Source organism: Arthrobacter sp. NPDC058130, from assembly GCF_042884475.1.
Taxonomy (GTDB): Bacteria; Actinomycetota; Actinomycetes; order Actinomycetales; family Micrococcaceae; genus Arthrobacter.
In genome coordinates this window covers 724,757-766,717 of the sequence record NZ_JBHVTV010000002.1, presented here as the reverse complement: position 1 = coordinate 766,717, position 41,961 = coordinate 724,757, and the positions used below count along the sequence as shown (strand labels likewise).

The window sequence follows — 41,961 nt, the reverse complement described above, 5'->3', positions numbered from 1 at the left end:
TCCCGCCCGGGGTGCCGGTGGCGCGTTCGACCAGGTCATCGGCCATCAGCTGCCCCCGGCCCCTCGGGTCGCCGGCGTTGCGGAGGGTGTCTGCGTGCCGGGCCAGGGCGGTGTAGACGGCCACGCCGGCGGCGACCGGGAGCAGGGCGCTGAGCCGGCACATGGTGTCCGGGGCGGGGCGGAGGCTGACGTGCCGTTCGGTGGCGGCGTGCGCGGCGCGCTGGGTGACGGTGCGGGGATCCCGGCGGTAGGCGGCGGATCTGGCAGCCGCGATCAGGGACCGGTCGCCTACGCCGTCGAACGTGCCGGTGTCGGCGGCGAGTTCGTCGTCGACGGCGGCCCGGTCCGCCGCGGCCAGGCCGGCGGTCTCGCGCACCAGCAGGGTGGCGCGCCATTCGTTCAGCCGTCCGGTTTCGAGGGCGGTGAGGGCGTGCGGCATTTCGGTCACGAGGGCTTTGGCCAGGCCGAGGAGCCGGCCGCCTTTGGCGGGGGATTCGCGCCGGGCGAGGGCGATCTGCGCGCCGATCCCGGCGCCGAGGTCTTTGGCGGCGGTGCCGGCGGCGGCCTGTTCGCGGCGCTGGTCGGCATCGAAGCTGACGGCGATCCGGGCCTGCGCGGCGGCCGCGGCCGATTTCACGTCTTCCAGTTCCCGGAGCTGGTCGATCATTCCCGGGCTGTCCGTGGCCGGGCGGATGGCGGACAGCATGCGGACCAGGTCCCCGGCGGCCATCGGCCCGGCGGCCGCGGTCCCGGGCTGGACCGGAACCGGGGCCGGACCGGAAGCGGCGCGGCCGAAGCCGGTATCGCCGTGTCCTGCCGGAACCACTTCGGGCCCCTGATTGCCGTCCATGAATCCAGTCTTTCAGGGACCACTGACATTTCTAACGCGGAGCCAGAGTGGGCGGGCAACAGCAGGCCATGTGGGCGGACGTCGGTGGGCGGCGCCGCAATTAGTGGCGCTGATGTCGTCGGTTCAAAATGATTTCAGACACCGCTGGGCGCCTTTGCATGACCCCAAAATAGCCGGCCCGCGTTCCCCCGTGCAGGATACCTGTGGGACCCTTGCCGGAAATCTGACTTCGGAGGAGGATGATCGGCACAGTGGAGGAGGTCCTTCATGACCGAGCTTGGCAAATTTGAGAAGTATCTGATTGAGGAATTCTTCGACGACTACCGCTCCGGCGCTATGAGTCACCGGACATTCACGCGGCGGGTGGCCTTTATTATGGGCAGCATGGCGGCGGCATCGGCGGCCATGCTCCTGGTTGGCTGCACGGCCGAGGAAGTTCCCCGCAGCACCGATCCCATGCCGACGCCGACGCCGACGTCGATGCCGACGTCGTCGGGCTCCGGTGGTGCGTCCGCAGGCGCAGTGCCGGGAGCCAAGAGCCCGTTGTCCGTCCCGGAGGGCGCGCCAGGACTTACGACGGCGACGGTGCAGTTTGCTTCGGGTGGTACGAATATCAGTGCCTATCTCGCCCGGCCCGAGTCGGGTCAGGCCGGTCCAGCAGTTCTGGTCTGTCATGAGAACCGCGGGCTGACCCCGCATATCCAGGATGTTGCGCGCCGCTTCGCCAAAGCAGGATACGCGGCGCTGGCCCTGGACCTGCTGAGCCGGGAAGGCGGTACCGCGGGCATGGACCCCGACGCCGTCCCTGGGGCGCTAACCCAGGCCGGGGCCCAGCGGCACGTCTCGGACTTCGCCGCCGGTTTCGATTACCTGAACTCCCAGGACTTCGTTGACCAGGGACGGATCGCCATGAACGGCTTCTGCTTTGGCGGTGGCATCACCTGGCAGTCGGCGACGGCCATCCCTGGCCTGAAGGCGACGTCAGCGTTCTACGGACCAGCACCTGATCTTGACAAGATTCCGGCCATCAAGGCGGCCGTCTTCGGCGTCTACGCCGAACTGGACCAGCGGATCACCGGCGCCATGCCGGCCTTCCGGGATGCCTTGGCCAAGACTGATGTCAGGAACGAGCTCAAGGTCTATCCCGGCGTGGACCACGCCTTCCACAATGACACCGGACCACGCTACAACCAGGAGCAGGCGACGGCGGCGTGGAACGACACGCTCGCCTGGTTCAGCAGGTATGTGTGAGGGCAAGTATGTGTAAGGGCATGGCCGGGACATGTCCCGACCGGATGGAGGCACGATGTTCGCAAAGCGCAGGGCTGCGGCGCTGACCGCGGCAGGCGCCTTGGCCCTCGCCGGGTGTGGCGCCGCGCCCGACCTGGGCCGGGCGGGCCCCATGGGCCGGGCAGCCGCCCTGTCCGGCGTGACTCAGGCCCTGTCCGGCGTGACCCGAACCCTGTCCGGGGGCACCCAAGCCGCCGTGTCCGACGGGACCCAAGCCGCCGTCGTCCGCGGCTGGGGGCCTGTGGTGGCAGGGGACGAGTTCAGTTACGCCGGGCCGCCTGACCGCGCGAAATGGAAGGTCTACACGGGCCCGGGGCACGCGGGCAAGGGGATCCGAAGTCCGAACGCGTTTGCGGTAGGCGGCGGCGTCGTGACCGTCAGCGGCGACGCGGCAGGCACCACGGGCGGCATGTCGGCCAGGTTTGCCCATCAACAATACGGCCGCTGGGAAACCCGGATGAGAACGAGTGCGCGGGACATGCAATATCATCCGGTCATACTCTTGTGGCCGAACCAAAACAAATCGCCCACCTGTGCCGAGATTGACTATGCGGAAGGCACCTGGGATACCACCATGATTGGGTTCAACCTGCATCACGCCTGTAGCGGCCCAGACTTCCAGAGCCGGGACGCGCGGGCTATCGACACGACCCAGTGGCACAACTATGCCGTGGAGTGGACCCCCGCCGGGATCACCGGATACCTCGACGGGTCACTGTGGTTTGCGGACCTGAACCCGGCGCATCAGCCTACGGTCGGGATGCACCAAACGGTGCAGCTTGACTGGTTCCCCAACGGGACCCCCACCAAACCCAGCCAGATGCAGGTCGACTGGATCCGCGTCTACAAGTGAGCGTTGCGCTTACTCACCCGAGGCAATGTCACGCTGGATTGGTTGGGCCGGTTCGGCAGCCTCCGACATCCCCTCAAACGGCCCGCCCAGGGCTTTCAGCGCCGTGAGGTGTTCCATCAGGGCGAGTTCCGGGTGTCCGGGATGCGCAGCAATATGCTGGCGAAGCAACTCGCGGGCCCGGTCGTGTTCCGGGGCGGTGTCGGCGAGGACGGCTTCAATGATCCTGGCGGACTGATGTCTGATTCCGGCAGCAGAAGCGGCATGCTCCGCACCGGATCTCAGTCCATCGAGATCCTGTTCTTCGGGGCGTCCTGGAGTGGACGAGGGCTCCACCGACATGGCTATTCCTTTGATCAACGTTCCGGCTGAGCCCGGAACCGGTCTGCCGCCTTCCCCCCACCCCGGGTCGGGGACCCGGATCCGAAGACGGACCACCGAGACAAACGATACAACGACGCAGGGCGGGCAACCTTAACTTGAGCGAAGTTTTCGCCAAGATGATGCACAAGTTGCGATGCGGACCGCCGGGCTGCACCTGGATTGGTCATCTCCCCGAAAAGACCCGGAAATACTCGCCGAGTAGCCTCGCAGCAAGGAATCCGTTCGAAAGGTAGTGCATCATGCGTGTTGGACTGATCCGGGTGATGACGACGTCGGACCGACGCCTGCTCCACGCCCACGGGAAACTCCTGCAGGAGGCATTCGGATTTACCGTCACCTCCCGCTGCATTCCGGACCAGCCGTCCGGCGTTTACGACCAGGCGTCGCTGGAGTCTGCGGCACCGAAAGTAGTCCAGTTGGCGCGGGAAATGGCCGGGGACGCCGACGCCCTGATTGTCAGCTGCGCATCCGATCCTGGGCTGGCCGCCACCCGGGCGGCCGTGGATATCCCGGTCATCGGGGCGGGCTCCGCGGCCGCGGCCGCAGCACTGACCTTTGGCGGACGGATCGGCGTCCTGGGACTCGGCGCCCATGTGCCGGGCCCGATCGCGGAAGCACTGGGCGAACGCATGCTGCTCATCGACGGGGCCGGGCGCGTTGAAACGCCTGACGAGTTCCTGATGCCTGCCGGGATTTTCGACGCCCTCGCCGCAGCCCACATGCTGGTTGATGCCGGCGCCGACGTCATTGTCCAGGCCAGCACTGGCCTGAGCAGCATCGGCATGGCGGGCGTGCTCCGCCGCCAGCTCGGAGTTCCGGTCATCGACGCCGTGACGGCAGCCGGGTCCATGCTGGTCGCAGCGGTGGTTCCCCGGGAGCTTCAGGCGGTTTGAGGTCGGTTGCCGGCGGCGTGCCTCGGCCAACGACAAGTCAGCCCCGCGCCCCTTCTGGGGTGCGGGGCTGACGGGTTGCCTGAGCCGGTCTACTTGTAGACGCGGACCCAGTCCACCTGCATCTGTGAAGGCTTGGTGGCCGATCCGTCAGGGAACCAGTCCAGCTGCAGCGTCTGGTGCATGCCCACGGAGGGCAGGTGCGCGGTGTTCGTGTCGGAGAAGGTCTTCACGCCGTCGATGTAGCCGGTGATGCCGGACGGGGTCCACTCCACCGCGTAGTTGTGCCACTGCGTGGTGTCGATCGTCTTCGCCGATGTGGTCTGGAAGTTCGAACCACCGCAGGCGTAGTGCAGGAAGAACTTGATCTGGGCGGTGTTGGTGCTGCCCTCGGCGTAGTCGATCTCGGCGCAGTTGGGGGAGGTGTTGTTGTTAGGCCACAGGATCAGCACCGGGTGGTACTTCGGGTCCCGGGCGCTGGTCCGCATGCGCGTCTCCCACTTGCCGTACTTCTGTTGCGCAAACTTGGCCGACATGCCGCCGGTGGTGCCGGCCGAGTTGCCGCTGACCGTGGCCACGCCATTGGCAACCGACCACGCCTGCGGGCTCCGTACGCCCTTGCCGGCATGTCCGGACCCCTTGAAGACGCTCCACTTCGTGGAATCGGGGGCGCCGGCCTTGGTGAACTCGTCGCCCGCAACAACCGCACCCCAGCCGCGGGCAGTGGCGGCCTGCGAGCCATCGCCCGTCGCGGCGACGGCGGCTTGGGCGGCAACGGGCGCAGCGGCTTGGGAAGAAACCGGCGCGGCAGCCGGCTTCGCGGCGGGGACGACCTTCGAGGTCGACGTCGACCCCGTAGCGGCTGCGGTTTGAGCGCCAACAGTGGCGGCGGGTGCCGGGGGCGCGACGGCGGCGGCTGGTGCCGCCTCAACTCCGGGTTCCGTCGGGGCAGCTGGGGCACTGCCGGCGGGTTTGGCGGCAGCCCCGGTCGCCGCCGCCTTGGGGCTGGTGGCCGCCGACGATGTGGAGGCCGCGGCGGCGCCCGAGGCCTGGGTAGCCGTCGAAGAGGCTGCGGCTCCGGTCGTGGACGCGGCGCCGCACCCGGTCAGGGACAACGCACCCAGGGTCAGCGCGATGGCGACCTTGTTGAGCTGCTGGTTCTTGGGCTGTGCTTTTTTGAACGGTGTTTGCTTAAACAACGGACCCCTCCGGGCTTTGTGACTGGCACACACAACCGTCGCGGCCAGGGCGTCGGCGAGTGCGGGAAGCTTCATCCGGCCCCTGCCTCAAGGGCATGGGCGAGCAGACGCCGAACGGCGCAACCGGGGCCGGCATACGGGCGCTCCGGGGCCCTGCATTCGGGCCAGGCCTTCACGGCCAGTCGTTTACGTTACCGGAACGTTACCTTGGTCCGCAAGCCTCCCAGCGGTGCGCGACGGGCTGGATGGTGCATGGCACCTTCGCCCCCAAGGTCCCTCCGCTACGCACAGCTGGGCTGATATTTCGGGTTGCCCGGCCTGCCCGCCGGCTGGCCAAGCGCGTCCGAGACGAGGCGTTGGGTGACGGGGTCGTTCGGAGCCTGGCCATGGTCACTCACGTCGGTTGGGCACTTGTCCTGGATGGTGATGTTGGTGACCTGCCGGCGAGGGCCGGCAAGGAACTGACTGGGGTAGGGCGTCACCACCGCGTCGTGCGTCGTCGAAATCACGGTGTACGCGGGGCCGGGAACTGTGTCGCCAATGGAGTTGAGTTCGGTGAGGAATGGTGAACCTGCTTGCTGGTCGACGCAGGCTTGGCAAATGGAGCCTCCCACGGAGGTCGCCCGCTGAATGCTGTCCAGCGACGGCGTGATCAGACCGCGGGTGCCGTGGTTGGACGGCGCAATGCCCACGAGGTGGTTCACCTTGTTCGCGCCGCCGAGGAATCCGAGGTAGTAGCGGGGCATCATGCCGCCCTGGCTGTGTCCGACGAGATCAACCTTCCTGGCGCCCGTCGAGGCCAGCACTGTATCGACAAACGAGGCGAGTTGCCGGGCCGAGTCTGCCACAGGACCCGTGGCGTAGACGCCGTTGGTCGCACCATAATTCAGCGCGAAAACACAGTAGCCTTGGCTTTTTAGCGCTGGCGAAAGCGTCGCCCATCTCGTCGCCATGTTCGCAAATGTTCCCGGCACCAGGATCACCGGGTAGGGGTGGGCTGTCGACGGCTTGCAAGACCAGTCATTCGCACCGGGCGGCGAAACGTCGGCGGTTTGGGCCAGGGCTGCCGGCATGCCCGTCATGGATGCGCAAAGGAGTGCCAGGGTTGCGAGTGCCGCGGGCGTTCTGCGGTGGGACACGGAATACCTCTTCAACTGGACGCGTCAGCTGTGACGGTCTGTCTGATTGGCAGTGAGGTGGAGGATCCGCCCCGGCGGTGATCCGTCTCACTTCCATCGCTTCATGTTAAGAATGGCCCTCCACGGACGCTGTCACGTTGCACGTTTGTGCGGGCCTTTGGGCTGGAGGTGCGATCTGTCTGCCTAGATGGACCGCGCGGCTGCACAATTGTGCATATGTCGGGCTTAGGCGGGTCTGCCGCCCCACAGCCGGCGCACTTTCCGGGAAAGAATGGACGGGTGAGTGAGGCTGGCGAATTCATCGACCTCTCGCTGCAGCGGGAAGGCTCCTGGCACCGCGCCGACGAGCTGGCGTCACGGCTGGAACAGGAGCCGGGAGGCCGCGGACTCCGGTTCTACGGTGCCTCCGTGGGTGCCGTGCGCGGAACCGTCAGGGATGCCGGTCGCCGCTATCCCGGTCTGTCCCGCGATGAAATCACTGCGTTGAGCTCCGAACTGTGGGGCTCGCAGTTGTCGGCAGCACCGGTTTTTGAACGCCGCCTCGCGGCCGTGGTCCTGCTGCAGACCAATGTGAAGCTGCTGACCAATTCCGACCTCACCCGGCTGGAGGGTTTCATTCGGGAGGCGCGGCTGCGGGACCTTGTGGATCCGCTCGCCATCGACGTCGTCGGTCCCCTGGTGGACGGACTCGACGTCCTGGCCAGGGTGCGGGCCGACAGCGTGCTGGACCGGTGGGTGCGCGAGCCCGATGCCTGGTTGCGCCGGGCAGCGCTGCTCTCGCCGCTGCTGGCGCTGCGCGCCGGCGCGGGGGACTGGGACCGGTTCATCCGTCACGCTGCCGCGGTGCTCGGCGGGCCCTCCGGGGAGTTGACCGCCGACGTCGGTGCGGTCCGGGAAGCGGTGTCCCGCGTCCGGACTGAGATGGCCACGAGGCGACCCGAGCTGCCATTCACGCCCGTAGGGTGACGATCTAAAACAGCCGGCCCGGGTGCGTCCTTTCGGGTCCTTCAGGCCCTCGCCCCGTTCAATCCTTGGGCCCGCCCGGCCCTCCGCTCCCACCTGGCCCGCCTGGCCCGACCGCGCTGCTGCCGGTATCGCCGGACCTGCCGGCGGCATTTGCGGGCAGCGAGAAACCCCTGGCGGCCCGTGACCCGGCGACGGCGCTCGCGGCTATGGTGACCAGCGCGCCCACCAGCAGGGCCGCGGCCTCGCCGGGGAGTAGGACCTGGAGCTGCGTCCCGATGCTCGCCGCCGCGGCAGGTATGCCGAGTTGGGCTGCCGACAGCACTCCGAGGGACAGCGGGAGCCCCAGTACCACCAGGGTGGTGTGCGTCAACAGGGCGCCGACGCCCAGCGCCACACCGAGGGCGATCATGTCCGGATGTCCGGCCAGGTCCTTGAGGGTCAGTGATGCGCCCAGCCAGACGAAGAACACCGGACCCAGGAAGCCGTCGCTGAGGGCGAACAGTTGCCGGGCCAGGCGCCTCGGTTCGCCGACGGCGGCCACCGCCAGGCCGAGGGAAAAGCCCGCCAACATCACGGACACGTTGCTCCACGTCGCGACCGCTGCCAGGGCGAAGAGGACCACCAGTTGGATCCGCAGCTCGAGGGCAAACTTGCGGCTTTCCGAAAGTCGGTGCAGGCGCCCGTTGATTCCCCTGCGATCAAGCCAGCGCAGTACGACAAAGATAACCACCGCGCAGCCGGTCACCGTGAGCACGCCCAGCGCCGCCCGGAGAGCGTGCGGCGGGTCCACCACGAGCGGCAGCGCCACTATGCAGGCTATGTCCGCGACGGCCACCTGCGCGGTCATGGCGATGACATGGGGTCCGCCGAGCCGCAGGGAATCGAAGATCGGGAGGACCAGCGCCGCTGAGGAAGAGGCCAGCAGCACCGCGTAGAGGGGAGCATGTCCAGTCCCGAAGAGCAGGCCGATGCCGATGCCGACCGCCACCGCTGCCGCAGCGCACGCAGCGGCGCGGCGGGAACCACTGCCGAGGGCGGAGCGGATCTGCGGATCCCGCACGGGAACATGGGTTCCGGCCACAAACATCATCAGAGCAAACCCGATATTGGCCAGCAGGCTGAACGTCGGGTCCGCCGGATCAACCAGGGCCAGGCCCGAGCGCCCGATCGCGATGCCCGCCAGCAGTTCGCCCAGTACCACCGGCAAGCGCCAGCGCACCGGCAGCGCCAGGAGGGGGCCGGCCAGTGCGACGACGGCGATCAGCGCCAGGGCAAGGAACGTCACGGCTCGCCCCTGCGGCCCTGCCCGGGGCCACTCGGGGCGGCAGGCCCGACCCGGGTGACGGCGTCCGTGGCCGTCGGGTCCTTCGTCATGGAATGAGATTAGTCCCGTTGACCGTGCAGCGGGCCGGGGTTCCCAATCAGTTTGCTGACCGCCGCTCCACCACCGCGTACGCCTTTCCGTCCAGGAAGGCCCAGTCATTGACAACCATGTATCCGAGCGAGTCCACCCGGTCATTGAGGACGTGTTCGTCGAAGCCCCTGTCGCGCGGTTCCGCATCCCAGGTGGCCACGTGGACGTCCCGGCCGTCCAGGACCAGCAGCTCGGTATTGACGTCGAAATCCTCCTTGGGCTGATTGCTCAACTGGCAGATGGCGACACACAGGCGGTTCATTTTGGGCCTCCGCTTCGAGGTGGTGCTGATGGCATCATCCTACGTTCGGATGCTGCGCCGCCCCATGGGCAGTTGGTGGGCAGCACTGTGGCCTCCGTTACCTGAATGTGACATTGGCGTGCGGTTCGCGTTACGGTGGTTAAGTGCCTGTTGTTTCCAATACGGGCGCTCCCCAGCCGATTGCCTAACTCTGCCGCGGCCCGGGGGTAACTCGCATCGACGCCGGCAGAGACGGGGAAACCACTTTTGGCCTGCTGCCACGCAGGTCTTGGGGTGAAGCCGCACAGCGCCCGCCATGACGGGCCCGGGAGTGCGGCCGGGTGACTCCCATCCGAATCCGACAGCTCACCTCGCAGGCATTGGGAGAGGCTACATCCATGTCTTCAATCAGTACTTTTGCGCGCCATACAGCCGTTCTCGCCGCCGCCTCCGGGCTGGTGCTCACGGGCTCGATGGCCGCCAACGCCGCCCCGGCACCCGTGCAGCGGGACTCCGCTCCGGCGTCGAACGTGAACGTCGCGGGACAGGTCAGCGCTCCCGTCAGCGCCGATTCCAGCGTCAAGATCAGCTTCGACCGCCCCGCGGTGGCCTCCGTCGCCGCACCGGTCATCGAACAGCCCGTTGCCGCGGCACCGGCTCCCGCAGCTGCCCCGGTTGCAGCGCCTGCAGCAGCACCCAAGGCAACCGTGCAGGTGCAGGCCGCTCCCGTTGCCGCGCCGGCTGCGGCGCCTGCCGGCGGACGCAACGCCATCATGCTCGCTGCCGCCTACAGCCAGGTGGGCATCACCCAGGACTGCACCGCCATGGTGGAAAAGGCCCTTGGCGCGGCAGGCAAGCCCGTTGGCGACATCGGTCCCCGGGCATTCCTTGGCCTCGGAACCGTTGTGGGCACCCCGCAGCCTGGCGACATGGTGGTCCAGTCCGGCCACGTGGGCATCTACGCCGGCAACGGCCAGGTGGTCAGTGGCGGCATGAACGGCAAGAACCAGACGATGGTCCACCCGCTGTCCTGGCTCACGGCGACCGGTGGCGTGACCTTCGTCCGCGCCTAGGCCGTACGGCCCACGGGGCTAGACAGTCCGGAAAGACCGGCGATCGTTTTCCTTGGGGGCAACGATCGCCGGTCTTTTCCGTGCCCGAAGTCTATGCCCGGGACTCCGGTGACCGGCCCGCGGTCCGCACGCTAGGGATTCCCGCTTCCGGCCAGCGGAAGCGTCAATTTCATGACCGTTCCCTCGGCACCCGTCGCGGCCACTTCGACGGCGCCACCCGCAGCAACGGCGATCTCCCGGACCAAAGCCAGGCCGATGCCAAAGCTCCGCTGTCCGTGTGTGCCGCCGGTGCTGGGGGTCCGCACGAAGCGGTCAAAGATCCGGGCCTGGTCCACGCCGGTGATTCCGGTTCCTGTGTCCGCGACGGTGATCACCGCGCTGTTGTGCTCGATCGAAGTCCTGATGGTCACACGGCCGCCCGGAGGAGTGTGGGCGAGGGCGTTGTCCGCCAGGGCCAGCACGGCGCGGCGCAGCGCATTTTTCTCGATCCGGGCCAATGGCCGGGCGTCGGCGGAGAAATCCATGCTCACCTCGCGCTGGTCGGCCACCAATTGGAGGCTCCCGGCGACGCCTGCGGCGGCGTCGGCCAGATCGGCAGGGGGTGCGGAGCGGTCCGGGACGTCGGCCGTCGCCGCCAGTAGCAGTTCGTTGACAATCCCGGTCAGCGTCGCAGCGTCCTCCCGGATCCGGGCCAGGTCCTGGCTTTGCCGGGAGCCGGGCACCGTGGTGCGCTGGGCGAGCTGGATCCTGGTGTCCAGGATGGTCAGCGGCGTTCGCAGTTCGTGGCTCGCGTCCTGGACGAAGCGCCGTTGCCTGGCCAGGGCATCACCGAGGGGGCGGATGGCGCTGCGCGCGCTGAGCCACCCGACAATGCCGGCCAGCAGGATTCCCGCCACGCCGGCGATGAGCATGGCTTCGAGGACATCCTTGGAATCCAGGTAGGCGTAGGCCGTCCCGGCCGCTGCCGAGCCCGGAACTTCAGGATGGGCCAACTGGTTCATCAGGTACAGCGCCGTGGCGGAGAGGAGCCCGAGGACCATGACCGCGCACGCGGCGCTGATCCGCAGCGCGACCTTGAGCGAGGCCTTGCGCAGTATCGTGTGGTCCGGATTTCCGCCGGGGACCCCGCCGCTATTCATGAGCGTCGCCAATCTGGTAACCCACGCCGTGAACTGTACGGATGACGGCCTTGGAAATCTTCCGGCGCAGGTGATGGACATAGGTATCGATCACGCCGGGCTGGTCCGAGGCGTGGAAGTACGCCGCGAGGAGCTCGTCCCGGGTGAACACCCGGTCGGGTTCCGCGGCCAGGGCTGCCAGCAGCTGGCATTCTTTCGCGGTCAGCGGCACCGTGTGCCCATAGACGGACCGGACGGAGCGCTGCGTCGGGTCCAGTTCCCAGTCCCCGATCGTCACCTGAGCCGGGGCCGGAGAGGTGAAGGTGCGCGTCAGTGCGCGCAGGCGGGCCGCCAGCTCTCCGGCGTCGAACGGTTTGGTCACGTAGTCGTTGGCCCCCGCATCCAGGCCCCGGACCTTCTGGTCGGCATCGCCCAGAGCGGTCAGGATCAGGATGGGCGTACCAATGCCTTTCGACCGCAACGCCGCGATAAGGGCGATGCCGTCCATCACGGGCAGCCCGCGGTCGATCACCATGACGTCCCAGGCGCCGGTCAGCCCGTGATGAAGACCATCACGGCCATTGGTGGCCAGCTGGACCCGGTAGTCCGGGTCGAGGAGCTCGGCGATGAGCGGCCCCAGGACAGCGTCGTCCTCGACGAGCAGCAGGGCCGGGCGGTCAGCAGTTGTCATGCCAGCTATTCTTCCGCGGCCATTTCCACAGTCCGCAGTTCGTCCTCGGTTCCTTCGGCCGTGTCGCCCGCAGTGTTGTCCGCGGTTGCGGCCGCTGCGGCGGCGGGGCGCCGGTTGTTGCGGCGACGCTTGAGGAGCTGCACGCCCCCCGGCACGACCGAGACGAGGACCATCGCCACGGCAATGACGTCGATATTCCGGGCGATGATGTCAAAGTGTCCCAACCAGGTGCCAAGCATCGTCACGGAGACGGACCATGCCACCGCGCCAACGATGTTCCAGAGAGTGAAGTACTTGTACTCATAGCGCGCGATCCCTGCGGTCAGCGGAGCAAACGTCCTGACCATGGGGACGAAGCGGGCCAGTACGACGGCGGCCCCGCCGTGGCGGCGGAAGAAGTCTTCGGTGGTGGTAAGGTGCGCTGTCTTCAGGATCCGGGCATCGTCCTTGAACCATCGCCGGCCAAATTTACGCCCGAGCATGTAACCGACCTGGTCCCCGGCGACGGCAGCAGCGGTGACGACGCCGATCAGCACCGGCAACGTCACGTGCAGCTGCTGGTGCAGCAGGCCCGCAGTGAACAGCAACGAATCCCCGGGCAGGAAGGGAAAAAGCACGCCCGATTCGATGAAGACCATGAGTGCGATGACGCCCAAGGCGGCCGGGCCCAGCCCGGCGAGCAGGCTTGCCGGGTCCAGCAGCGAGGGTGTCCCGGCTGCCGCAGCCGGAAGGAGGGCAAAAACGTCCACAGCGTGCATTCTCAATTCCTCTCAGATTCCAGCGACCGGATGGCGGAAGGGGCGCGAAGCCGGTCCGCCATCCAGGGCGTCACAACGTTCCAGAGTCCCGTGAGCAGGACCACCGCGGCGCTCGCAGCCAGGAATGAAGCTGCCACATCGGTGGGGTAGTGGACCCCGATATACAGCCGCGACCAGGCGACGAGGAGTGCCAGCGCGGCCGCACTGAACGCAGTGATCTTGGCCCAGCGGGTTCCGCGGACCAGGAAGAACAGCGCGAAACCAACGGCCACCGCACAGGACACATGGCCGCTCGGGAAACTGTCGGAGCCGGTTTCCGGAGCTAGGGGATCGAACAGCAGGGCGGGGTCGGGCCGCTGGCGGGCCACGATGATCTTGAAGAATTCACTGGCCACCCAGCCGGAAGTTGCCACGAGGCCGAACGCTACCGCCTTAATCAGGCCGCCTCGGAACAGCCAGACGTAGAGGGCCGCGCCGCCGATCAGGGCAAGGCCCACCACCGGGCCAAACACGACATTGAGGGCCATCGCCACAGCGGTCAGGGCGGGGAGATGATGGTGGCTGAGGTCCTGGTCCACCCCGATCTCGGCAGCGCTAAAGCCCGGCGTCAGCTGCGCCGCCAGGCCCAGTGCTACGACGGCGGCGGACAGCAGGACGCCCAATAGCAACCAGTGGCGGACGTGGGGGAGTGCGGGTCCAGTCATGGGATCCTCCGGCTAGGGACAACGGACGCCCGAAAAAGGGCGCCGACTCCCACTCTCCCGCCAGGCGTTTAAGAAACGCTTAAGAAAGTCCCGCTGAGGAGTTCCGCCGGGGAGTCCCGCCGCTTTGCAGCGGGCAAAACCTACGCGGCGTAGCGCAGCAGCGTTACCCCGTTGCCAAAGGTGTGCGTCTCCAGCAGCCGGACCTGGGCACTGCTGTCGGCATCCTTGAACATGGGTCTGCCCCGCCCAATCAGTACCGGATGAACATACACCCAGTATTCGTCGATCAGCCCGAGCCGCCGGAAAGTATCGGCGAGCTCCGCCCCGCCGAGGGTCATATCCCCGCCCGGCTGCGCCTTTAGCGCCAGGACTTCTTCGGCTACTACCTCCCGGACCACAGTTGTGTTCGGACCGGCCGTCATCAGTGTCCGGGAGTAGACGATCTTGGGCATGTCCCGCCAGATTTGGGCGAACTCGGCCATCAGGGGACTGATGTCGGGGTCCTGGTCCGCGGTCGGCCAGTAACCTTCCATCAGCTCGTACGAGACGCGGCCCTCCAGGAAGGCGCCCATCGGGGCAAGTTTTTCGTTCATGTGTCCGTGCAGCTCGTCGTCCACCATGTGCCAGCTGATATCGCGGTCCAGTCCTTCGAAGAATCCGTCGAGTGACACCTGCATGACCATGATGATTTTTCGCATCTTCGCTCCTCGGTTTTCTACAGGGTACGCCGTGGCTTTGCGCGGCTGACCTGCAACGGAAAATATTTTCCGGCCGGGAATCTGGCTGGCTGGCCCAGTTTTTCCCAAGAACTGGCCCTTGCACGGGGTGCCGGGACCGTGCAGAATGCAGGAACTCTATGGCCTCACCGCGGTCAGTCACCTTTCGGGGGGAAGCACGATGCCTGCGAACGATTTCGCACAAAAGCCCGGGGCAGGTCCGGATGACTGAACCGCCGCCGCGCCACTATGGGTCCGGCGGCCACCGCGCGGACGACGGATCCCAGCCCGCGTCGCGGCCCGTACCAAGGCACGAGAGGAGGATCCGGCCCCAGTATCTGACAGCGGCCGCCGTCGCGGTTGCCCTGGTGGCTGCCGGCACCGTTTATGCGACCGTCCAGACGGGTGTGCCGCCCGACGCGCCGGCCGCCGCGGCCACGCCTGCTGCCGCTGCAGCAGGGACCGCCGGCGCGTCGCCGCTGACCGCGCCCCAGGGATCTGCGCCGCCGGTTACCGACGCCGGCGGGACAACACCGGCAGCGTCTGACCTTCCCGCAACAGCTCCAACCGCTGCAGGCCCCGCCTCGCCGGCAGTGGCCGAAGCGGCCGCTGCCACGAAGCCGGCCGAAGTGCCTCCCGCCGTCGTCGCGGTCCCGGCCATCGGCCCCGAACTCGACGCCCAGATCACTGGGATCATCCAGGCCAACAGCGCGTATTCGCTGGGGGTGTCGTTGATCGATCTTTCGGACGGCGTGGTCCACGGCTACGGGGTCCAGGAAAAGTTTGTGGCCGCCAGCACGGCCAAGATCCTTGCTGCGTCTGCCTATTACCACCTGGTCGAGACAGGGCGGGCGTCCCTGAATGCCCGTCTCGGCGCCTCGACGGCAGGCGCGCAGATCCGCCAGATGGTCCAGCAGAGCAACAATGATTCATGGGCACTGATTCTGGGGGCTGTCGGCCAGCGGGGCATCTCGGACTACGCGGCCTCGATTGGGATCACCTACGACCGTACGGTGAACCTGCTGACCCCCGCAGAAATGGCCCGGACCCTCCAGCTGCTCTACACCGGAGCGCTGCTCAATCCGGCCAACACCGCCCAGCTCCTGTCCTACATGCAGAACACCAACTTCGAGACGCTGATCCCTCCGGCGGTTCCGCCGGGCGTTGGGGTTTTTCACAAGTACGGGCTGCTGTTTGGAAACCTCCACGATGCCAGTGTCCTGGTCAAGGACGGCCGGGCCTTCGCGTTCGTCGTCTACACCCGGGGCAAGAACTACTCGGACATGGGCCCCCGGACCCGGATTATCCAGGAGCTCACCCGGGCCGTGACAGCCGCGTTGTTCTGAGAGTGCCGTCAGCCTTCAGGACCCGCCACAGGATCCTCCGGTGGACCTTTCGGTCGCCTTTTCGGTGGTGCCATAGACGCCAGGGCTCACTTTGTAGCCGTGGCGGTCCTGCGCCAGCGCGCGTTCGTTGACGGCGGCCAAGGCAGCCGCATCCAGCCTCGTGGTGGAGGTGAGGTCCAGGAATTCCCGGCTGTCCCCACCGGAAGCCGTTACTTTGAAACTCCCCTCCCCGGCACGGTAGTACTTCTGCTGGTGGCCGGCAGCCGCTCCCTCAAGGGGGTTGAACTCGTCGACCTTCAGGACGTCGGCCTTCCTGCTGACCACCTGGCCGCAGTCCAGGAAATCAATCGCTGGTGCTGACCCCTCTGTATAGGGGCCAAATTCCTTGGTCGGGTTCGCCAGCATGGCAATGCCGGCCCGCGCGTTGTCGACCCCGGCGATGAACGTGCTGGGGGCACCGGCAAATTTTCCGGATTCAAACTCCTCCGGGTACTCGCCAAACAGCCAGACCGCCCCTTTCCAGGTCTGGGCGAAGAAGGCCAGTTCGGATTCTTCAAGGACACCGTCGGAGTAGTCGCGGTCCCACAGGACAACAGTGCGGACTCCGTCCACCACCTTCGCCAGGCCCGTCACGATTGACACCACGCGGTGCGTGTGAACCTCCGGCGGGCTCGTGGTGAGGTCTGTGACTTTGCCGGTGAACTCGGACCGGGTTCCCGGTTTCATGGGCAGCCAGGTGTTGTCCACGTTCGGCTCGTGTGGGAAAAAATTCGCTCTGAAGCCGGGAAGTGAACCCGGGCCGCAGTCGGTCGCGGCGGCGGCCGGGGCGGCCCCGTCCTGGACGGCGCCGGCTTCGGCGCCGCCGGCCATAACGAGTGACAGCGGCAATGCTACGAGACAACTGAGAACGGCAATGCTCTTGCGGAACATCGGACTTTCCTTTGAGGCGTTCCGGTGCGGCCCCAGGCCGCGGTCAGACGATCACCGGTCCGGCGGCTGCGCGTTCCCGCTCGCGTGTCTTCTTCGACTTGGCGAATCTGAGGTACAGCGAGGGAACGATGAACAGGTTGAGCAGGGTGGAGGTGATCAGGCCGCCCAGGATCACGACGGCCATGGGGTGTTCGATTTCATGGCCGGGGATGTTGCCCATGACAACCAGGGGCACCAGGGCCAGGCCGGTGGCCAGGGTGGTCATGAGAATCGGCGACAGCCGCTCGGCCGCCCCGCGCAGCACCAGGGCGCGGCCGAAGGTCTCGCCTTCATACGTCTCCAGGTGCTGGCAGTGGTTGATGAGCAAGATGCCGTTGCGCGCAGCGATGCCCATCACGGTGAGGAAGCCGACCAGGGACCCGAGGGACAGGACCCCGCTGGAGAAGTAGGCGGCAATGACCCCGCCCACCAGGGCTACCGGCAGCGTGAGCAGCGACAGGAAGGCCAGGCGCCAGCTCCGGAACGACGCCTGCAGCAGCAGGAGGATCAAAACCAGTGCCGCCCCGGAGTAGATCATCAGGCGGTTCGTGGCCGCCTCGCGCTCGGTGTATTCGCCCAGCAGTTGCACGCTGTAGCCGGCCGGCAGATCCAGGCTGGCCAGCCGCGACTGCAGTTCGCCGACCACCTTCCCCAGGTCCGCACCCTGGGCCAGGAAGGAACCCACCTCCACGCGGCGGGAGCCGTTCGTGCGGTCGATCTGGTTCGGCGTCGCCTGCAGGCTGACGTCGGCGACGTCGGCAAGGCGAACCCGCGCTCCGCTGGGGGTATCGATGGGCAGGTCCTGGATGGCCGTGACGCTGGAGCGGGTGGCCGGGGTGCTCCACACCTGGACGTCGTAGGCCCGGCCGTCCCGGAAGACGTCGCCGACTTCCTCACCGGCCACGAGCGTGGCGGCCGCGCGCCGGACGTCGCCCGGTTTGAGGCCGTACTTCTGCGCCGCGGCCAGATTAACCGTGACGGCGATCTGGGGGACTTCCACCTCGAGGGAGACATGCGGGTCCTGGGTGCCCTGGATCGAGTCCATCACTGTCTTGACCCGCTGCGCCTGTTCCCGGAGCACCTTGAGATCGTCTCCATAGACCCGGACCAGGATGGGCTCGCTGGCGCCGGTGATGACCTCTTCGATGCGCTCCTTCAGATAGGTCTGGACGTCACGGTGCAGCCCCGGGTAGCCTTTGACCACTTCCTCCACGGCGGCCACGGTCTCGTCGTAGTTGGCATGCCGGTCGATGCTGATCCAGTGTTCGCCGGCGTTGACACCGACGATCTCGTCCGCGGCGAACGCCTGTCCGATGTGCGTGCCGCAGTTCAGGACGCCGGGGACCTTAAGGAATTCCTCGCAGCCGCGCTGGGAGATCCTGAATTCTTCCGCGGCAGACGTTCCCGGTTCCGAGATCCAGTGCATCAGGAAGTCCCGTTCCTTGAACGTCGGGAACAGGGACGAGCCCATCAGGGGAGCCAGGACCAGGCCCACCACCGCCAGCACGCCAAAGCCTGCGTAGCCGAACCGGGGCCGGTTCATGGTCCTGGACAGGGCAGCGTGGTAGCCACGTTTGAGTACCCGGACCAGCGGCGCGTCGCGTTCTTGCAGTTTGGCGTTGCCCAGCAGGATCAGGGCCAGGGCAGGCGTCACTGTCAGCGCCACCAGCATCGAGGCAAGGACAGCCAGGGTGTAGGAGACAGCCAGCGGCCGGAAGAAGACGCCGGTCAGCCCGTCGAGGAAGAAGATCGGTACCGCGGCGACCACAATGATCAGGGTCGCGTAGACGATCGGGCTCCGCATCTCCAGGGAGGCTTTCAAGACCACCGATGCCGCGGGTTCTTCACTGCCCTGCGCGCGTCTCTGCCGGAGCCGGCGCATGATGTTTTCGACGTCGATGATCGCGTCATCCACCACGACGCCGACGGCGATGACGAGCCCCGCGAGCACCATTGTGTTGATCGCACTGGACGTGAAATAGAGCACCAGTGCGGCCGTGAGCAGGGACAACGGAATGGCGACGATGCTGATCAGGGCCGTGCGCCACTGGAAGAGGAACGCCACCAGGATCATGACCACCAGCAGGCAGCCGAGCAGCAGCGCAATGCTGAGGTTGGAGATCGCTTCCTCAACGAAGCTGGCGGGCCGGAAGATCGTGGTATCGAAGTTGATGCCGCTCAGGCCCGGCTGCAGCTCGTGGAGAGCCTCCTCCACGCCCTTGGTCACGTCCAGTGTGTTGCCCCACGGCAGTTTCTCGACGATCAGCATGAGCCCGTGCCCGTTGTTGATAACGGCATCACCGATCAGCGGCTGATGGTCCTCAATAACCTGGGCCACATCGCCCAGATGCAGCGCCACCCCGTCCTTTTCCCGGATGGTCACCTGGGCCAGATCAGCGGGTGTCTGGATCGGCTGGACGTGGCGGATCCCCATTCTCTGGGTCGGGCTGTCGATGAAGCCGCCCGTTCCGATGAACCGTCCTGGGGAGTATTGCAGCAGCCCGGCGTCGAGGGCGCCGGCGGTGACTTCCATGACCTGGTTGAGGGAGACGTTCTGGGCCTTGAGCTTGTCCGGTTCGACCTGGACCTGAAGCATCTGGAGCCGCTCGCCCCAGATGGCCACGTTGGCCACCCCGGGGACCCGCAGCAGCCGCGCCCGGATGGTCCAGTAGGACAGCATGGACATTTCGATGAGCGAATGTTCCGAGGACGTCATCCCGATCTTCATCACGCGGCTGGTCGCGGACAGCGGCTGGAGCATCACCGGCGGGGCCGCCCACGTTGGCAGCGCCGCGGTGACCGACGACATCCGTTCGGATACGAGCTGGCGGGCGTTGAGCAGGTCAGTGCCCTGATGGAAAAGCAGCACGATCGAGGACAACTGGGGCACGGACTTGGACCGGATCTCGTCCAGGCCCGGCATGCCGCTCACGGCGGCCTCGATCGGCACGCTGACGAGCTCTTCGACTTCCTGGGCGGTCAACCCGAGGCACGCGGTCTGGATTTCCACGCGTGGCGGGGCGAATTCCGGGAAGACATCAACGGACGCGGAACTCAGCTGCAGGGAGCCTAGCAGCATCACGGCGCACGCGAGGGCCACAACGACCGTCTTGAAACGGAGGCTGATCCCGATGAGCCAGCGCATGTCACTCGGCCGTATCGAATTCGGTGCCGAGAAGTTCCTCCGCACCTGTCGTGACGACCACGGTCCCTGCCCGCGGCCCGTCCGTCAGGACGGCAACGTCGCCGTTGATGCGCTCTACCGTGATGGATTGGCGGACGTAGACCCGGGGCTCGGGGTTGGCATAGACCCACGCTTTGCCCGAGCTGTCGTACAGTATGGCCCCGTAGGGGACGGTGAGCTTCCCGGTCTGGGGATCCGTGGCAATCACGGCTGTCACGATCCCGACCCGTTCGACGGCGTGCTCGGTGAGGGTGAGCCGGTGAAGGTCCGTGCCGGGGACTTCGGCGATCGCCGCCGGTTCGCCCTCGGAGGGTGCGGCCTCCGGTGCCTGGGCGCAGCCTGCGACCCCTAGAGCCATGAATACCGTGACGAACGCTGCAATGATGAGTCCCGCGGCCTTGTTGCCCCGCGGCGATGATATGGAGTTCATGACGCGTCCTGGCTTTCAGTCCGTGCAGCGGTACCCTGGCCGGTCCCTGCGCTGGGTGCTGGCTTCGGCTCGAACCGAAGCAGCAGGGCGGGCACGACAAACAGGGTGAAGAAGGTTGTTGTCAGCAGGCCGCCCCAGATGATCACGGCGAGCGGCAGGATAATTTCAGTTCCGACGACGCCGCCCAGAAGGACCAGGGGCAGCAGCGCCAGGGCCGTTATCGCGGTCGACATCAGGACGGGTCCCAGTCTCTCCTTGGTTCCGCGGACCACCAAGGCAGACCAGGGCGCCGAATCGTCGCCGGCCCGCAGGCCCTGGACCTGGCCGGTCAGCAGAAGGGTGCCGCGGACGGCGATCCCCAGGACTGCGGCGAAGGCGACCAAGGCAACCAGCGAGTTGACCCCGCCCGTGGCCTGGGCGGCCAGCACACCGCCGGACAGTGCCAGGATCAGGCCCAGGAAGAGCGGGCCGGCGAGCCGCCAGCTCCTTGTCGCCGTCTGCAGCAGCACCAGGATGCCGGCCCCGGCAACCGCCGCGAGCAGCCAGAGCCACTGGTAATTGCTTTGCTGCTGGGCGTACTGGGTCAGAACCTCCGCGTGGTAGGACATCGGGAACTGCATCTGCTGCAGGCTCGCGTCGATGTCACGCTGGATGTCGCCGAGCGGACGGCCCTGGATATCAGCCTTCACATCGATACGCCGCGAGGTGTCGTCGTGCAGGATCACCGACTCGTTGCCGACCATGCTCACCTGGGCGACGTCGCCCAGGCGGGCGTGCCCGCCGTTGGGGGTATCGATGATGAGGTTGCGGACGCTGTCAAGGCTGCTGCGGGTGGCCGCGTTCCCCTTCACGATGACAGAGAAGACCTTCTGCTGTTCGTAGAGGTTGCCGACTTCGATGCCCTGCAGCAGCGCGGCAGCCGCGCGTCGCACTTCACCGGGGACGACGCCGGCCTTCTGTGCGGCGGCGAGGTCCACCTTGACCTCGGCGATCGGCTGTTCGGCGGGCAGGTCGATGTGGGGATTGACCACTCCGGCCGTGTGCTCAAGGATCTTTTGCACCTCCGCCGCCTTTTGCCGCAGGATCGCCGGGTCCAGGCCAAAGACCCGGACGGCGAAGCCGCTGTCCGCTTCCTCCCGGATCTGGTCGATGCGTTCCTGCGGGTAGGTGGAGACTTTGCTGGTCAGGCCCGCATAACCGGCGATCACGCGTTCGACGGCGGCTGCCGTGTCGGCGTAGGAGGCGTCGGGGGCCACGGTCACCCACAGCTCGCCGGAGCTGACGTCACTGACCTGGTCCGAGGTGATTGCCCGCCCGACGTGACCTCCGACGTTGGCAACGCCAGCCACGGTACGCAGTTCCACAGCCGCCGCCTCGGTAATCCGGCTCATTTCCTGGTCCGAGGTGCCGGCTATCGCGCTCCAGTGCACCACCAGGGTCTTGTCCGCCAGCACCGGCACCACGGGACGGGTCCCGGCCAGCTGGGGTGCAAGCGCCAGTCCGGCCAGCGCGAGGACCGCCGCGGCGGCGAATACCCACCGCGTCTTTCGCGTCAGTCGCGTCACGGTCCGGCCGTAGGCGCCTTGCAGCCGTGCCAGGGAACGGCGTTCCGGCGTCTTGGAACCGCCCGGCAGGACGAACGCCAGTGCCGCCGTGACCGTGAGCGCGACAATCATCGAGACAACCAGGGCGAGCAGGTAGCTCTGGACCAGGGGGCCGAACAGTGCACCGTTCTCACCGGAAATAAAGAGCGCAGGCATGACGGCCAATGCCATGATCAGCAGCGCATAGAGGATTGGCGTGCGGACTGCCCGGAAGGCGGCCGGAATCAATGAGTCGCGCCGGTCCTGTGCCTGGGCGGCCTCCGACCCGCCTTCGCCGGTCGCGAGGCCGGCCCTGGCGGCTGCGCTGCGGGCCCGGGCGATGCCGTTCAAATCTTCCGCGACATCCCCGACGATGACGGCCAAGGCCAGCACCATGCCGGCCAGGACCATGGTGTTCATCCCAGTGCCGCGCAGATCGAGCACCAGCGCTGCCGCGGTCAGCGACACGGGAATCGTGATCAGGCTGATCAGGGCCGTGCGCCAAGAGCGGAAGAAGGCGCCAAACATGGCAACGATCAGCAGAAGGGAGATCAGCACAGCGATACCGAGCGTTCCGACCTCTTCGTCGATGAAGGAGGCCTGCCGGTAGACGCTGGTATCGACCGTGACTCCGGGCAGGCCCGGCTGGAGCTCGCGGAGAACCTCGTCAACGCCCCGGGTCACGTCCATCGTGTTGGTCTCGGGGAACTTCTCGATCACCAGCAACAACTCGGCTTCGTTGCTGAGCAGGGCGTCACCGATCAGGGGCTGGTGGTCGGTTGCCACCGTGGCCACGTCCTTGAGCAGGATGTTGCCTGCAGGTCCCTGGAGGGGAACCTGCCCCAGATCCTCCGGCGTGGTGATCGGCAGGACATGCTGGACGCCGATCCGCTGGTGGCCCGTCTCGAAGAAGCCGCCGGTACCGGGCGTGGAGGCTTCCAAGAAGCTCAAGGGCGAAACCCAGACGGAATTGCCTGTCGTCTTGATGACTTCGTCAAGCGTCACGCCCTTGGCCTCGAGCTGCGCCGGGTCCACCAGGACTTGAAGCTGCTGGTCGCGAAGGCCCCAGATCGCCACATTCGCGACGCCGGGAACGGCAAGGAGTCCGGGTTTCATGGTCCAGCGGGCCAGGACGGACATGTCGATGGCCGACATGCTCTTGGACGTCAGCCGGACCATCATGACCCGGCTTGTCGAGGACAGCGGCTGCATGAGCACTGGAGCCGCCGAAACGTTGGGCAGTGCACGCGCTTGCGTCAGCCGTTCAGAGACGAGCTGGCGTGCGCGCAAGATGTCTGTCCCCGGCTTGAAAACCATCTGGATCGACGAAAGGCCGGGCACGGACTTGGACCGGATCGCCTCAACCCAGGCCACCCCGTTCAGCAGGTCGGCTTCCATGGGGGAGGTGATGAGTTGCTCAACCTCGGCGGCCGAGAGTCCCAGGGCTTCAGTCTGGATCTCCACCTGCGGCGGGGCGAATTCCGGGAAGGCGTCCACGGACATGTTCGGCAGGTTGGTGAGCCCGAGGGCTAGGATTCCTGCCGCAGCGGCCAGCACGAGGAGCCGGAACTGCAGAGTCCAGCGTACGATGGCAGCCATCATGGCCGGTGCCCCGCATGTTCCACCGTGTTGCACGGGCTGGCGGAGTTAAAATCGCGGCGGCGGCGTCGCCGGTGGCCTGGGCCCACGGGCCCGGCAATTGGGGGGAGCGGGCGGCGGATTGCAGCCGCGGAACCGATCTCCGTGAAATGGGTGTTGACTGCTTTTGCTGCTTGGCAAAATGCCCGGTTGGTATTCACGGCGCGGCTCCTCAATCCAATGCCATAGCGCCCCCCAGCCGTCAAGAGTCATAATGATCTTCGGGCAAGCAGGCGTCAATAGGGATACAGGTGATCGCCATGAAAGCAGTCGCAGGGGACCGGATCATCATTCGGGGGACCACGGTCGAGTCCACGGACCGACACGGCCTGATCCTTGAAGTGAGGGGGTCCGATGGTGCGCCGCCGTACCTTGTCAGGTTCGACGACGGCCACGAGACCATCATGTTCCCCGGTGGTGATTTCGTCGTCGAGCGGGCCGCGAGCGGGCCCTAGAAACTCGAGGAACTCCCGGACCCGGAGAAGCTGCCGCCGCTGGACCCATACCCGGTGGTGGTGCCTCCGCCGCGCGCGGAGCTGACGCTGCTGACGCCGGTGTGGAAGCCGGTGTTGAAGCTCGGGACCGAGAAGAAGTAGTAGGACGGGTACACCGTTCCGAGGATGCTCGGCTCGTAGGCGCGGCCGTATCTGGCCTTGCTTCCGGCCTGCGCGCTGTCCATTTCCTGGCGCATCAGTCCGGCTTCCCTGTCATTGCGGGCAATGGCGTCGATCAGGGTGTCGGCGTGATTCTTCAGGAGCTCAGATAGGTGGGTCCGGGCGTCACGCAGCCGGTCCAGCGCCGTCTCGGGTGTGATTGAACCGTCCGCCAGTTCCGCGGACCAGCGCTCGAGTTCGCACCGGCTTTCGTCGCGGAAGGCCCTCAGTGCGGCGGCGGTCGCCGAAGTTCCCTCGGCCCGGCGCTGACTGAGCACCTCTTCCAGGCCGTCGAGGTCCTTGCGGAATGGTGCGAGCTGGCGGTCCCAGGCTGCAGGCCAGGATGAGCCCCGGTTGAGCAGGGCATTGGTATCGGCGATCACGTCGTCCAGCGCGTCGAGTTCGGCCGCGGCGTCGGCGTAGCTGCGGACCAGTTTGAGGTTCTGCCTGCGGCTAAGGTCCCGGCTGCTGAGGGCATGGACCTGGTTGGAAAGTTCGGTGGCTGTGTTGTAGCGGTTCACAAACGTGCGGTGTTTCTCCAGGACCGTGCCCCCGTACCGGGACGACTCGGGGATGGTACTGGCGTTCAGTTCGGTGACCTGCAGGTCCATGCTGACGTTGGCATAGCTGGCGTCGCCCCGGGCGAGTTCCGTCCGGCTGGACACGCGGGTCCGCCATCGCACGATCAGCCACGCTGCGGCACCGCAGACGGCGGCGACCACGGCCGCCCACGCTGTGACGAGGAAAGCCGTGGAACGGTACCACGGCTGGTTGATCAGCTCGGCGCCGCGGCGTATCCCGGCAATGGTGCCGTCGGTCCATTGCGCGTCGCGGAGCAGTTCCTTGGAGGCATTCTGGATGTCCTCGCGCTGTTCGGGCGAGACTTTGCGGTCCTCACCCATGTACGTCCCCACATGCCGGCCCACCGGATCGAGGGCGAAGATGAACAGTCCGTCCGCCCATTTCTGCCCGTCGGCGCTGATCCATTCGGGGTGTTCGGTGCGGGCGAACCGCAGCACTTCCTCGTTCAGGTTGTCCGCGGCCGTGCCGTTGTACGTGTAGATCGCGACTTTGGTGGGCTCGTAAAAGTCGGTGGACTGCACTGCCGGCAGCAGCGTCCTTTGGTCCAAAACCCCGGCACGGTCTTCAACCACGACGGCGGCCGGCGTCACGGCGAATGCCGCGGGAGTTCCGCCGAGAAGGCCGGCCATCAGCACAACCACAGTGGCGAGTGCCTTGCGCATGATTCCCATTTTCCGAGCGTAGTGGCTGGCTCCGGCTGAGTCGACGCAGGCGCCTCGGATGCGGCAGTTCCCGGTGCGGGTCGCCGTCCTGCAAGGCTGCCGGGCGGCGGCCAATCGACTCTGGTCAGGGGAATGCGGCAGCGCTACTCTATTCCGTGCCGGCTTCCCCGGCCGGCCACACTTATGGAGAAATCAGGGATGCCCCATGGCTGGCAAATATGAGGTCTACAAGGACAAATCCGGCGGATTCCGGTTCCGGCTCAAGGCCGCCAACGGCGAGGTGATCGCCTCATCGCAGAGCTATAAAACCAAGGCAAGCGCCATGGGCGGCGTTGAGTCCGTCAAAAAGAACGCCGCCTCCGCGGTAGTCGACCTGACGGAGGCGGCGGCCGAGACGGGATAAATCCGCAGGTCAGGTGTCGAATTTGGCCGGTCACCGCCTAGGATTACGGCATGTCTACCTACGAAGTTACCCGCAGCGCAGTCATTCCCGCACCGGCCGAGGACATCTTTCCGCTGGTCAACAGCTTCCACGAATGGACCAAGTGGTCGCCGTGGGAGTCAGTTGACCCTGCCATGGAGCGGAGCTACTCCGGCAGCGAATCCGGCGTCGGGGCCAAGTATGCCTGGAGCGGTAACCGCAAGGCCGGTGCCGGCACCATGGAAATCGTCGAATCCGCCGAGCCGCGCGAGATCAAGATCCGCCTGGAATTCACCAAGCCGTTCAAAGCAGTCAACCCCACCTCGTTCACGTTCGCGCCGTCAGCCAACGGAACGCAGGTCACCTGGACCATGACCGGGGAGAACAAGGGCATCGGAAAGGTCTTCGCCCTGTTCATGAACATGGACAAGATGGTCGGGACCGACTTCGAAAAGGGCCTGGCCTCGCTGGCCGGCGCCGTCGCACAGCGGAAGGCCTGAGCGGTACGCGCTCCGGACCGCGCGGCCCGTTCCCAGCGACTGTGGAGGGTCCTTGCGGGTTTTTTTGATGGCCGTGTGAAAGAGTGCAAGCATTGAGCCGCCAATGCCACGCTGATCGGTCAATCAGAAAGCCGGAATCCATGTGCCGGAGCGCCACGAAAACCCGCCGTCGAATCGCTGTGCGGCTGCTGGTTGCAGCAGTCCTGGTGGCGTCGGCCGCGGCCTGCCAGCCCGCTCCGCCGGGCGGCGGTCCGGCTCCCACCGCCGGAGGCACGGCCACGGCGCGGGCCGGGTCGACGCCGGGGCACGTGTTCGTGATCAATCTTGAAAACAAGGGCTACAACGAAGTGTGGGGTGCCGGTTCTAAGGCCCCTTACCTGTCGGAGACCCTTCGCGGCCAGGGCGTCCTGCTGTCCGACTACTACGGGATCGCCCACAACTCGAACCCAAACTACCTGGCCCAGATTTCCGGGCAGGCCTCAAACGCGATGACCCGCGACGACTGCCCCACATACGCGGCGTTCCAGATGACGGGGATGGCCTCACTGGGCCAGGCGGAGGGCACCGGCTGTGTCTATCCGGCGTCGGTCCCCACAGTGGCCGGGCAGCTCAGCGCCGCCGGAAAGACCTGGAAGGGCTACATGGAAGACATGGGGACGCCGTGCCGCCATCCCAAGCTTGGCGGCAGGGACACCAGCCAGGGCGCCAAGGTGGGCGACCAATACGCGACGCGGCACAATCCGTTCGTGTACTTCCAGGCCATCACTTCGTCACCGGAATGCCAGAGCAATGTGGTGGACCTGGGTGAACTGCGGACCGACCTCCAGTCCGCGGACACCACACCGAACCTGTCCTACATTTCGCCCAATCTTTGCAACGACGGCCACGACAGCCCCTGCGTCGACGGCAGTGAGGGCGGACTGGCCGCGGCCGACAACTGGCTGAGCCAGCAGGTCCCGGCGATCTTGAATTCCCCGGCCTTCCAGCAGGACGGGATGCTGGTCATCACCTTCGATGAATCCGAGGGCAAGACCGTTGGGCCGTCGGGACTGCTGCCCGGCGGCACGGCCGGCGGCAAGATTGGTGCGCTGGTGCTCTCGCCGTTCACCCACGGCGGCACGACTTCGGACCGGGCCTACAACCACTTCAGCCTCCTTGCCAGCATCGAAGACGCGTTCTCCCTGCCGCGCCTGGGCTACGCCGGGGCGCCGGGCCTGAACAGCTTCGGAGCGGATGTTTTCAACGCCGGCTCCTACTGAGCCCCCGCTACAAGGCCTGCGGCTCCGAACCGTTTCCGGATGCTTCCTGGCCGTATTCGGCAGTGATCAGGATGGGAAGGTGGTCCGAGGCGCCACGCGGCAACGTCTCGACGCTTTCGATCTCCAGCCCCTGGGAGGTGGCGAAGTCGAAGTGGCCCTTGAAGACCTTGTACCGGGTGTAGGTCCGGCGGTCACTCATGGTGAGGTCGTAGCCGGCGTCCTTCATCTGCGCCGTCAGGGACTTGGTGAAGAAGGGGTAGTTGAAGTCGCCCACCATCAGCGACATCAGGCCGCCACCCATGCTGAGCAGCTCGGCATGCGCGGCGTGGATCTGGTTGCGCCGCAGGGAGTTAGATGCCGTCAGGGGCGCCGCGTGGAAGGAGGCGATAACGAGTTCGTGGTCCGTCTCATTGTCGGTCACGCGGGTGCCGATGAGCCGTTCGTGTGCGGGGGCCAGGACGCGGTCGTGGAGGGACTTCTTCAAGGCGAACGTCTGGGTGTCGTAGGCGGTGAAGCGGTCCTTGCGGTAGTAGATGGCCAGGCCCAGCCGGTTTCCCCGGGTGGCGTCGGCCAGGTGGAGGTCGCCGATGGTGTCCGGCAGGTCCTCGGTATCGCACTCCTGGAGGCACAAAGCGTCAATCTCGAAATCGCCGGCCAGATCGACCAGCTCACCGCTGGCCGCGTGCTTGCGGAGGTTGTAGCTGATGACTCGAATCAGGGGAGCACCTCTTCGGATGATAGTTGCGTAAGCTCTGACCGAGTCTACCCAGTCCGGCTGTCCGAACACTGACTATTGACCCGGAAGTGTTTGCGGCTGCCACGCGTCCTGGCCGTGAAAGGCCGCCGGCCCGAAGGGATAGTGTGTTCTGGAATCATCAGCCATGCGAAAGGGCGGACGTTGACTGTTGTACTACCGGAACTTGCCGACGGCGATTTCTACTATGAAGTGCTCGGCGGCGGACGGTTCCGCTCCACGGTGCACGCCCAGGGCGCCTGGAACGAACACGAGCAGCACATGGCCCCCGCGTCCGGGCTCATGGCCGACTGCCTGGCCAGACATGAGCCCCGCGAGGACATGCGCATGGCGCGGCTCAGCTATGAAATCCTCGGACTGATCCCCGGCGGCGAGTTCGAGATCGTGACCTCTACGCTCCGCCCCGGCCGGACCATCGAACTGGTCCAGGCCGACCTCGTCGCCGCCGGCCGCACGGCCATCCGCGCCACGGCGTGGCGGATGATTACCTCGGACACCGCCGCCATCGCGGCTTTTGAGGATCCGCGGATCCCGGCGCCGGAGGACTGCGAACCGTACGACGCCGCCCGTGTCTGGCCCGGCGGCTATATCGCTTCACTGAAGATGCGGATCGCCGAGGGCCACCGGGCGGGGTCGGGAACGGTGTGGCTGCACACCGACCATCCGCTGACGGACCGGGCAGACAGCGGAGACGTCGCCCGGCTGGTCGGCCTGGTGGACACGGCCAACGGCATTGCCGCCCGTGTCCCGCCGGGCAAGGGCAGCTACGCCTTCCCCAACCTGGACCTGCAGATCCACATGTACCGGCAGCCGGAGGGCGAATGGCTGGGGCTGGACAACGAAGTATCCTTCGGCACCGACGGGATCGGGTTGACGTCCACGGTGCTCCATGACCTCACGGGCCCGTTCGGCCGCGCGGAACAAATCCTGACGCTGCGAAAATCCTAGTTCGTGCGGATGGCCCTAGTTCGTGTGGAAGACGAGCCAGCCGGCCAGCGTGGCCAGCGCCGTCAGCGCGGCGCCCCAGAGGATGTCGACAACTATCAGCGGCCAGGGCCAAATCTTGAGGGTGGCGGCGTTCGTGAGGTCGTAGGTGGCATAGGCGAACACGCCCAGGGCGGCACCGTAGCCCGCGGCGCTCAGCCAGCTGCCGCCGTCGAGCGTTGGCGTCAGGGCAAAGAACACGATCCCGGCAATGTAGATCACGTAGAACACCACCGCGTACCCTAGATTGGGCCTGCTGGCCATCAGGTCACCGATCTGGCGGCGGTAGAACGGGCTCATCGCCTTGAGCCAGATGGCGTCGATGACGGCGAACGCGGCGGCTACGACGAGGAATTCCAGAATGACCATAAGGGAGCATAACAACATGCCGCAGGCGCCAGCCGAGGCCCGGACACTGACGGTGGTGCGGCAGCCGGAATCGCTTGGTGCCGCTGCCGACCTCGACTTCGCGCTCGGGCTCCTCCAGAAGGTCAAGACCGGTTCCTTGGGCCCCACCCTGCGTCTGTACCGGCCGGTGCCCACAGTCGCTTTCGGGCAGCGCGACACGCACCTGCCCGGCTTCAACGCTGCCGCCCAGGCCTGCAGGGAACTGGGCTTCGAGCCGCTCGTCCGGAAGGCAGGCGGCCGGGCGGCGGCGTACCACGAGCGAACGCTCGTCATCGATCACCTGGAGCCTGATGCGGACGCGATCGCGGGGGCCAAGGGGCGGTTTTCGCGCTTTGGCGAACTCCTCGCCGGGGCACTGCGCGACGCCGGCGTGGAGGCCGGCGTCGGTGAGATCCCGGGGGAATACTGCCCCGGCGAGTTCAGCGTCCACGGCAGCGACCCGCAGTTCCCCGAGCGGCGGATAAAACTCGTCGGGACCGCACAGCGGGTGGTTGCCGGCGGCTGGCTTTTCAGCTCCGTGATCGTGGTGGCGGACTCCGCCCCGATCCGCGCTGTCCTGGAGGCCAGTTACGCCGCCCTTGGCCTGGAATGGGACGCGGCGACGGCGGGCGCGGCCGATGACCTCGTGCCAGGCCTCGACGTCGATGCCGTTGAGGCCGCGGTGATCGCCGCGTACGGGCGCTACGCCCCGCTCAGCTACGCGGAGTTCCCGAGCCTGCTCTAGGGCTGGGCGCATCCGGGACTAATCCAGCGGCCGGCGCCGTTATGGTGAACAACTCAGTTATGCAGTCGGGGCCGGAAGCGGTTCTGCACTCAACGCCCTGTGGGCGCCGACGGAATGAGGCCACGTGACAACAACGCCTGCCGAGGGAGTTGGCTTCCGCTCCAAACGCGGACCTGTCCTCATCGCCCTGATGCTTTCGACGGGCCTGGTGGCGATCGACGCGACGATTGTGGCGACAGCGGTGCCTTCGATCGTGCATGACATTGGCGGGTTCACGTCCTTCCCGTGGCTTTTCTCCGCCTATCTGCTGGCCCAGGCAGTCTCGGTACCCGTCTACGCGAAGCTCTCCGACACCATCGGCCGCAAGCCGATCATGCTGATCGGCATTGGCCTGTTCCTGCTCGGCTCGGTCCTGTGCGGCGTGGCGTGGAGCATGCCGGTGCTTATCGCTTTCCGCGTGGTGCAGGGCCTGGGCGCGGGAGCCGTCCAGCCCATGGCCATCACCATCGCCGGCGACATCTACACGCTGGCCGAGCGGGCAAAAGTGCAGGGCTACCTGGCGAGTGTGTGGGCGGTCTCCTCAGTAGTCGGCCCGACGCTCGGTGGAGTGTTTGCCGCACTCGGGATCTGGCGTGGCATCTTCCTCGTCAACATCCCGCTGTGCCTGGTGGCAGGGTGGATGCTTACCCGGTCGTTCCACGAGAACATCGAGCGCGTCAAGCACCGGGTGGACTATCTGGGGGCGGGGCTGCTCACCACCTCACTGACCCTGCTCATCCTCGGCGCCCTCGAAGGCGGCCAGGCCTGGGCCTGGAACTCCGCCGTCAGCTACGCGGTGTTCGCCGGCGGCGCCGTACTGTTCGCCGCGTTCATCCTCGCCGAGCGGCGGGCGGCGGAACCGGTCCTGCCGCCGTGGGTTGTGTCCCGGCGGCTGCTGGCGACGACGGCGATGATCTCCTTCGGCGTGGGAGCGGTCATGCTGGGCCTTACCTCCTACGTTCCCACCTTCCTCGAAGGAGCCCTCTCAACCTCCCCGATCCTGGCCGGGCTCGCCCTGGCGGCGCTGACCATCGGCTGGCCGATCAGTGCCTCCCAATCGGGTCGCCTATATCTTAGGATCGGATTCCGGAACACTGCCCTGATCGGCGTCACGATCACCGTCATTGGCACCGCGGTCCTTGCCCTTACCGCCACCTCACCCAACATCGCGGTGGTCGCGGGGAGTTGTTTCATCGTCGGGCTGGGACTCGGGCTCGTCGCGACCCCCACCCTCATTGCCGCACAGTCGAGCGTCGAATGGAATGAGCGCGGCGTGGTCACCGGTACCAACCTGTTCGCGCGGTCGATCGGCAGCGCCATCGGCGTCGCCGTTTTCGGGGCGATAGCAAACGCGGTCTACGCCGGCACCCCGCACGGCGACACGGATCCCCGCACCATCGTGGCGGCCTCCGCGGCCGTGTTCCTGGCCGTCCTGGTCTGCGCCGTGTTCACGGTCGTCGCCGTGATCGGAATGCCCGCCACCAAGGCCGTCAAACAGGCCTACGCCGCCGCGCGACCGTAACCCAGAAGTCCTGCTGAAGGGCAGGCCCAGCCCGTCCCCGGTCCCTCCCGTCTCTTACCACCTCCGGTCGAGGCCACCCAGCTTGCGGTATTTTTCGAGCCGCCGGGGGAGCAGCTCGTTGAGTCCGGTGCGGGAGAGGGTGGCGAGTTCGTATTCGATGGCCCGGCTGAGCCGCCGGCAGAAGGCTTGCCCCTCGAGCGCGGCATCGGGGCGTTCGTCCACGATGTGCTCCACGAGGCCGCTGGCGTGCAGGGCAGCGACGTTGACGCCCTGGGCCTCGGACATGGCCGGGGCGAAGTCCGTGCTCCGGTGGACGATCGCGCTGGCGCCTTCGGGCGGCAGCGGAGACAGCCAGGCGTGCTGGGCGGCGATGGTGCGGTCCGCGGGCAGCAGGGCCAGTGCCCCGCCGCCGGCGCCCTGGCCGAGCAGCACGGACACAGTCGGTGCGTTGAGTCCGATGAGGTCATGCAGGGAGCGCGCGATCTCCCCGGCCAGGCCGCCTTCCTCGGCCTCCTGGGACAGGGCCGCGCCGGCGGTGTCGATGATCGTGACCAGCGGCAGCCCGAGTTCCCCGGCCAGGCGCATCCCGCGCCGGGCCTCCCGGAGGGACGCCGGCCCCATCGCCGACTGTCCCATGCCCGTCGGCCGCGTCGGCCTGGGCCGGGTGTGGCCGATGACCACGCAGGATTCCTGGCCGAAACGGGCCAGGGCCAGCTGGAGGCCGGGGTCCTTTTCGCCTTGGCCGGTGCCGTTGAGCGGGAGCACGTCCCGGGCCCCGTGTGCCAGCAGCTGGCGCACATCGGGGCGGCGGGGACTGCGGGAAATGCCGATCGATTCCCAGGCGCCGGCCCCGGACGGCTTCACGGACAGCGTCGCCGGAGCGGCGACCGGCGGGTGGGGGCCGGTGACCAGGATGCCCAGGGCGCGGTCGACGACGTCGGACAGCTGCACGGGCGGGACCACCGCGTCGATCAGGCCCTTGTCGAAGAGGTTCTCTGCCGTCTGGACGTTCTCCGGAAACGGCATGCCGTGGAGGGCCTCGTAGACCCGGGGTCCGAGGAAGCCGAGCAGGGCCCCGGGCTCGGCGGCGGTGATGTGGCCGAGGGATCCCCACGAGGCCATGACGCCTCCCGTGGTGGGATGCCGCAGGTAGACCAGGTAGGGCAGCCCGGCCTTCCGGTGCGTCCGGACCGCGGCGCTGATCTTGACCATGGAGAGGAACGCGATGGTTCCCTCCTGCATGCGGGTGCCGCCCGAGGCGGGTCCGGCGAGGAGGGGCAGGCCTTCGCGGGTGGCCCGTTCGACGGCGTGCACGATGCGTTCGGCCGCGGCCTGGCCGATGGAGCCGGCGAGGAACCGGAATTCGCTGATGATGACGGCCAGCCGGCGGCCCCGGATGAGGCCTTCGCCGGTGAGGACGGATTCGTCCACGCCGGTCTTTTCCCGGGCGGCGGCCAGCTCCTGCCGGTACTCCGGGTCCGGGCCAGGGTCTGTGACGGGGGCGTCCCAGCTCCGGTAGGACCCGGGGTCGAGGACGGCGGCGATGAGTTCGGTGGCATCCAGGTGCCGGACCTTTTGCTCCGTCAGCATGCCGCGCGACCTTCTTTGTCCAGGCCGGATTCCGGGCCGGCGCCGTTGGCGGCTGTCAGGCCAAGCCACGTCCGGATCTTCTGACCGTGCTGGTCCAGCAGCGGCGGGGCGGTGTGCGCGGTGAGCGTCGTTTCGGCGGTCCCGGCGGGGCCGAAGAACCGCAGCGGGGGACCGGGCAGGCTCACGCTGCCGAGGATTTTGTGCTCGACGTCGATCACCAGGCCCTGCGAGCGGACCTGGTCCCATGCGTAGACCTCGTCCAGGGTTCTGACCTTGCCGGCGGGGATGCCGGCGTCGTTGAGTTTGCGCAGCAGCGGCCCGGCCTCGAAATCGGAGAACACCCGCTCTACTTCCTCGATGACTTTCTCTCGGTTCCGCACCCGGTCCGCATTGGTGGCGAACTCCGGCCGCTCGGCGTCGACCCCGAACGTGGCGGCAAACATGCGCCAGAGTTTTTCGCTGCCGACGCTGATCTGGACCCGGCCCTGCCGGCAGTGGAACAAACCGTAGGGGGCAATCGAGGGGTGGTGGTTGCCCTGGGCCTTCGGAACCTCCCCGGCAACAGTGGCCCTGGTGCCCTGGAAGGCGTGGACCCCGATCAGCGCCGCCAGCAGGGACGTGCGGACGATCTGGCCGTGGCCGGTGCGCCCACGCTGCAGCAGCGCGGCCAGGGTGCCGAACGCCCCGTACATGCCGGAGAGGAGGTCGGCGATGGGGACCCCGACCCGCTGCGGGTCGTCCGGCCCGGACCCGGTCAGGGACATCAGGCCGGCCTCGCCCTGCAGGATCTGGTCGTAGCCGCTGCGCCAGGATTCTGGCCCGTCGTGTCCGAATCCCGTGATGGAAAGGACCACCAGCGCCGGATTCAGTTCGTGCATCTGCGCGGCGGAGAATCCGAGACGGTCCAGGACGCCGGGACGGAAGTTCTCGATGACCACATCGGCGCGTACCAGCAGTTCCCGCAGAACGACCCGCCCGTCGTCGCTCTTCAAATCCAGCGCAATGGATTCCTTGTTGCGGTTGCAGGACAGGAAGTATGTGGCCTGCGGATCATCCTCTGGGCCCACGAACGGCGGGCCCCAGCCGCGGGTGTCGTCTCCGGTGCCGGGGTTCTCCACCTTGATCACCCGCGCGCCGAGGTCGGCCAGCATCATCGCGGCATGCGGGCCTGCCAGGGCACGGCTCAGGTCCACCACGAGGTAGCCGGTCAGGGGGCCTTCGACGTCGGGCGTGGGTTCTGTACTCATGGGGCTGTTCCTTCTCTGGTTGGTCTTTGCAGGTACGCGCGGTGTGGCCGCGGGTGTGCTTGCGCGGTTGGTTGGTGTGCCGGTCACATCCAGCGGTCACATCCAGCCCGGCACCACCATGACCAGCCAGGCGACGGCCGGTCCGACGGCGACCACAATGCCGCTGTACGCCAGGATCTGCTTGTAGAACCGGTCCTTGTCCACGTCCTCCGGCGCGTTGGCCAGGACCAGGGCGCCGTTGGTGGAGAACGGCGAGACATCCACGATCGTGGAGGCCACGGCCAGGGCGGCGATCACGCCGACGGCGCCGATCTCGCCGGTGGCCAGGAACGGCACCGCGAGCGGGATGAGGGCCGCGAGGATGGCGGTGGAGGAGGCGAAGGCCGAGACGACGGCGCCGATGTAGCAGATCAGCAGGGCGGCGAGCAGGGGCATGCCGAGGTCCGCGACCCCGCTGGACACGAACGCGATGGTGCCGGCTTCTTCGAGGACGCCCACGAAGGTGAGCATGCCGCAGATGAGCAGGACGGTGGACCAGCTGATCTTGTTGACGGCGCCCTTTTGCGCCGCCGGGGACACGAGGGCAAGGACGATTGCGATGGTGATCGATACGAAGCCGACATCCACCTTGAAGCCGAGCGAGATGACGGCGAGGGCGATCAGGCCAAGGATGGTGATGAGCTGCGGCACGGAGGCGCGGCGCGTGCCGGCCGCGGGCGTCCCGCCCGGAGTGCCTGCAGCCGAGATGCCGGTGGCCGGGATCCCGGCCGAGACGCCGGCGGCCGAGATGTCGGATCCGGAGCCCTGCAGGGTTACTCCTGCCGCGCGGGCCCCCACGCTGACGGACATCCGCTGTTCGGCGGCCTGTTCCACCAGCCGCCCGCCCGGGGTAGACAGCAGCTTGCTGCCGCCGAGGACGATGAACAGCACCAGCGCGATGGCCAGGTTGAAGAGGAAACTGGCCAGGAAGATCGCCATGGGGCTGGCTTGCAGCTCCGTCTTGGCAATGATGCCGTTGACGGTGACGCCATAGACGGCGATGGGGGAGAAGCCGCCGGCCTGCGCGCCGTGGACCACCATCATGCCCATCATGAGCGGGTTGATCTTGTACCGTGCGGCGAAGCTCAGGGCGATCGGCGCGATGATCGCGACGGCGGCCGGGGAGAGCGCGCCGACGGCGGTAATCACCGCGGTGATGGCGAACATGACCCACGGAATGAGGGCCACCTTGCTGCCGACCAGGCGCACGGCGCCCCGGACCAGCAGGTTGATGGTGCCGTTGTTCTGCGCGATGGCGAACAGGTAGGTCACCCCGACGATGGTCAGGAACAGGCCGCCGGGGAAGTTGGCCAGGATGTCGTTGGTGGACATCCCCAGCACCACCGAGCCCAGCAGAAACGCGCCGACAAAGGCCAGCGCGCCCATGTTGAGCGGCAGCACAGTGGCCAGAAGGAACATCACCGCCAGGATGATGATGGACAGGACGGGAGCGGACATCGTTGTTCCTCCGGATCAAAGTGGGTGTCAAGCTGGCTTAGTGGCCTAGCCTCCTAGACACTAGGTGTCTTTGTCAATAGTTCTCCGGTAGTCTTAGGGGTCAGGACAGGCTGGAAGGACGTGCATGGCAAAGCAGGCGGCAACGCATCAGATTTCCCGCGTTTCGCGGCCCCGGCTCTATGAGCAGCTGGTGGAGCAGATCATGGACTTCATCGAGTCCGCGCAGCTGGGTCCCGGCGACACGCTGCCGGCGGAGCGGGAGCTTGCTGAGCGGCTGGGGGTCTCGCGGGCAACGCTGGCGCAGGCCCTGGTGGCCCTGGAAGTGCTCGGCGTGATCGACGTCCAGCACGGCACCGGAGCGGTGCTGGTCTACCGGCCCAACGTTCCCTCCGTGATCAAGGGCCTCCGCGAGCACCGCAGCCGGTTGCCCGAGATCGTTGAGGCGCGGAGCACGCTTGAGGTCAAGCTTGCCGAGCTGGCCGCGGCCCGGCGCACAGAGCAGGACATGAATGCCATCGATCGCGCGCTTGACGGGATGGCGGCCGAGGTTGCCTCGGGCGACCGGGGTGCGCGCGGCGATGAGCTGTTCCACCAGGCCGTCACAGCCGCGGCCCACTCGGCGGTCCTGGCACAGCTGATGACATTCATTGCCGGAATGGTCCTGGAAACGCGGCTCGAATCCCTCGGACAGCCCGGCCGGCCGGAGCAGTCGCTGGCCTCCCACCGCAAGATCGCAGACGCGATCCGGGCCCGGGATTCGGCGGCGGCCGCGGCGGCGATGCTGGAACACATCGATCTTGTCTCCGATGTTGCCCTGCTGAAAAACAACTGAGCCGGGTATGAACGTGGATCTTTCCTTCGAGCCGCCGTGTGGCCCGATCACCGGATGGCGCGACGGCGCCGTCGTGCGTGCCACCGGCATTCCCTATGCCACCGCGGAGCGGTTTGAGCCGCCTGCACCGGCGCCCGACTGGTCCGAGGTGCTCGCGGCGACCTCCCTGTCTCCGGCGTGCCCGCAGGCCCCGGTGCCCTTCCTGGACGACGTGCTCGGCACCCGCTACGGCGAACTCCCCGGCGACGAGCACTGCCAACGCCTCTCCGTCACCCTGCCTGCCGACCTCGACGGCGGTGAGCGGCTGCCGGTGATGGTGTGGCTGCACGGCGGGTCCTACACCTCAGGCTCCGGGGACCTGGCGATTTTCGACCCGGCGGCACTGGTTGCCGAAACCCGCGTCATTGTGGTCTCGGTGACCTACCGGCTGGGCCTGTTCGGATATTTGTCCACCAGCACCGGGCGGCCCGCCAACCTGGGTCTGCTGGACCAGCTCGAGGCGTTCCGCTGGGTGCAGCGCAACATTGGATCGTTCGGCGGCGATCCGGGCAGGGTCACCGCGTTCGGGCAATCCGCCGGGGGCGACGCCGTCGCGCACCTCATGGCAACGCCGGACGCAGCGTCGCTCTTCCAGCGGGCCATCATTCAGAGTGCCCCGTTGGGCATCACCCGGGGGCGGGAAAAAATGAACGCCGTCATGGGCGCCGCCGCGGAAGCGGTCACCGAGGCCACCCCGGCGATGGACGTGGTGGCCCTCGAGGAGGACGTTGCGCGGGCGGCCCGGAAGTTCGGGCTGATGGCTGCCATGCCGTTCGGCATCCAGTACGGGCACTCACCCCTGCCCAAGGAATCCGAGCTGGACGGTGCCTGGAATGCCACTGCGCCCGGGATCGACATCCTGATCGGCCATACGGCGGAGGAGGCCCGGCTGTTTCTGCCGCGAAGCCCGCAGCTGAGCCGCGTGGCGAGGATTCCCGTCGTCGGCAGCGCAGTCCTGAAAGCAGTCACGTGGGTGGTCACCGAACTGGTGTACGGCAAAGCGAGCAGGCAATTTGCCAAGCGGCATGTGCGCGCGGGAGGACGGGCCCACCGCTACGTGCTGTCCTGGCGTGCACCGGGGAACCTCTATGGCGCCGCGCATACCGTTGACCTGCCCCTGCTGTTCGGCCACCAACGGACCTGGGAGGGTGCCGGGCTGCTGGCGGGTGCCTCCTGGGACGACATCCATGCCCACGGCCGGGCGATGCGGGCACTCTGGGCACGGTTCGCCTATGGGGAGGGCCTGGGGTCCCGGGGCGAGATTCCCGGCTCACTCCGGTACCGCTCGGTCTGAACCGCTGTGGGGGGCGAGCTATGGTTTTCGGCCAGTTGAGGAGGTGGGGTCGTGGCGCAGACGCCCCAGCTTCCCCCACCCAGGAGGTGGACCTGGGTGGTGGCCATTGTCCTCGCTTTTGCGGTCGACGCCTTGTTAGTCGGCTTTCGGACAGGCGAGTGCATCGACTACGCGGCGGAGTCAGACGCCGTCAGCACCTGCATCAGCGGCCCGGTCCTTGACCGGCGGGCCCGTGGCTCCTTGTCGCAGTCAGCCTCGTCGTCATCAGCTATTTCGCCCGCCGCCTCGTGCGCGCCGCACGGCATCGGTGACCTCAGCTGTTAGATTCGGCACCATGAGCCCTCCGGTGATGAGCGTCAGGGCAGCGACCGAAGATGATGCCGCGCGGCTGGCCGAGATCCACATTGCAGCATGGCGGGCTACTTACCGCGGAGTCATGACCGATGAGTACCTCGACGGTCTCGACGCTGAACGCGCAGCAACCGCGTGGCGCCGAAACATCCTGGAGCCCAGGGAAGGGACTCTCCACCTCGTCGTCCAAAGCGGCGACGAGGTTGTGGGCTTCGCCATCCTCGGTCCCGCTACTGGTGACACGGCTACCGGAACCGGCCAGGTCCACGCGATCAATGTGCATCCGGACTGGTGGGCACAGGGCGCAGGCTCCATCCTGTTTGCGGCCGCCGAACAAATGTTCATCGAACGCGGCTACCGGCGGGCTTTCCTCTGGGTGGCGGCTGGCAACAATCGAGCCATCAGTTTCTACAACAAGCGCGGCTGGCTCGACGACGGAGCGACCCTGGAAGACCCCAGATTCGATCCGCCTGTATCCGAGAACCGGCACAGCCGGACCTTCCCCCACTCGCGGTAACCAAAGGACCCACTGGCCTCATCCCGCGGTCCAGCGCCGCAGGGTGCTGTTGAGCAGGCCGACCAGCACGGAAGTCCACCAGCAGGCTTGCGAGATGCACAAAGCCGCGAGCAAGCGGGCCCGCAGCCCGGCTGCCATTGCGGTGAACAGCGTTGCCGGCGGCAGCAGGTGCAGTTGCTTCATGGTCCGGGTCAGGACCAGTCCATTGAGCATGAGGAGCAGGATGCTCACGAGTTTGACTTGCGTCGGAGGGCCGGACAGGTCGGGGTGCAGCAGGGCCCCGGAGATGAGCAGGATGGCCAGCCCGGCCCAGATCAGCGGCTGCGCGGCGGAATCCAGCCGTCGGGTGTCGTGGACGTCGCGTCGGCCCAGCAGCCACAGCAGGCCGACCCAGTCCAGCACCAGGATGGCCCCGAAGGACATCACGAGGGCCAGGATGTGGGCTGCGAGGGCGATCCGGTGGACCACAGCTCCAGGGTCGAGGAACCCGCCGACCAGCACGGATGCCAGCCACCCCGCCGAACACCCCGCTCCCAGCAGCACCAGCTTCAGGGCGGGCTTTCCGGTCGGTCGGCCGGGCCCGGTGCTGCCGGGTCCCGGCATCTCCGTGCCATTGGCTTCCGTGCTGTGAGGTTCGCCGGTCGCGGCGCTGCCGGGCGGCCGCCCGGCGTCCGTGACGGCCGCCGTCATGCGAAGAGCCCTTCGCCGATGAAGCCTCCCGCCGCTGTTCCCGGGGGAACCGCGAACAGGCCCGAACCGGTGTGTTTGAGGTATTCCAGGGCCAGGGTGTCTTCCTTCGCCATGGCCAGCTGCATGGGCACATAGTGGGTCCGGGGGTCCGTGACGAAGGCGATGAAGAACAGGCCGGCGTCGAGGTGGCCCAAGCCGTCCGATCCGTCCGTGTAGTTGTACCCGCGCCGGAGCATCTTGACGCCGTCGTTCCGGCTCGAGTGCGCGAGCCGGACGTGGGCGTCCAGCGGGATCAGCGGTTCGCCGCCGCTGCCCGTGATGTCGAAGTTGGGGGAGGTGAATTCCGCGCCGCCCGAGAGCGGGGCGCCCGAGCCTTTGGTGCGGCCGATCAGGCCTTCCTGTTCGCGCAGTGAGGTGCGGTCCCAGATTTCGATGTGCATCCGGATCCTGCGCGCCACGAGGTACGTGCCGCCGGCCATCCAGGCTTCTCCCTGGCGGGTCCCCGGACCTGCCCATACGTGCTCGTCCAGCAGGGCGGTGTCCTCGGCTTTGAGGTTGCTGGTGCCGTCCTTGAAGCCGAAGAGGTTCCGCGGCGTGGTTTGGGCCCGGGACGTGGAGGAGGTCCGTCCGAACCCCAGCTGCGACCAGCGGACGCGCGTCTGCCCGAATCCGATCCGCGCCAGGTTCCGGATCGCGTGGACGGCCACCTGCGGGTCGTCGGCGCAGGCCTGGACCACGATGTCACCGCCGGTGCGCCCCGGCTGAAGGTCATCGCCGGGGAAGTGCGGCAGGTCGATCAGGGCGTCCGGGCGCCGGCCGTCCAGGCCGAAGCGGGCCTTGCCGTCCTTCTCAAACAGGCCCGCGCCGAATCCAAAGGTGAGGGTGAGCTTTCCGGCCCCAAGGTCCAGCGTCTCGCCCGTGTCCTCCGGCGGCGCATCGTAGGGGCCGTCGACGGCGCCGCTGCTGCCCGTGCTGCGGCCGGCGGTCATCGCCGCGGCAGCCGCGGTCCAGTCCTTCAGGAGCCGGAGGAGCTCCGCGCGGTCCTCCGTGACGACGTCGAAAGCTGCAATGTGAAGGCGGTCCTGGGCCGGCGTGACGATGCCTGCCTGGCGGTCGCCGTGGAAGGGGACGATGTCCTCCGGCGCCGCAGGCGGGGCCGCCGCAGCCAGAGCCGCCGCTGCCTCTACGGCGTCATGGCCGAGGAAGCCTGCCGCCAGTCCGGCGACGGCGCCCGCGCCGCCGGCGCCTGCGAGGGACAAGAGTCCGCGGCGAGACATCCCGAGGCGGGACAGCCCGCGGTTGGCGGAGTCGCCGGCGGCCGGCGGTCCGTCAGATGCAGGCGGTCCGGCAGCGGCTGCGGGCTCCGGTGCGCCGCCGTCGCGCCTGTGCCCGGGGCCGCCACTGAAGGGGCAGCCGCTCACAGGACTACCGCCGAGGTGAGCTTGGCGAGCGGCTCGCCCAGGGCATCCACCAGGGAAGCGAGCTGCTGGACCTGGGCCTGGCTGAGCTCGTTGTAGTAGGCGAAGCCCTCGCCGGCGGAGTGCTGCTTGAGCCCGGTCTGCAGGGCCGCGAACTTTGCCTCAAGGGCGTCGGCCAGGGCCGGATCCTTGCGCTGCAGCGCGGGCTTGAGGCTTTCGAAGGCGATCCGGGCTCCGTCAACGTTGGCCTGGAAGTCCCAGAGGTCGGTGTGGGACCAGATTTCTTCCTCGCCGGTGACTTTGCCGGTGGCCACTTCGTCCAGGAGTTCCTTGGCACCGTTGCCGATCTTGTCCGCGGTGAGTTCCACCTTGCGCGTCCGCTGGGCCAGGTCTTCGGTGTCCGCAACAAGCTGTTTGGCCAGGGCAGCGCGCTCCGTCACTGTCAGGGGGGCGTAGCCGGCGGGCGGGAACAGGTCCTTTTCGGCCCGGTGCCAGCCGGTCCACGCCTGGCCCGGCTCCAGGTCGGCTTCGCGGGCATCCAGCTT

At 67.2% G+C, this 41,961-nt stretch carries 40 protein-coding genes and 1 riboswitch (1 of these 41 running past the window's edge); of the genes, 16 read left to right on the top strand and 24 right to left on the bottom strand.

Features of this window, described 5'->3' with window-relative positions:
• Positions 1-850 (bottom strand): DUF222 domain-containing protein (locus tag ACFVTM_RS07675; RefSeq protein ID WP_390202794.1); only part of this gene is annotated, 850 nt, incomplete at its 3' end.
• A gap of 267 nt (positions 851-1,117) precedes the next feature.
• Between ACFVTM_RS07675 and ACFVTM_RS07670 the strand changes: the two genes are divergently transcribed.
• The gene (locus ACFVTM_RS07670) at positions 1,118-2,101 is read left to right on the top strand and encodes a dienelactone hydrolase family protein (protein ID WP_390202793.1); all 984 of its coding nucleotides are present in this window, start codon (positions 1,118-1,120) and stop codon (positions 2,099-2,101) included.
• 55 nt (positions 2,102-2,156) lie between these two features.
• Entirely contained in the window at positions 2,157-2,993 is an 837-nt protein-coding gene (locus ACFVTM_RS07665; protein ID WP_390202792.1) for a glycoside hydrolase family 16 protein, read from the top strand.
• A gap of 9 nt (positions 2,994-3,002) precedes the next feature.
• Here the strand turns inward: ACFVTM_RS07665 and ACFVTM_RS07660 are convergent, their stop codons facing one another.
• Complete coding sequence (locus ACFVTM_RS07660) at positions 3,003-3,332, bottom strand: hypothetical protein (RefSeq protein WP_390202791.1); 330 nt, start codon at positions 3,330-3,332, stop codon at positions 3,003-3,005.
• A 281-nt stretch (positions 3,333-3,613) separates the two neighbouring features.
• Here ACFVTM_RS07660 and ACFVTM_RS07655 point away from each other — a divergent pair, with 281 nt between their 5' ends.
• Positions 3,614-4,267, top strand: coding sequence for an aspartate/glutamate racemase family protein (locus ACFVTM_RS07655; protein WP_390202790.1), 654 nt, complete (start codon positions 3,614-3,616; stop codon positions 4,265-4,267).
• Between the two features lie 89 nt (positions 4,268-4,356).
• On the opposite strand, the gene ACFVTM_RS07650 is transcribed toward ACFVTM_RS07655, so the two are convergent.
• Both ACFVTM_RS07650 and ACFVTM_RS07645 read right to left on the bottom strand, forming a co-directional pair.
• Complete coding sequence (locus ACFVTM_RS07650; protein ID WP_390202789.1) at positions 4,357-5,463, bottom strand: glycoside hydrolase family 16 protein; 1,107 nt, start codon at positions 5,461-5,463, stop codon at positions 4,357-4,359.
• Between the two features lie 281 nt (positions 5,464-5,744).
• Positions 5,745-6,602, bottom strand: coding sequence for an esterase/lipase family protein (locus ACFVTM_RS07645; RefSeq protein WP_390202788.1), 858 nt, complete (start codon positions 6,600-6,602; stop codon positions 5,745-5,747).
• Between the two features lie 279 nt (positions 6,603-6,881).
• Between ACFVTM_RS07645 and ACFVTM_RS07640 the strand changes: the two genes are divergently transcribed.
• A complete protein-coding gene (locus tag ACFVTM_RS07640) occupies positions 6,882-7,568 on the top strand; it encodes a DNA alkylation repair protein (RefSeq protein ID WP_390202787.1) in 687 nt (228 codons plus the stop codon).
• Positions 7,569-7,626: 58 nt separating this feature from the next.
• Here the strand turns inward: ACFVTM_RS07640 and ACFVTM_RS07635 are convergent, their stop codons facing one another.
• Complete coding sequence (locus tag ACFVTM_RS07635) at positions 7,627-8,853, bottom strand: cation:proton antiporter (protein ID WP_390202786.1); 1,227 nt, start codon at positions 8,851-8,853, stop codon at positions 7,627-7,629.
• 136 nt (positions 8,854-8,989) lie between these two features.
• Positions 8,990-9,244: a hypothetical protein gene (locus tag ACFVTM_RS07630; RefSeq protein ID WP_390202784.1), complete on the bottom strand. Its 255-nt coding sequence runs from the start codon at positions 9,242-9,244 to the stop codon at positions 8,990-8,992.
• Between the two features lie 171 nt (positions 9,245-9,415).
• Positions 9,416-9,617, top strand: a riboswitch (cyclic di-AMP (ydaO/yuaA leader).
• Positions 9,618-9,621: 4 nt separating this feature from the next.
• On the opposite strand from ACFVTM_RS07630, the gene ACFVTM_RS07625 reads away from it, so the two are divergent.
• Positions 9,622-10,296, top strand: coding sequence for a hypothetical protein (locus tag ACFVTM_RS07625; RefSeq protein WP_390202783.1), 675 nt, complete (start codon positions 9,622-9,624; stop codon positions 10,294-10,296).
• Between the two features lie 131 nt (positions 10,297-10,427).
• On the opposite strand, the gene ACFVTM_RS07620 is transcribed toward ACFVTM_RS07625, so the two are convergent.
• From ACFVTM_RS07620 to ACFVTM_RS07600, 5 genes are all read right to left on the bottom strand, one after another.
• Entirely contained in the window at positions 10,428-11,435 is a 1,008-nt protein-coding gene (locus ACFVTM_RS07620) for a sensor histidine kinase (protein ID WP_390202782.1), read from the bottom strand.
• Positions 11,428-12,105 carry a response regulator transcription factor gene (locus ACFVTM_RS07615; RefSeq protein ID WP_390202781.1) on the bottom strand — a complete coding sequence of 226 codons (678 nt, stop codon included), beginning with the start codon at positions 12,103-12,105 and terminating at the stop codon, positions 11,428-11,430. The genes ACFVTM_RS07620 and ACFVTM_RS07615 overlap by 8 nt, the downstream gene beginning before the upstream one ends.
• Before the next feature lie 5 nt (positions 12,106-12,110).
• Positions 12,111-12,863: a DedA family protein gene (locus tag ACFVTM_RS07610; RefSeq protein WP_390202780.1), complete on the bottom strand. Its 753-nt coding sequence runs from the start codon at positions 12,861-12,863 to the stop codon at positions 12,111-12,113.
• A 2-nt stretch (positions 12,864-12,865) separates the two neighbouring features.
• A complete protein-coding gene (locus ACFVTM_RS07605; RefSeq protein ID WP_390202779.1) occupies positions 12,866-13,567 on the bottom strand; it encodes a phosphatase PAP2 family protein in 702 nt (233 codons plus the stop codon).
• 140 nt (positions 13,568-13,707) lie between these two features.
• A complete protein-coding gene (locus tag ACFVTM_RS07600; RefSeq protein WP_390202778.1) occupies positions 13,708-14,265 on the bottom strand; it encodes a dihydrofolate reductase family protein in 558 nt (185 codons plus the stop codon).
• Positions 14,266-14,507: 242 nt separating this feature from the next.
• On the opposite strand from ACFVTM_RS07600, the gene ACFVTM_RS07595 reads away from it, so the two are divergent.
• The gene (locus ACFVTM_RS07595) at positions 14,508-15,629 is read left to right on the top strand and encodes a serine hydrolase (RefSeq protein WP_390202777.1); all 1,122 of its coding nucleotides are present in this window, start codon (positions 14,508-14,510) and stop codon (positions 15,627-15,629) included.
• Positions 15,630-15,644: 15 nt separating this feature from the next.
• Here the strand turns inward: ACFVTM_RS07595 and ACFVTM_RS07590 are convergent, their stop codons facing one another.
• From ACFVTM_RS07590 to ACFVTM_RS07575, 4 genes are read right to left on the bottom strand one after another with little or no spacing between them, the layout of a single operon-like run.
• On the bottom strand, positions 15,645-16,559 hold the full coding sequence (locus tag ACFVTM_RS07590; protein ID WP_390202776.1) for a hypothetical protein: 915 nt from the start codon (positions 16,557-16,559) through the stop codon (positions 15,645-15,647).
• Between the two features lie 43 nt (positions 16,560-16,602).
• Positions 16,603-19,743 (bottom strand): efflux RND transporter permease subunit, encoded by a 3,141-nt coding sequence (locus ACFVTM_RS07585; protein ID WP_390202775.1) that lies wholly within the window; start codon positions 19,741-19,743, stop codon positions 16,603-16,605.
• 1 nt (position 19,744) lies between these two features.
• Positions 19,745-20,212: a hypothetical protein gene (locus ACFVTM_RS07580; protein WP_390202774.1), complete on the bottom strand. Its 468-nt coding sequence runs from the start codon at positions 20,210-20,212 to the stop codon at positions 19,745-19,747.
• Positions 20,209-23,397 (bottom strand): efflux RND transporter permease subunit, encoded by a 3,189-nt coding sequence (locus ACFVTM_RS07575; protein ID WP_390202773.1) that lies wholly within the window; start codon positions 23,395-23,397, stop codon positions 20,209-20,211. The genes ACFVTM_RS07580 and ACFVTM_RS07575 overlap by 4 nt, the downstream gene beginning before the upstream one ends.
• 296 nt (positions 23,398-23,693) lie before the next feature.
• Here ACFVTM_RS07575 and ACFVTM_RS07570 point away from each other — a divergent pair, with 296 nt between their 5' ends.
• Entirely contained in the window at positions 23,694-23,888 is a 195-nt protein-coding gene (locus ACFVTM_RS07570; RefSeq protein WP_390202772.1) for a DUF1918 domain-containing protein, read from the top strand.
• Here ACFVTM_RS07570 and ACFVTM_RS07565 read toward each other — a convergent pair.
• Positions 23,885-25,339: a DUF5129 domain-containing protein gene (locus ACFVTM_RS07565; RefSeq protein WP_390202771.1), complete on the bottom strand. Its 1,455-nt coding sequence runs from the start codon at positions 25,337-25,339 to the stop codon at positions 23,885-23,887. The two genes, ACFVTM_RS07570 and ACFVTM_RS07565, sit on opposite strands and share 4 nt — an antisense overlap.
• Positions 25,340-25,535: 196 nt before the next feature.
• On the opposite strand from ACFVTM_RS07565, the gene ACFVTM_RS07560 reads away from it, so the two are divergent.
• From ACFVTM_RS07560 to ACFVTM_RS07550, 3 genes are all read left to right on the top strand, one after another.
• On the top strand, positions 25,536-25,733 hold the full coding sequence (locus ACFVTM_RS07560) for a YegP family protein (RefSeq protein ID WP_390202770.1): 198 nt from the start codon (positions 25,536-25,538) through the stop codon (positions 25,731-25,733).
• Between the two features lie 50 nt (positions 25,734-25,783).
• Positions 25,784-26,251, top strand: coding sequence for an SRPBCC family protein (locus ACFVTM_RS07555; RefSeq protein ID WP_390202769.1), 468 nt, complete (start codon positions 25,784-25,786; stop codon positions 26,249-26,251).
• Positions 26,252-26,391: 140 nt separating this feature from the next.
• Positions 26,392-27,510, top strand: a complete 1,119-nt coding sequence (locus ACFVTM_RS07550; RefSeq protein WP_390202768.1) for an alkaline phosphatase family protein — start codon at positions 26,392-26,394, stop codon at positions 27,508-27,510.
• 7 nt (positions 27,511-27,517) lie between these two features.
• Here ACFVTM_RS07550 and ACFVTM_RS07545 read toward each other — a convergent pair whose 3' ends face one another.
• Positions 27,518-28,225, bottom strand: a complete 708-nt coding sequence (locus ACFVTM_RS07545) for an endonuclease/exonuclease/phosphatase family protein (RefSeq protein ID WP_390202826.1) — start codon at positions 28,223-28,225, stop codon at positions 27,518-27,520.
• Positions 28,226-28,408: 183 nt separating this feature from the next.
• Between ACFVTM_RS07545 and ACFVTM_RS07540 the strand changes: the two genes are divergently transcribed.
• Entirely contained in the window at positions 28,409-29,212 is an 804-nt protein-coding gene (locus tag ACFVTM_RS07540) for a thioesterase family protein (RefSeq protein WP_390202767.1), read from the top strand.
• Positions 29,213-29,227: 15 nt separating this feature from the next.
• On the opposite strand, the gene ACFVTM_RS07535 is transcribed toward ACFVTM_RS07540, so the two are convergent.
• The gene (locus ACFVTM_RS07535) at positions 29,228-29,617 is read right to left on the bottom strand and encodes a DUF2177 family protein (protein ID WP_390202766.1); all 390 of its coding nucleotides are present in this window, start codon (positions 29,615-29,617) and stop codon (positions 29,228-29,230) included.
• Between the two features lie 16 nt (positions 29,618-29,633).
• Here ACFVTM_RS07535 and ACFVTM_RS07530 point away from each other — a divergent pair, with 16 nt between their 5' ends.
• Complete coding sequence (locus ACFVTM_RS07530; RefSeq protein WP_390202765.1) at positions 29,634-30,380, top strand: biotin/lipoate A/B protein ligase family protein; 747 nt, start codon at positions 29,634-29,636, stop codon at positions 30,378-30,380.
• A gap of 124 nt (positions 30,381-30,504) precedes the next feature.
• Positions 30,505-31,941 carry an MFS transporter gene (locus ACFVTM_RS07525; RefSeq protein ID WP_390202764.1) on the top strand — a complete coding sequence of 479 codons (1,437 nt, stop codon included), beginning with the start codon at positions 30,505-30,507 and terminating at the stop codon, positions 31,939-31,941.
• A gap of 54 nt (positions 31,942-31,995) precedes the next feature.
• Here the strand turns inward: ACFVTM_RS07525 and ACFVTM_RS07520 are convergent, their stop codons facing one another.
• From ACFVTM_RS07520 to ACFVTM_RS07510, 3 genes are all read right to left on the bottom strand, one after another.
• Positions 31,996-33,531: a carboxyl transferase domain-containing protein gene (locus tag ACFVTM_RS07520; RefSeq protein ID WP_390202763.1), complete on the bottom strand. Its 1,536-nt coding sequence runs from the start codon at positions 33,529-33,531 to the stop codon at positions 31,996-31,998.
• On the bottom strand, positions 33,525-34,778 hold the full coding sequence (locus ACFVTM_RS07515) for a CaiB/BaiF CoA transferase family protein (protein WP_390202762.1): 1,254 nt from the start codon (positions 34,776-34,778) through the stop codon (positions 33,525-33,527). The genes ACFVTM_RS07520 and ACFVTM_RS07515 overlap by 7 nt, the downstream gene beginning before the upstream one ends.
• A 96-nt stretch (positions 34,779-34,874) precedes the next feature.
• Positions 34,875-36,275, bottom strand: a complete 1,401-nt coding sequence (locus ACFVTM_RS07510; protein ID WP_390202761.1) for an SLC13 family permease — start codon at positions 36,273-36,275, stop codon at positions 34,875-34,877.
• A gap of 124 nt (positions 36,276-36,399) precedes the next feature.
• On the opposite strand from ACFVTM_RS07510, the gene ACFVTM_RS07505 reads away from it, so the two are divergent.
• From ACFVTM_RS07505 to ACFVTM_RS07495, 3 genes are all read left to right on the top strand, one after another.
• Positions 36,400-37,107, top strand: coding sequence for a FadR/GntR family transcriptional regulator (locus ACFVTM_RS07505; protein WP_390202760.1), 708 nt, complete (start codon positions 36,400-36,402; stop codon positions 37,105-37,107).
• Positions 37,108-37,114: 7 nt separating this feature from the next.
• A complete protein-coding gene (locus ACFVTM_RS07500) occupies positions 37,115-38,440 on the top strand; it encodes a carboxylesterase family protein (protein WP_390202759.1) in 1,326 nt (441 codons plus the stop codon).
• A 334-nt stretch (positions 38,441-38,774) separates the two neighbouring features.
• Positions 38,775-39,308: a GNAT family N-acetyltransferase gene (locus tag ACFVTM_RS07495; protein ID WP_390202758.1), complete on the top strand. Its 534-nt coding sequence runs from the start codon at positions 38,775-38,777 to the stop codon at positions 39,306-39,308.
• Positions 39,309-39,326: 18 nt separating this feature from the next.
• Here the strand turns inward: ACFVTM_RS07495 and ACFVTM_RS07490 are convergent, their stop codons facing one another.
• The 3 genes in view from ACFVTM_RS07490 to efeO are tightly spaced (each overlapping or abutting the next) and all read right to left on the bottom strand, a layout consistent with a single transcriptional unit that may run on beyond the window.
• The gene (locus tag ACFVTM_RS07490) at positions 39,327-39,998 is read right to left on the bottom strand and encodes a hypothetical protein (RefSeq protein ID WP_390202757.1); all 672 of its coding nucleotides are present in this window, start codon (positions 39,996-39,998) and stop codon (positions 39,327-39,329) included.
• On the bottom strand, positions 39,995-41,419 hold the full coding sequence (gene efeB / locus ACFVTM_RS07485; RefSeq protein WP_390202756.1) for an iron uptake transporter deferrochelatase/peroxidase subunit: 1,425 nt from the start codon (positions 41,417-41,419) through the stop codon (positions 39,995-39,997). Before efeB ends, ACFVTM_RS07490 begins: the two co-directional genes overlap by 4 nt.
• Positions 41,416-41,961, bottom strand: partial view of an iron uptake system protein EfeO gene (gene efeO / locus ACFVTM_RS07480; RefSeq protein ID WP_390202755.1) — the 3' portion only. 645 nt of this gene lie beyond the right edge of the window; only the last 546 of its 1,191 coding nucleotides appear in the window; its start codon lies beyond the right edge, outside the window — the gene reads right to left on this strand; its stop codon occupies positions 41,416-41,418. Before efeO ends, efeB begins: the two co-directional genes overlap by 4 nt.

What these genes read in the sequence shown, in the direction of transcription:
- ACFVTM_RS07670 (WP_390202793.1), top strand. Translation starts at nt 1,118, where the DNA reads ATGACCGAGCTTGGCAAATTTGAGAAGTATCTGATTGAGGAATTCTTC.
- ACFVTM_RS07665 (WP_390202792.1), top strand. Translation starts at nt 2,157, where the DNA reads ATGTTCGCAAAGCGCAGGGCTGCGGCGCTGACCGCGGCAGGCGCCTTG.
- ACFVTM_RS07660 (WP_390202791.1), bottom strand. Translation starts at nt 3,332, where the DNA reads ATGTCGGTGGAGCCCTCGTCCACTCCAGGACGCCCCGAAGAACAGGAT.
- ACFVTM_RS07655 (WP_390202790.1), top strand. Translation starts at nt 3,614, where the DNA reads ATGCGTGTTGGACTGATCCGGGTGATGACGACGTCGGACCGACGCCTG.
- ACFVTM_RS07630 (WP_390202784.1), bottom strand. Translation starts at nt 9,244, where the DNA reads ATGAACCGCCTGTGTGTCGCCATCTGCCAGTTGAGCAATCAGCCCAAG.
- ACFVTM_RS07625 (WP_390202783.1), top strand. Translation starts at nt 9,622, where the DNA reads ATGTCTTCAATCAGTACTTTTGCGCGCCATACAGCCGTTCTCGCCGCC.
- ACFVTM_RS07620 (WP_390202782.1), bottom strand. Translation starts at nt 11,435, where the DNA reads ATGAATAGCGGCGGGGTCCCCGGCGGAAATCCGGACCACACGATACTG.
- ACFVTM_RS07615 (WP_390202781.1), bottom strand. Translation starts at nt 12,105, where the DNA reads ATGACAACTGCTGACCGCCCGGCCCTGCTGCTCGTCGAGGACGACGCT.
- ACFVTM_RS07610 (WP_390202780.1), bottom strand. Translation starts at nt 12,863, where the DNA reads ATGCACGCTGTGGACGTTTTTGCCCTCCTTCCGGCTGCGGCAGCCGGG.
- ACFVTM_RS07605 (WP_390202779.1), bottom strand. Translation starts at nt 13,567, where the DNA reads ATGACTGGACCCGCACTCCCCCACGTCCGCCACTGGTTGCTATTGGGC.
- ACFVTM_RS07600 (WP_390202778.1), bottom strand. Translation starts at nt 14,265, where the DNA reads ATGCGAAAAATCATCATGGTCATGCAGGTGTCACTCGACGGATTCTTC.
- ACFVTM_RS07595 (WP_390202777.1), top strand. Translation starts at nt 14,508, where the DNA reads ATGACTGAACCGCCGCCGCGCCACTATGGGTCCGGCGGCCACCGCGCG.
- ACFVTM_RS07590 (WP_390202776.1), bottom strand. Translation starts at nt 16,559, where the DNA reads ATGTTCCGCAAGAGCATTGCCGTTCTCAGTTGTCTCGTAGCATTGCCG.
- ACFVTM_RS07585 (WP_390202775.1), bottom strand. Translation starts at nt 19,743, where the DNA reads ATGCGCTGGCTCATCGGGATCAGCCTCCGTTTCAAGACGGTCGTTGTG.
- ACFVTM_RS07580 (WP_390202774.1), bottom strand. Translation starts at nt 20,212, where the DNA reads ATGAACTCCATATCATCGCCGCGGGGCAACAAGGCCGCGGGACTCATC.
- ACFVTM_RS07575 (WP_390202773.1), bottom strand. Translation starts at nt 23,397, where the DNA reads ATGATGGCTGCCATCGTACGCTGGACTCTGCAGTTCCGGCTCCTCGTG.
- ACFVTM_RS07570 (WP_390202772.1), top strand. Translation starts at nt 23,694, where the DNA reads ATGAAAGCAGTCGCAGGGGACCGGATCATCATTCGGGGGACCACGGTC.
- ACFVTM_RS07565 (WP_390202771.1), bottom strand. Translation starts at nt 25,339, where the DNA reads ATGGGAATCATGCGCAAGGCACTCGCCACTGTGGTTGTGCTGATGGCC.
- ACFVTM_RS07560 (WP_390202770.1), top strand. Translation starts at nt 25,536, where the DNA reads ATGGCTGGCAAATATGAGGTCTACAAGGACAAATCCGGCGGATTCCGG.
- ACFVTM_RS07555 (WP_390202769.1), top strand. Translation starts at nt 25,784, where the DNA reads ATGTCTACCTACGAAGTTACCCGCAGCGCAGTCATTCCCGCACCGGCC.
- ACFVTM_RS07550 (WP_390202768.1), top strand. Translation starts at nt 26,392, where the DNA reads ATGTGCCGGAGCGCCACGAAAACCCGCCGTCGAATCGCTGTGCGGCTG.
- ACFVTM_RS07535 (WP_390202766.1), bottom strand. Translation starts at nt 29,617, where the DNA reads ATGGTCATTCTGGAATTCCTCGTCGTAGCCGCCGCGTTCGCCGTCATC.
- ACFVTM_RS07530 (WP_390202765.1), top strand. Translation starts at nt 29,634, where the DNA reads ATGCCGCAGGCGCCAGCCGAGGCCCGGACACTGACGGTGGTGCGGCAG.
- ACFVTM_RS07520 (WP_390202763.1), bottom strand. Translation starts at nt 33,531, where the DNA reads ATGCTGACGGAGCAAAAGGTCCGGCACCTGGATGCCACCGAACTCATC.
- ACFVTM_RS07515 (WP_390202762.1), bottom strand. Translation starts at nt 34,778, where the DNA reads ATGAGTACAGAACCCACGCCCGACGTCGAAGGCCCCCTGACCGGCTAC.
- ACFVTM_RS07510 (WP_390202761.1), bottom strand. Translation starts at nt 36,275, where the DNA reads ATGTCCGCTCCCGTCCTGTCCATCATCATCCTGGCGGTGATGTTCCTT.
- ACFVTM_RS07505 (WP_390202760.1), top strand. Translation starts at nt 36,400, where the DNA reads ATGGCAAAGCAGGCGGCAACGCATCAGATTTCCCGCGTTTCGCGGCCC.
- ACFVTM_RS07500 (WP_390202759.1), top strand. Translation starts at nt 37,115, where the DNA reads ATGAACGTGGATCTTTCCTTCGAGCCGCCGTGTGGCCCGATCACCGGA.
- ACFVTM_RS07495 (WP_390202758.1), top strand. Translation starts at nt 38,775, where the DNA reads ATGAGCCCTCCGGTGATGAGCGTCAGGGCAGCGACCGAAGATGATGCC.
- ACFVTM_RS07490 (WP_390202757.1), bottom strand. Translation starts at nt 39,998, where the DNA reads ATGACGGCGGCCGTCACGGACGCCGGGCGGCCGCCCGGCAGCGCCGCG.